This window comes from Azospirillum sp. TSH64 (assembly GCF_003116035.1).
GTDB lineage: Bacteria > Pseudomonadota > Alphaproteobacteria > Azospirillales > Azospirillaceae > Azospirillum.
Genome location: NZ_LGQW01000015.1, coordinates 118,525 through 176,195 on the forward strand (window position 1 = coordinate 118,525; position 57,671 = coordinate 176,195).

46 protein-coding genes and 1 pseudogene (2 of these 47 only partly in view) are annotated in these 57,671 nt (G+C 68.1%); 31 read left to right on the top strand and 16 right to left on the bottom strand.

Annotated elements, in window-relative coordinates; all coding sequences use genetic code 11:
* On the bottom strand, positions 1-236 hold the start of the coding sequence (locus tag TSH64_RS02010) for a putative DNA modification/repair radical SAM protein (RefSeq protein ID WP_109095237.1). Its footprint begins 976 nt before the window's first position; 236 of the gene's 1,212 nt are visible here — the first part of the coding sequence; its start codon is at positions 234-236; its stop codon lies beyond the left edge, outside the window.
* Positions 237-684: 448 nt separating this feature from the next.
* On the opposite strand from TSH64_RS02010, the gene TSH64_RS02015 reads away from it, so the two are divergent.
* Positions 685-1,365 (top strand): DUF2076 domain-containing protein, encoded by a 681-nt coding sequence (locus TSH64_RS02015; RefSeq protein ID WP_109095282.1) that lies wholly within the window; start codon positions 685-687, stop codon positions 1,363-1,365.
* A 366-nt stretch (positions 1,366-1,731) separates the two neighbouring features.
* On the opposite strand, the gene TSH64_RS02020 is transcribed toward TSH64_RS02015, so the two are convergent.
* Entirely contained in the window at positions 1,732-3,096 is a 1,365-nt protein-coding gene (locus TSH64_RS02020) for a nucleotide sugar dehydrogenase (RefSeq protein ID WP_109095238.1), read from the bottom strand.
* Between the two features lie 245 nt (positions 3,097-3,341).
* On the opposite strand from TSH64_RS02020, the gene TSH64_RS02025 reads away from it, so the two are divergent.
* Entirely contained in the window at positions 3,342-4,163 is an 822-nt protein-coding gene (locus tag TSH64_RS02025; RefSeq protein WP_247872683.1) for a hypothetical protein, read from the top strand.
* Here the strand turns inward: TSH64_RS02025 and TSH64_RS02030 are convergent.
* Genes TSH64_RS02030 through TSH64_RS02040 form a run of 3 tightly spaced genes read right to left on the bottom strand, consistent with a single transcriptional unit; the run spans position 4,160 to position 5,785 of the window.
* Positions 4,160-4,477, bottom strand: coding sequence for a HigA family addiction module antitoxin (locus tag TSH64_RS02030; RefSeq protein WP_109095240.1), 318 nt, complete (start codon positions 4,475-4,477; stop codon positions 4,160-4,162). The two genes, TSH64_RS02025 and TSH64_RS02030, sit on opposite strands and share 4 nt — an antisense overlap.
* Before the next feature lie 7 nt (positions 4,478-4,484).
* Complete coding sequence (locus tag TSH64_RS02035; RefSeq protein ID WP_282188091.1) at positions 4,485-4,829, bottom strand: type II toxin-antitoxin system RelE/ParE family toxin; 345 nt, start codon at positions 4,827-4,829, stop codon at positions 4,485-4,487.
* A gap of 38 nt (positions 4,830-4,867) precedes the next feature.
* The gene (locus tag TSH64_RS02040; RefSeq protein ID WP_109095242.1) at positions 4,868-5,785 is read right to left on the bottom strand and encodes a neutral zinc metallopeptidase; all 918 of its coding nucleotides are present in this window, start codon (positions 5,783-5,785) and stop codon (positions 4,868-4,870) included.
* 402 nt (positions 5,786-6,187) lie between these two features.
* Between TSH64_RS02040 and TSH64_RS02045 the strand changes: the two genes are divergently transcribed.
* The 5 genes from TSH64_RS02045 (at position 6,188) to TSH64_RS02065 (ending at position 11,685) form a co-directional block, all read left to right on the top strand.
* Positions 6,188-6,400, top strand: coding sequence for a hypothetical protein (locus TSH64_RS02045; RefSeq protein ID WP_109095243.1), 213 nt, complete (start codon positions 6,188-6,190; stop codon positions 6,398-6,400).
* A 55-nt stretch (positions 6,401-6,455) separates the two neighbouring features.
* Entirely contained in the window at positions 6,456-6,989 is a 534-nt protein-coding gene (gene infC, locus TSH64_RS02050; RefSeq protein WP_081506050.1) for a translation initiation factor IF-3, read from the top strand.
* Between the two features lie 291 nt (positions 6,990-7,280).
* Positions 7,281-8,936 (top strand): PAS domain S-box protein, encoded by a 1,656-nt coding sequence (locus TSH64_RS02055; protein WP_109095244.1) that lies wholly within the window; start codon positions 7,281-7,283, stop codon positions 8,934-8,936.
* 14 nt (positions 8,937-8,950) lie between these two features.
* The gene (locus TSH64_RS02060; RefSeq protein WP_109095245.1) at positions 8,951-10,183 is read left to right on the top strand and encodes a D-alanyl-D-alanine carboxypeptidase family protein; all 1,233 of its coding nucleotides are present in this window, start codon (positions 8,951-8,953) and stop codon (positions 10,181-10,183) included.
* 68 nt (positions 10,184-10,251) lie between these two features.
* Positions 10,252-11,685: a tetratricopeptide repeat protein gene (locus TSH64_RS02065; protein ID WP_109095246.1), complete on the top strand. Its 1,434-nt coding sequence runs from the start codon at positions 10,252-10,254 to the stop codon at positions 11,683-11,685.
* Between the two features lie 27 nt (positions 11,686-11,712).
* Here TSH64_RS02065 and TSH64_RS02070 read toward each other — a convergent pair whose 3' ends face one another.
* Both TSH64_RS02070 and TSH64_RS02075 read right to left on the bottom strand, forming a co-directional pair.
* The gene (locus TSH64_RS02070) at positions 11,713-13,962 is read right to left on the bottom strand and encodes a hybrid sensor histidine kinase/response regulator (RefSeq protein WP_109095247.1); all 2,250 of its coding nucleotides are present in this window, start codon (positions 13,960-13,962) and stop codon (positions 11,713-11,715) included.
* A gap of 270 nt (positions 13,963-14,232) precedes the next feature.
* A complete protein-coding gene (locus tag TSH64_RS02075) occupies positions 14,233-14,679 on the bottom strand; it encodes a helix-turn-helix domain-containing protein (RefSeq protein ID WP_109095283.1) in 447 nt (148 codons plus the stop codon).
* Between the two features lie 91 nt (positions 14,680-14,770).
* On the opposite strand from TSH64_RS02075, the gene TSH64_RS02080 reads away from it, so the two are divergent.
* The 5 genes and pseudogenes from TSH64_RS02080 to TSH64_RS02100 all read left to right on the top strand — a co-directional run.
* Positions 14,771-17,053, top strand: a complete 2,283-nt coding sequence (locus TSH64_RS02080; RefSeq protein ID WP_109095248.1) for a heavy metal translocating P-type ATPase — start codon at positions 14,771-14,773, stop codon at positions 17,051-17,053.
* A gap of 40 nt (positions 17,054-17,093) precedes the next feature.
* Positions 17,094-17,573: a DUF411 domain-containing protein gene (locus TSH64_RS02085; protein WP_109095249.1), complete on the top strand. Its 480-nt coding sequence runs from the start codon at positions 17,094-17,096 to the stop codon at positions 17,571-17,573.
* A gap of 95 nt (positions 17,574-17,668) precedes the next feature.
* Positions 17,669-17,938: a metal-sensing transcriptional repressor gene (locus TSH64_RS02090; protein ID WP_109095250.1), complete on the top strand. Its 270-nt coding sequence runs from the start codon at positions 17,669-17,671 to the stop codon at positions 17,936-17,938.
* 10 nt (positions 17,939-17,948) lie between these two features.
* Positions 17,949-18,803, top strand: a complete 855-nt coding sequence (locus TSH64_RS02095; protein ID WP_109095251.1) for a nickel/cobalt efflux transporter — start codon at positions 17,949-17,951, stop codon at positions 18,801-18,803.
* Between the two features lie 12 nt (positions 18,804-18,815).
* Positions 18,816-19,142: pseudogene (locus TSH64_RS02100) on the top strand (YkvA family protein); the annotation flags it as partial.
* 74 nt (positions 19,143-19,216) lie between these two features.
* On the opposite strand, the gene TSH64_RS02105 reads toward TSH64_RS02100, so the two are convergent.
* Together TSH64_RS02105 and TSH64_RS02110 are read right to left on the bottom strand one after the other, a co-directional pair.
* Entirely contained in the window at positions 19,217-19,759 is a 543-nt protein-coding gene (locus TSH64_RS02105; RefSeq protein ID WP_109095253.1) for an HAD family hydrolase, read from the bottom strand.
* Between the two features lie 153 nt (positions 19,760-19,912).
* On the bottom strand, positions 19,913-20,401 hold the full coding sequence (locus TSH64_RS02110; protein WP_109095254.1) for a response regulator: 489 nt from the start codon (positions 20,399-20,401) through the stop codon (positions 19,913-19,915).
* 192 nt (positions 20,402-20,593) lie between these two features.
* Here TSH64_RS02110 and TSH64_RS02115 point away from each other — a divergent pair, with 192 nt between their 5' ends.
* Positions 20,594-21,799, top strand: coding sequence for a helix-turn-helix transcriptional regulator (locus TSH64_RS02115; protein ID WP_146207963.1), 1,206 nt, complete (start codon positions 20,594-20,596; stop codon positions 21,797-21,799).
* 306 nt (positions 21,800-22,105) lie between these two features.
* Here the strand turns inward: TSH64_RS02115 and aqpZ are convergent, their stop codons facing one another.
* Positions 22,106-22,846 carry an aquaporin Z gene (gene aqpZ, locus TSH64_RS02120; protein WP_109095256.1) on the bottom strand — a complete coding sequence of 247 codons (741 nt, stop codon included), beginning with the start codon at positions 22,844-22,846 and terminating at the stop codon, positions 22,106-22,108.
* A 366-nt stretch (positions 22,847-23,212) separates the two neighbouring features.
* On the opposite strand from aqpZ, the gene TSH64_RS02125 reads away from it, so the two are divergent.
* The 14 genes from TSH64_RS02125 (at position 23,213) to TSH64_RS02190 (ending at position 42,593) form a co-directional block, all read left to right on the top strand.
* Complete coding sequence (locus TSH64_RS02125; RefSeq protein ID WP_247872684.1) at positions 23,213-24,910, top strand: diguanylate cyclase; 1,698 nt, start codon at positions 23,213-23,215, stop codon at positions 24,908-24,910.
* Between the two features lie 255 nt (positions 24,911-25,165).
* Positions 25,166-25,540, top strand: a complete 375-nt coding sequence (locus TSH64_RS02130) for a minor capsid protein (protein ID WP_109095257.1) — start codon at positions 25,166-25,168, stop codon at positions 25,538-25,540.
* A 16-nt stretch (positions 25,541-25,556) separates the two neighbouring features.
* A complete protein-coding gene (locus TSH64_RS02135; RefSeq protein ID WP_109095258.1) occupies positions 25,557-26,078 on the top strand; it encodes a hypothetical protein in 522 nt (173 codons plus the stop codon).
* Between the two features lie 84 nt (positions 26,079-26,162).
* Entirely contained in the window at positions 26,163-26,519 is a 357-nt protein-coding gene (locus tag TSH64_RS02140) for a hypothetical protein (RefSeq protein ID WP_109095259.1), read from the top strand.
* Positions 26,516-26,839: a hypothetical protein gene (locus TSH64_RS02145; RefSeq protein WP_247872685.1), complete on the top strand. Its 324-nt coding sequence runs from the start codon at positions 26,516-26,518 to the stop codon at positions 26,837-26,839. The genes TSH64_RS02140 and TSH64_RS02145 overlap by 4 nt, the downstream gene beginning before the upstream one ends.
* 15 nt (positions 26,840-26,854) lie before the next feature.
* Positions 26,855-28,171, top strand: a complete 1,317-nt coding sequence (locus tag TSH64_RS02150) for a hypothetical protein (RefSeq protein WP_109095260.1) — start codon at positions 26,855-26,857, stop codon at positions 28,169-28,171.
* Between the two features lie 3 nt (positions 28,172-28,174).
* Positions 28,175-28,564, top strand: a complete 390-nt coding sequence (locus TSH64_RS02155) for a phage tail protein (protein ID WP_109095261.1) — start codon at positions 28,175-28,177, stop codon at positions 28,562-28,564.
* Between the two features lie 60 nt (positions 28,565-28,624).
* Positions 28,625-29,368 carry a phage minor tail protein L gene (locus tag TSH64_RS02160; RefSeq protein WP_109095262.1) on the top strand — a complete coding sequence of 248 codons (744 nt, stop codon included), beginning with the start codon at positions 28,625-28,627 and terminating at the stop codon, positions 29,366-29,368.
* A 42-nt stretch (positions 29,369-29,410) separates the two neighbouring features.
* Entirely contained in the window at positions 29,411-30,118 is a 708-nt protein-coding gene (locus tag TSH64_RS02165) for a C40 family peptidase (RefSeq protein ID WP_109095263.1), read from the top strand.
* Positions 30,111-34,688, top strand: coding sequence for a phage tail protein (locus tag TSH64_RS02170; protein WP_247872686.1), 4,578 nt, complete (start codon positions 30,111-30,113; stop codon positions 34,686-34,688). The genes TSH64_RS02165 and TSH64_RS02170 overlap by 8 nt, the downstream gene beginning before the upstream one ends.
* Positions 34,685-35,146: a carboxypeptidase-like regulatory domain-containing protein gene (locus tag TSH64_RS35220; protein ID WP_146207964.1), complete on the top strand. Its 462-nt coding sequence runs from the start codon at positions 34,685-34,687 to the stop codon at positions 35,144-35,146. The genes TSH64_RS02170 and TSH64_RS35220 overlap by 4 nt, the downstream gene beginning before the upstream one ends.
* Positions 35,143-35,352 (top strand): hypothetical protein, encoded by a 210-nt coding sequence (locus tag TSH64_RS02180; protein ID WP_109095265.1) that lies wholly within the window; start codon positions 35,143-35,145, stop codon positions 35,350-35,352. Before TSH64_RS35220 ends, TSH64_RS02180 begins: the two co-directional genes overlap by 4 nt.
* 1 nt (position 35,353) lies before the next feature.
* Entirely contained in the window at positions 35,354-41,938 is a 6,585-nt protein-coding gene (locus TSH64_RS02185) for a LamG domain-containing protein (protein ID WP_247872687.1), read from the top strand.
* A 148-nt stretch (positions 41,939-42,086) separates the two neighbouring features.
* Positions 42,087-42,593 (top strand): lysozyme, encoded by a 507-nt coding sequence (locus TSH64_RS02190; RefSeq protein ID WP_109095267.1) that lies wholly within the window; start codon positions 42,087-42,089, stop codon positions 42,591-42,593.
* A gap of 65 nt (positions 42,594-42,658) precedes the next feature.
* Here TSH64_RS02190 and TSH64_RS02195 read toward each other — a convergent pair whose 3' ends face one another.
* Positions 42,659-43,570, bottom strand: a complete 912-nt coding sequence (locus TSH64_RS02195) for a recombinase family protein (protein ID WP_109095268.1) — start codon at positions 43,568-43,570, stop codon at positions 42,659-42,661.
* A gap of 235 nt (positions 43,571-43,805) precedes the next feature.
* Between TSH64_RS02195 and TSH64_RS02200 the strand changes: the two genes are divergently transcribed.
* Positions 43,806-44,975 carry a hypothetical protein gene (locus tag TSH64_RS02200; protein WP_146207965.1) on the top strand — a complete coding sequence of 390 codons (1,170 nt, stop codon included), beginning with the start codon at positions 43,806-43,808 and terminating at the stop codon, positions 44,973-44,975.
* 243 nt (positions 44,976-45,218) lie between these two features.
* Complete coding sequence (locus TSH64_RS02205; RefSeq protein ID WP_109095270.1) at positions 45,219-46,895, top strand: tetratricopeptide repeat-containing glycosyltransferase family protein; 1,677 nt, start codon at positions 45,219-45,221, stop codon at positions 46,893-46,895.
* 98 nt (positions 46,896-46,993) lie between these two features.
* On the opposite strand, the gene TSH64_RS02210 is transcribed toward TSH64_RS02205, so the two are convergent.
* The 3 genes from TSH64_RS02210 to TSH64_RS02220 all read right to left on the bottom strand — a co-directional run bounded on the left by TSH64_RS02210 (position 46,994) and on the right by TSH64_RS02220 (position 50,761).
* Entirely contained in the window at positions 46,994-48,460 is a 1,467-nt protein-coding gene (locus TSH64_RS02210) for a tetratricopeptide repeat protein (RefSeq protein WP_109095271.1), read from the bottom strand.
* Positions 48,461-48,606: 146 nt separating this feature from the next.
* Positions 48,607-49,050, bottom strand: coding sequence for a hypothetical protein (locus TSH64_RS02215; protein WP_109095286.1), 444 nt, complete (start codon positions 49,048-49,050; stop codon positions 48,607-48,609).
* A 1,033-nt stretch (positions 49,051-50,083) separates the two neighbouring features.
* Positions 50,084-50,761: a ParA family protein gene (locus TSH64_RS02220; protein WP_109046996.1), complete on the bottom strand. Its 678-nt coding sequence runs from the start codon at positions 50,759-50,761 to the stop codon at positions 50,084-50,086.
* A gap of 362 nt (positions 50,762-51,123) precedes the next feature.
* On the opposite strand from TSH64_RS02220, the gene TSH64_RS02225 reads away from it, so the two are divergent.
* Entirely contained in the window at positions 51,124-53,067 is a 1,944-nt protein-coding gene (locus TSH64_RS02225; RefSeq protein ID WP_109095272.1) for a hypothetical protein, read from the top strand.
* Positions 53,068-53,089: 22 nt separating this feature from the next.
* Here the strand turns inward: TSH64_RS02225 and TSH64_RS02230 are convergent, their stop codons facing one another.
* Positions 53,090-54,499, bottom strand: a complete 1,410-nt coding sequence (locus TSH64_RS02230) for a tetratricopeptide repeat protein (protein ID WP_109095273.1) — start codon at positions 54,497-54,499, stop codon at positions 53,090-53,092.
* Between the two features lie 471 nt (positions 54,500-54,970).
* On the bottom strand, positions 54,971-56,566 hold the full coding sequence (locus tag TSH64_RS02235; RefSeq protein WP_109095396.1) for a tetratricopeptide repeat protein: 1,596 nt from the start codon (positions 56,564-56,566) through the stop codon (positions 54,971-54,973).
* A 227-nt stretch (positions 56,567-56,793) separates the two neighbouring features.
* Between TSH64_RS02235 and TSH64_RS02240 the strand changes: the two genes are divergently transcribed.
* On the top strand, positions 56,794-57,671 hold the 5' portion of the coding sequence (locus TSH64_RS02240) for a glycosyltransferase family 4 protein (RefSeq protein ID WP_109095376.1). It continues 352 nt past the right edge of the window; the window shows 878 of its 1,230 coding nt (coding positions 1-878); its start codon is at positions 56,794-56,796; the stop codon falls past the right edge of the window.

A 57,671-nucleotide genomic window follows, 5' to 3' on the forward strand; every position in this document is an offset into this window, starting at 1 on the left:
GACCGGCGGTTGATGCAGTAGGCGCAGTCGAACAGGCAGTAGTTGGTCAGCAGGATCTTGAGCAGCGAGACGCAGCGCCCGTCCGGCGTATAGGCGTGGCAGATGCCGGCCCCGGTGGTCGAACCGATGCCGTCCGGCCCGCCCGTCCGCCGCTTCGCCCCCGACGACGCGCAGGAGGCGTCGTATTTCGCCGCATCCGCCAGGATCTCGAGTTTGTCGAGCAGCGCGTCATCCACTGTGATGGCTTCCCTCTTCCTTCCAGATGTTCGCAATATGTTCTTATCTAAGGAAAAGGCAAGCGGGGTGTCTTGAAAGCGGGCCGGAACGGGGCCACGTGCTCTACAACCGGATCCGGGCCCCTCTGGCGACTTAGACGTGGTCGCGATGTCGGATCTCTTCACCTGCTCTTGCGCCGACGGGCGTGACCGCACTTGGAGGGACTGATGCCCTTGCCCCTGAGACAACGCCTCCGGCCTCCGGCATTCCCCGCTCCCGACCTTCCCCGTCGCGCGCCGCCCCTCCGGCGCGCCGCACGGCTTTGCCACCGCTCCGGGTGGGCGGCTTTGCCGCCCTCTGGGCGGCCGGCTCCGTGCGCCTGCGGGGCGCCGGGGCCAGGGCCAGGGCCGAGACCCTGAAATCTTCCCCCGCCTCATTCCCACCCTTTTGATGAAGACGAGCATCGCCATGGACCACACCGAACGCCAGATCATCGACGACCTGTTCGCCAAGCTGCATCAGGCCGAGGCGCAATCCGGCCCGCGCGATCCCGAGGCCGAGGCGCTGATCCGCGAGCGGATCGCCCGCCAGCCGGCCGCCCCCTACCTGATGGCGCAGGCCATCGTGATGATGGAGCAGGCGCTCGCCGCCTCGCAGGGCCGCAACGAGGAGCTGGAGCGCCAGCTGCGCGAGCGTCCCGCCGCCGCTCCCGCCGCCCCGGCCCAGTCCGGCGGCGGCCTGTTCGGCAGCCTGTTCGGCGGCAGCAGCCGTCCCGCTCCGCAGCCCTCATATCCGGCGTCTGCCCCGGCCGCTGCCGCCCCTGCGGCCGCCATGCCGGCCGGCTCGCCCTGGGGCCGTCCGCCCGCCGCTGCCGGTACGCCCGCCTATGGCGACCCGCGCGTCGCCGGCTATGCCCAGCAGCCGCGGGCCGGCGGCGGCTTCATGGCCGGCGCCATGCAGACGGCGGCCGGCGTCGCCGGCGGCATGCTGATCGGCAGCGCGCTCTCCAGCATGTTCTCTGGCGGCGAGGCGGTGGCGGCCGAGGCTGCCGGTGCTGCCACCGATGCGGCCACCGCCGCCACCGACCATGTCGAACAGACGGTCGAGGACAGCGGCTGGGGCGATTTCGGCGGCGAAGAGGAGATGTGAGTCCATCCCTGATGGCGGCGCTCCGTTGAACTGAGCGCCGCCATCGCGGAGAAAATTCCTATATGATGGCGTCGGACTCACCCTTGCGGAGCCGACGCCATGCCTTCCCCTCCCACCTTCTCAGGATCGCCTGCGCCAGGGCATGGGAGGGGGATTTTCCCAACCGATGGAACGCTGCCGTCCGGCCTGTTTCACAGCGTTCCATCCGGCCCCGGCGTTGAACCCTTGCCCATCCGGCGGATGGAACGCCGCCGCTTGGCGTGTTTCACGCTGTTCCAGCGGTCTCTCCCGTCGGCCCTGCCGATGGAACGCCGCCGCCCGGCACGTTCCACGCTGTTGCAGCCGCCTGCGGCTCTGCCCCGCGCTTCAGGCCTTCACGATGCGGTCGGCGAAGCCCTCGACCGCCCGCATGGCGTTGCGGGTGTCGACCACCAGCGGGCAGTGGGCGGCGAGGCTCTGCCAGTCGATGCCGTCATGGTCGGTGACGATCACCGCCGCGTCGAAGCCGGCGAGCCGCTCCGCCGTCCACTCGACGGAGCGCCGGCCGGCGAGGGCGGCATGCTCGCGGGTGACCGGCAGCACGGGGATGAAGGGGTCGTGGTAGTCGACCGCGGCCCCGCGCTCCAGCAGCATCTCCATCAGCCGCAGCCCCGGCGACTCCCGGCTGTCGTCGACGTTCTTCTTGTAGGCCATGCCGACCAGCAGGATGCGCGACCGGCTGAGCCCGATCCCGGCCTGCCGGTCGAGCGCCAGGGCCAGCCGGTCCACCACATGGCGCGGCATCATCGTGTTGACCTCTCCCGCCAGCTCGATGAAGCGGGTGGAGATCTGGTATTCGCGGGCCTTCCAAGTCAGGTAGAAGGGGTCGATCGGGATGCAGTGGCCGCCCAGCCCGGGGCCGGGATAGAAGGGCATGAAGCCGAAGGGCTTGGTCTTCGCCGCTTCGATCACCTCCCAGATGTCGATGCCCATCGGTTCGAAGACGATCTTCAGCTCGTTCACCAGGGCGATGTTGACCGAGCGGAAGATGTTCTCGGTCAGCTTGGTCGCCTCCGCCGCCCGCGTGCCCGACACCGGCACCACCTGCGGCACCACCTGCTCGTAGAGCGCCACCGCCAGCCGGCGCGCGCCCTCGTCGTCGCCGCCGACCACCTTGGGGATGGTGCTGGTGGTGAAGCTGATATTGCCAGGATCCTCGCGCTCGGGCGAATAGGCCAGGAAGAAGTCGCGACCGCTGGCCAGCCCGGTCTCCTCCAGGATCGGCCGCATCACCTCGTCGGTGGTGCCGGGCCAGGTGGTCGATTCCAGGACCACCAGCTGGCCGCGGCGCAGCCGGTCGCGGATCAGCCGGGTGGAGGCCTCGACGAAGCTCAGGTCCGGCTCGCGCTGGGGCGACAGCGGGGTGGGGACGCAGACGATCACGGCGTCGCAGGCGGCGAATGCGTCGGCATCGGTCGTCGCCCGGAACCGCCCGGTCGCCGCCGCCTGGGCGACACGGCCGTCGGCGATCTGCCGGATGTAGGAGCGCCCGCCGTTCAGCGCCGCCGCCTTGGCCGGGTCGATGTCGAAGCCGGTGACGCTGAAGCCGGCCCCGGTCAGCGCCAGGGCCAGCGGCAGCCCGACATAGCCGAGCCCGACCACCGCCACCCGCGCGCTGCGGCCGCGATAGGCGCCTTCCAGGGACTGGATGTCGGGTGCCTGCATGTCGGGCTGGGTGTCCGCTGTGCTCATCGTGCCGTTCCGTTCGAAAGGACTGGACCGCCCGGACGGCTGTCCCGCCTGCGGCCGCCGGAATGTGTGACGGGCGGCATGCTTTGCGCAACCCCCCGCTCCGTATTGGTGCCGGGGATCGGAAACTCTGGCGCCGGGACCGTGAAGGGTGCCACCCTCCCCGGACTCCTTGGACTTCCCTCGCCCAGACCCAACCCGCCATGACAGCCCGGCACCCACCCCTCCTTCCGCAAGAGATCGCCCCGGTGGATGACCGCCAGTCGGCGCTGACCGCCCTCCATCTGGGCGGCGACCCGGCGGCCCTCTTCGGCTATTTCATGGCGCTGCGCGAGGAGAGCGACCGGGCGCTTGCCGGCCTGCCACCGGCCGGCGGCAAGCCCTATCCCTATGGCCGCTGCGAGGAGATCACCCGCGACCTCTTCGCCCGCCTGTCGCAGCGTCTGGCCCAGCCGGCCGGCCCGGTGGAGCGCGCGCTGCGCGCCTTCGTCGAGGGGGGCGGCGTGCTGCACAGCGTCTGGGGAGTCCTGCGCGGGCAGTATTTCCAGAACGCGCTCCAGATCGGGGCGCTCTATGTCGATGTGTCGAACGACACGGTGGTGGTCACCAAGCCGAAGGTGGAGATCCTGCCGGTCGCGGAGTCCGGCCTGGTGCCGGTGCGCGACCTCGACCATTTCCGGCAGACGGCGGAGCGCTACTGGGGGGCGACGCTCTATGCCAACCATCTGGCGCCGACGCTTGCCCCGCTGCTGCCGGTGCTGTCGGTCAGTCCCGGCCGGCTGGCGCCCGGCCTGCAATCGGCCTGCGACTACATGATCGCGCTGATGTGCCGCGACCGGTTCGAGCAGGCCGAACGCTGGCTGGAGACCGGCCCCGCCTCGCCCGCCGACCTTGCCGCCAGCTGCCTCGCCGCCATCCCCGCCGACCTGCGCCCGCTGACCGGCCAGCCCCGGCTGGAGGCGGTCGCCGCCTGCCGCCGCGCCCGGGAAGCCGCCTGCTGGGCCGACCCCGACTGGCGCACCGCCCGCGTTCTCGACTATCTGCGGCTCATGCGCGGGCCGGGAGGTTAAGCCGCCTTATCCAGATGCGGCAGCGGCTTGATGGCGTCCAGCGCATCGCCGATTTCCGCCCGCGCGACCTTGGTTTCGAAGATGCTCTGCAGATTGCTCCAATAGCGCGCGTCGGTTCCGAAAGCCTTGCCCAGCCTCAGCGCCATCGGTGCGGTGATCCGCCGCTCGCCGTTCATGATCCCGGTCACCGCGTTGGGCGGCACGCCAATATGCTCGGCAAAGCGGCGGGCGCTCAGGCCGAGCGCCTCCAGCTCGTCGCGCAGGAACTCGCCGGGGTGGATGGGAGGCAGGTTGTCGACAGCGGGATGGCTCATGGAAACCTCAGTGATAATCGGCGATTGCGACGTCGTAAGGCTCTCCTGGCACGGTCAGAAGGTCGGCATCGGCCTGCGCGTCTCCAACCACGGCCCAGCGGAAACAGACACGCCACTGGTCGTTGATCCGGATGCTGTACTGGCCCTTCCGTTCCCCGCCCAGCGCTTCGAAACGGTTGGACGGAGGATGCCGGAGATCCATCAGCCGGGTGGCCGCCTGAAGCTTGGTCAATGCCTTGGCGGCTTGGCGCTCAAAAGACTGGAACTCCCTCACCCGCTTGCCGGCCATGAAATCGGCCGTCCGCTTGTCCACACAGTTTCTGATCGGCATCCGCGTCCTCTCGCGGATCATTATGTGTTACGTTACGGATAACGGTCAAGCCCGCCCCCTCACAGCCGGTCCGTGCCGAAGGTGTCGCAGGCTTCCAGGCGGCCGCTTTCCAGGCCGGTGCGGAACCAGCGGACGCGCTGGGCGGAGCTGCCGTGGGTGAAGCTGTCGGGGCTGACGGTGCCGCGCGCCTGACGTTGCAGGCGGTCGTCGCCGATGGCACTGGCGGCGGTCAGCGCCTCCTCGACGTCGCCGGGCTCCAGCATCTTGCGGTCGCGGTTGGCGTGGTTGCCCCAGATGCCGGCGAAGCAGTCGGCCTGCAGTTCCAGCCGCACCGACAGGGCGTTGGCCTCGGCTTGGCCGCCCGCCCGCTGCTGGGCCGCCTGCACCTTGTCGGAGATGCCCAGCAGGTTCTGCACATGGTGGCCGACCTCGTGGGCGATGACGTAGGCCTGGGCGAAGTCGCCCGGGGCCTGGAAGCGGTCGCGCAGCTCGCGGTAGAAGCCGAGGTCGATGTAGAGCTTACGGTCCATCGGGCAGTAGAAGGGCCCCATCGCCGCCTGGGCCCGGCCGCAGCCCGACGCCACCGTGCCGGTGAACAGCACCAGCGTCGGGTCCTGGTACTGGCGCCCCATCTGCTGGAACAGGCCCTGCCAGGTGTCCTCGGTATCGGCCAGCACGACGGAGACGAAGCGCTTCAGCTCGTCGTCGCCCTGGCTGCGCGGAGCGGCCTCGCCGATCTGGGTGCGGTCTGCGGTGGTCCGGTCTCCCTGCTCGCCGCCGCCCAGCAGCACCGTGGGATCGACCCCCAGCACCATCGAGACCAGCAGCACCACGATGACGCCGCCGACGCCCAGCCCGCCCGCGCCGATGCGGATGCCCCCTCCCCCGAGCCCGCCGCCGCCTAGCCTGCCGCCCAGGCCTCCCTGTCCGCGGCGGTCCTCGACATTTTCGCTTTCCCGTCCGCCCTGCCACCGCATCGCCGCCCTCCTTCGCCCGCCCGTCCCGATCGTCAGGTCCGGTGGAGACGAAACCATCAAGGGCTTCCCACGTTCCCTGCGGGTCCGGCGGTAAGACGGGGAGTCGGTGCGGAACGGCTTGAAAATCCCACCCCGCTCCCCATCTGGAGACTGGCCGAAGACCGTCTGGGCAGAACCGCTCGGGCTGTGCCGCCCCCCCACCTTTCCCGCCCCGGCGGGAGAGAGCCTTCGTGGGGGCGCCGGCCGTTTGGAACATGCCCATGCCGGGGCCTGTTTTACTTTATCGGAGTCTCCTGCGGCGGTGTTGCGCCGCCGCGGCTCCCGTTTCACGACGCCACACACGAACAAGAGCCGGCCGGCACCGAAATCCATCGGTCCGCCCATCCGGCCTGGAGGATTTTCATGACGACCCCGATCGTTTCCGCCCTTTCGCAGACCGCTCGCCATTTTGCCGCCCAGCCCGCGCTTGCGCCGGTCCATCTGGCCTCTACCCGCCTCTCCGCTGGCCAATTCGCCGCAGCTGAAAGCAAAAAGCCCGATTTTCGCTCCAAGCCTGAGCCGTCCGGCTTGACCCGGGGCGAACTGCGGCAGATTGTGCTCGACATCCTGGGCTGATCCTATCGGCCCGGGCTCGTCCTTTTCTACCCATCCACGACTATAGGAGATCACCATAGCCAAGCTCTACGACGCGGACCCCGTCCGCGAAGGCCCGCGCCTCAACCGTGAAATCACCGCCCGTATGGTCCGCCTCGTCGGCGCCGACGGCGAGATGGTCGGCGTGGTGCCGCTCCGCCAAGCGCTGGAAGCCGCCGCGGATGCCGACCTCGACCTCGTCGAAGTGGCGCCCCAGGCGGATCCGCCTGTCTGCAAGATCCTCGATTACGGCAAGTTCCGTTTCGAGGAGCAGAAGAAGGCCAACGAGGCGCGGAAGAAGCAGAAGATCATCGAGCTGAAGGAAATCAAACTTCGGCCGAACATCGACGATCACGATTATGACGTGAAGATGCGTTCCGCCATCCGCTTTATCGAGGAAGGCGACAAGGTCAAGATGACCATGCGCTTCCGCGGTCGCGAGATGGCGCACCAGGATCTCGGTCTGAACGTGCTCGTCCGCGTGCGTGACCAGCTCCAGGACATCGCCAAGGTCGAGCAGATGCCCCGGGTCGAAGGCCGCATGATGGTCATGGTGCTGGCCCCGCGCTGAGCCTGGACCAAAGGGATCTCGCGGGGCGGTTCGCCGCCCCGCCCCTTTCTCGTGCCTGCTCCTTTCTCGTGACGGCCGTTTTCCGTCCCGACCGTAAATTCCCCCGCGAATTTCTCTATTATCAAATTTTCCCGCCCTCAAATCGCGCCGGATTAATCCCGGAACATCCCGCGTGATGCGGCGGAATAATACCCGACTATTCGCATTGGGTTATTGACCCCGTCGGCGTCGAACGGGAATCATCGCACTTCCCGTGTCTCACTCCCCCCTGTGTTCCGGAAAGTCGTTGTTATGAAGGACGAACGTGTCGCGCCCGCCTGGGAGCCCATCTCCGGCGAACGGCAGTTCCGCCTGCTGGTCCAGAGCGTGGTCGACTATGCGATCTTCATGCTCGATCCCGCCGGCATCGTCCGCAGCTGGAATGCCGGGGCGGCCCGGATGAAGGGCTATGCCGCCGACGAGATCATCGGCCGGCATTTCTCCAGTTTCTACACGCCGGAGGACCGTGCCGCCGACATGCCGCAGCGCGCGCTCGCCACCGCCCTGTCGGAGGGCAGGTTCGAGGCGGAGGGCTGGCGCCTGCGCAAGGACGGCACCCGCTTCTGGGCCAGCGTCGTCATCGACCCGATCCGTGACGAGACCGGGACCTTGCGCGGCTTCGCCAAGGTCACCCGCGACATCACCGAGCGCCGCAAGGCCCAGCAGGCGCTGGATGAGGCGCGCGAGGCCCTGGCCCAGGCTCAGAAGATGGAGGCGGTCGGCCAGCTGACCGGCGGCGTCGCCCATGACTTCAACAACCTGCTGCAGGCGATCAGCAGCAGCCTGGAGCTGATCGACCAGCGGCTGTCGGTCGGGCGCAGCGACATCGCCCCCTTCACCGCCACCGCCCGCGCCGCGGTGGACCGGGCCGCCACCCTGACCCGGCGCCTGCTGGCCTTCGCCCGGCGCCAGCCGCTGAAGCCGGAGCGCGTCGAGCTGAACGGGCTTGTGGCCGGGCTGTGGGATCTGCTGGGCCGCTCGGTGGGCGAGCAGATCCGGCTGGAGCGGCGGCTGGCGGAGCCGCTGTGGCCGGTCCATGCCGACGTGAACCAGATCGAGAGCGCCCTGCTGAATCTGGTGATCAACGCCCGCGACGCCATGCCGGAGGGCGGATGCGTGACGGTGGAGACCGCCAATGCCGCTTTTTCACCGGCCGACCTCGTCAACGATCCCGGGGTGCAGGCCGGCGATTATGCGGTGCTGACCGTGCGCGACAGCGGGACCGGCATGCCGCCCGACGTGCTGGCCCGCGTCTTCGAGCCCTTCTTCACCACCAAGCCGATCGGCCAGGGCACCGGCCTGGGGCTGAGCCAGCTCTACGGTTTCGCCCGCCAGTCCGGGGGCTTCGTCCGCATCGACAGCGCGGTCGGCCGCGGCACCGCGGTGCATCTCCACCTGCCGCGCGATCATGCCGCCGCCGCTTCCACCGGACAGGCGCAGCCCGCCGCCGTGCCGGCGCTGCCGCCCGGCCGGACCGGGCGGGGCACCGTGCTGGTGGTGGAGGACGAGGAGCTGGTCCGCATGCTGCTGGTGGAGGTGCTGGAGAGCGACGGCTACACCACGCTGGAAGCCGCCGACGGCACCTCGGCGCTTGCCCGACTGACAAATGCCCAAGCGGGAACCAAAGACAAAGCCGGGGCAAATCCGCCGGTCGACCTGCTGGTGACCGATGTCGGGCTGCCCGGCCTGAACGGCCGTCAACTGGCGGAGGCGGCGCAGGCGCACTATCCCGATCTGAAGGTCCTGTTCCTGACCGGCTATGCCTTTCAAGCCCTGGACGACAGGCACGGCGACGGCGAGGATGGGCTTGGCCACAACATGCGCATGCTGGTCAAGCCCGTGGCAGTCGACGCCTTCCGCGCCATGGTGCGGAAGCTTCTGTCCGACGGCCCTTCCGACGGCATCTAGGGAGACCTGAGACGATGCACCCGCTCGCCCGCGTCTCGACGCTGCTGCTCTCCCTGACCGTCCTCACGGCTCTGGTCGCGGTCCTGCTGACGCCCCTGCCGGCCTTGGCCAAGCGCTCGGCGAAAAAGACTCCCCTGCCGGTCGCGGCGGAAATCCTGATGGACGCCGGCAGCGGCACGGTCCTGCAGGGGCGCAATGCCGACACCCTGACCTATCCGGCATCGCTGACGAAGATGATGACGCTGATGCTGACCTTCGAGGCGCTGGAACGCGGCACGCTGCGGCTGGACCAGAGCCTCGTGGTGTCGCAGCATGCCGCGTCGATGCCGCCGTCGCGGCTGTGGCTGGCCCCCGGCAGCACCATCACGGTGGAGCAGGCGATCCTGGCGCTGGTCACCCGCTCGGCCAACGACGTCGCGGTGGTGCTGGGGGAGGCGCTGGGCGGCAGCGAGACCGCCTTCGCCGCGAAGATGACCGCCCGTGCCCGGGCGATCGGCATGCGCCGCACGGTCTTCCGCAACGCGTCGGGCTTGCCCGACCGGCTACAGCGGACAACGGCGCGCGACATGGCGATCCTCTCCCGCGCGCTGATCCGCGGCCACGCCCGCCATTACGCCTATTTCCAGCGCCGCAGCTTCGACTGGCAGGGTGACACGGTCTATGGCCACAACCGCCTGATGGCGCGCTACCCCGGCATGGACGGCATCAAGACCGGCTACATCGCCGCTTCCGGCTTCAACCTCGCCGCCTCGGCGGTGCGGGACGGCCGCCGCCTGATCGCGGTGGTGATGGGCGGCCACAGCGCCAACTCCCGCGACGACCGGGTTGCCGACCTGCTGGATGCCGGCTTCAAACGCCCGACCAGCCCGGCCAAACCGGCGCCCGTGCAGCCGGATCTGCTGATTACCAAGAACAGCGCTTCGATCGCCCAGCGCAGCACGGCGGTGAGCGTGGGCGCCCCGGTGGTGAAGCCGCCCCCCGCTGCGAAATCCACTGGTGGTCCCCCCATTGGCGGTCCCTGGTCCATCCAGGTCGGCGCCTTCGCCAGCCATGCCGCCGCACAGAGCAGCGCCCGCGCCACGGCCAAGCGCCTGGGCGCCCTTGCCGCCGGCACCAGCGCTGCGGTCGTGCGGTCCGGCGGTCTCTACAAGGCCCGGCTGACCGGCTTTGCCGCGACGAAGGCCGATGCGGCCTGCGCCGCCCTGAAGACGGCCGGGAAGGGCTGCTTCGCGCTTCAGGACCGGTGACGCGCCGCGGACGGCGTCTTTGGATTTCGCTTTGGATCGGGGGCCTGTTCTCGGCTATGTAGGGGGCGATGGCCACCCTCTCCGAAGCGACTCTTCTGGCGTTTGATCTGCACGCCGCAGGACGGTTTGCCGAGGCGGAAACCCTCTATGCCCGTGTGCTGGAGGCCGAGCCGGACTATCCGGACGCGCTTCATCTGTCCGGTATCCTGATGGGCCAGACCGGGCGCCTGGAGGAGGGACTGGCCCGGGTCGCCGGAGCCGTGGCCCGGCGACCGGACTCCGCGGAGTATCTCCTCAATTACGGCAATCTGCTGCGTGCCGCCGGCCGCACCGGGGACGCGATGCACGCCTACCGGCGGGCGCATGTCCTGGGCGCGCCGCAGGCTGCCGAGCTGCTGTCCGGCCTGCTGCTGGATCATGGCGCACGTTGCCTGGACGGCCGCGATCCGACCGCCACCGAGGCGGCCTTCGCCGAGGCGTCGCGTTTGCGTCCCGGCGATCTCCGCATCCGCACCGGGCTGGCGGATGCCCGCTTCGACCGGCAGGACTGGGAGGCCGCCTTGGCGGCTTACCGCGCCGTCCTGGCGCTGTCCCCGTCCTCGCACCTCGTCTGGTACAATTCCGGGGTCGCCGCCTGCAATGCCGGGCGGATGGCGGAGGCGGCGACCGCCTTCCGGTGTGCCGGGACCCTCGTCCCCGATCATCTGGATACGCAGGAATACCTCGTCGCGACGCTTTTCCACTGCGGGCGGATGGCGGAGGCGGCAAGCGAAGCCTGTGCGGTCCTGACGCGGAAGGCGAAAGCGGCGCGGAAGGGGCGGCAGGGCGTCGGAGTGGCGCCGGTTCCCGCAGCTTCGCAGGACGGCCGGACGCGGCGGATCATCAGTTTCAGCCTGTGGGGCTCCGCATCCCTGTACATGCAGGGCGCGCTGGAGAATGTCCGGCTTGCGGCCGAGTTCTATCCGGGCTGGACCTGCCGCATCCACCATGACGAGTCCGTGCCGGCATCCGTTCTCGGCGAGCTGGCCGCGGCGGGGGCGGAACTGGTCGCCATGGACGCGGGCAGCGGACCGGTGCGCGGCCTGTTCTGGCGCTTCCTCGTCTCCGACGATCCGACGGTCAGCCATTTCCTGTGCCGCGACGCCGATTCCCGTTTGAACAGCCGGGAGCGGGCCGCAGTGGATGCCTGGCTGGCCTCCGGCCTCCCCTTCCATGTCATGCGCGACCACATCATGCACACCGATCTGATGCTGGCCGGCATGTGGGGCGGGCGGGCCGGCATTCTGCCGCCGATGGCTCCTCTGGCGGAGGTTGCCGCCCGCGCCGAAGACGGACGCTTGCGGGACCAGCGCTTCCTTGGCCGGGTCGTCTGGCCGCTGATTGAGGGCTGCTGCCTCGTGCATGACAGCGCCCATGACGGCCATGGGCTGCCCTTTCCCGATGTGCCGATCGATGCGCGCTTCCGCTTCACCCATGTGGGGGCTTGCCTGAAGGACACCTGACGCCGGTGTGCGATCTCGGCACCCGGCTCAGCACCCGATACCGGCGCGGGAGTCCTGCAATGCCGTCATGATGTGCCCGATCAGGGCCGATGGCGGAATGGGCTTGGACAAGATGCGGATGCCGGGCTCGCGCCCCAGATCCTGCAGCACCGCCTTTTCGGCATAGCCGGTGACGATCAGGACCGGCAGGCCGGGGCGGTGACGACGGACGAGGCGGGTCAGGTCGGCGCCGGTCATGCCGGGCATGGCGAAGTCGGTGACCAGCACGCCGATGCCCTCGTCCGCTTCCAGCAAAGCCAGGGCCTCCTCGCCGCCGGCGGCCTCCGACACCATGAGGCCGGCCTCGTCCAGCGCCGCGGCATTCGCCATGCGGACCAGGGCGTCGTCCTCGACCAGCAGGATGCGAAGGGCGGCGGACGGCACGGGCAGGGGGGCGGTTCCGGTGGAGGCCGCCGGGCCGCCGGTCGCATCCACCCTGCTTCCCGGCCTGATTTCTGGCCTGGCTTCTGCTGGGCTTTCCACCGGAGCGTGGGGCAGGTACAGCGTCACCGCGGTGCCCAGGCCGGGATGGCTTTCCAGCCGGATGCCGCCGCCTGACTGGGCGGTCAGGCCATGCACCATGCTCAGCCCCAGCCCGCTGCCCTGCCCGACCGGCTTGGTGGTGAAGAAGGGTTCGCAGGCCCGCGCCAGAATGTCGGGCGGCATGCCCGACCCGCTGTCGCGCACGGTCACGGCGACATAGCCGCCGGGCGTGAGGGCGGGGGAAGCCTCCTCGCACGCCATCCCAACCGGCAGGCTGGTGACGGTAATGGTCAGGGTGCCGCCGTCCGGCATGGCGTCGCGGGCGTTGATGGCGAGGTTCAGCAGGGCGATGTCGAACTGGTGGGGATCGACCAGCGCCGGCGGCACATCGGCGTCGCGGTCGATGCGGATGCGGATGGCGCCGCCCAGCGTGCGTTCCAGCAGCGTCGCCATCCCCGCCACCTGGGTGCCGAGATCGACCGGCGCCGGGGCCAGCCGCTGACGGCGGGCGAAGGCCAGCAGATGCTGGGTCAGGGTGGCGCCGCGGTCGACCGCCTGGCTTGCGATCTCCAGCGCCCGGCGGCTCTCCGCCCCGCGCAGTTCGCCGCCGGCCTCCAACATGTGCAGGCTGGAGCGCACCGCCTGGAGCAGATTGTTGAAGTCGTGGGCGACGCCGCCGGTCAGCTGGCCCAACGCCTCCATCTTCTGCAATTGGCGGACATGCTCCTCCGCCTCGTCGCGGGCCTCCACCGCCTGCCGCCGCTCGCCGAGCGCGCGGTTGGCGGTCTCGTAGGCCAGGAACTGGCGGGCCATCGCCCACAGCATCAGGGCGAGCGCCACCGCGCTGACCAGCCCGGCGGCGGCGATGACGACCGCCTGACTCTCCCAGCGCGCCAGAATTTCCCCGCGCGTCCGGCTGACCGCGACGACCAGCGGGTAGTTGCGCAACTGCTGGACTGACAGGATGCGCTCCTCGCCGTCGATCGAACTTTTCAGGGTGGTCGCGGCGATGCCGGACTGGGAGAGCTGACTGTCGATGATCGGTTCGGTGGCGACGGTTCCGATCCTGTCCGGTGTTGGCGGGAAGCGCGCCAGCAGCATGCCGTCGCGCCACCACAGGCTGAAGCCGCTGCCCGGCGTCACATGAAGGCTGCGGTAGAACTGCTCGAAATAGGACAGGCGGATGACCCCGACGACCAGCCCGGCCAGCCCGCCGTCCGGGGCGTTCACGCGCCGCGCGATGTAGAGCGTCCAGTCCCGGGTGACCAGGCTCTGCGTCGGCCGGCTGAGGTAGGCGCGTCCCGGATCGGCATCCTTGAGCGCCAGATAATAGTCGCGCCGGGACAGGTCGAGCGCCGGGGCCGGGAACCGGCGGGTGAAATTGACCAGGGTGCCGTCGGCGGCGATCAGGCTCAGCGCCTCCATCTGCGGCAGGCCGGACGCCTTGGCCTTCAGGATTTCATGAACCTGCCGGTCCGTCCGCAGCCGGCTGAAGGCTTCGGCGCTGCGCCGGTTCTCAAGCGGGATTTGGTCGGCGATCCCGCTGACGGTCAGGTCGATCCCTTCGATGGTGCGCGCCGTCTGCTCGGCCAGCGAGGCGTTGAGCGTGCGCAGGCCCAGCATCGCCTCGGTCACCGTCTCGCCATGCAGCCGGTCCAGGACCATCGCCGTGCCGCCGCACAGAACCGCCAGCAGGCCGATGCCGAGCGCCCCGATGCGCTGGAGCGGGCGGCTTTCCTTCAGGAGCCGCAGCATGACGCCCGCTTCCGGTCCGCCTTTGCCGCCGCTCCCCCACTCATGCTTGAGCCTGCTCCCTTTATCGTCGCCATGCGATCCGATCCCCCTTGCAGGCCACCTTGTGGCGCCTGCCGGAGTTACGGAAGGTTTCGACACTGCATGAGCTTGACTATAAACCCCGTGGCCCCCTGGGCAACCGGTTCCAGGTCATAGGGTGCCTCCGCCCGCTACGGTGCTTCGCCCAGGCCAAGGTTTTCAGCGCAGTCAGGGTTTCAGTGCCGGCAAACTTCAATGCCGGTCATGCAGGCAGTGGGTGTGGTCGGCCAGCACCTCGATCACGTGGCAGCTGCGCACCTGATCCTGGGCGCAGCCCTCCACCATCCGCCGCACCTCGTCGCGCAGGGCTTCCAGCCGGGCGATCCGGGACTCGATCTCGGCCAGATGGGTGCGGGCCAGCAGGTCGGCGTCCCGGCAGGGCTGGCCCGGATCATCGGCCATGGCCAGCAGTTGGCGGATCGCCTCCACCTCGAACCCCAGCTCACGGGCATGGCGGATGAAGCGCAGGCGGCGGACCGACCCGCCGTCGTAAGTGCGCCGGTTGCTGTCGGTGCGCGGCGCTTCCGGCAGCAGGCCGATGCTCTCGTAATAGCGGATGGTCGGGATCTTCACGCCGGTCTGCTTGGCGAGCGCCCCGATGGTCAGGGGGGATGGCGGGGTGGCGGGCAGGCTGGACATGGTCGGCATTTCCCTCTTGATCCTCCAGTCACTGGAGGATCTAGGCTTTGGAAGAGCTGCCGGCAACGGCCATGATCGAGGAGCGTCTTCCATGCACGGACCGATTTCCGATTCCTTTCCCGATCCTCCGGCCGGGACGCAGGCCGCTACCGCCCTGCGCACCAGCCGCTACCGGGTGTCCGGCATGGACTGCGGCTCCTGCGCCGCCAAGATCGAGACGGCGCTGCGCCGGGTGCCGGGGATCCATGAGGTGCGGGTGTCGGTGCCCGCCGGGACGGTGACCGTCTCGCATGAGAACATGCTGGGCGCCGATGCGGTGGTCCGTCCACTGACGGCGCTTGGTTACGGCGCCACCCCTGCCGATCCGGTGGTGGAGGCCGGACCGTCAAGCCGCGGCGGGGGCTGCTGCGGGGCCGAGGCCCAGCCGCATTCTCACGCTCACTCCCATGATCATTCCCATGGGCCCTCCCACAGCCATTCCCACAACCATTCCCATGGCCACGACGATGCGTCCGAAGCGCCCTGGTGGCGGGGACGCAAGGCTCGGCTGACCCTGGCGGCCGGCGCGGCCCTGGCCGCCGCGACGGCGCTGGGACTGCTGGTGCCGGCGGCGGAGCCCTGGGCCTTCCCGCTGGCGCTGCTGGTCGGGCTGGTTCCGGTCGCCCGCCGCGCCCTGGCGGCGGCACGGGCCGGAACGCCCTTCTCCATCGAGATGCTGATGACGGTCGCCGCCATCGGCGCGCTGCTGATCGGTGCGGTGGAGGAGGCGGCGACGGTCCTGGTCCTCTTCCTGGTCGGCGAATTGCTGGAGGGGGTGGCGGCCGGCCGGGCGCGGGCCGGCATCCGCGGCCTGACCGCGCTGGTTCCCGACACGGCCTTGCTGGAGCAGGACGGCGCCGCCCCGCACTCCGTTCCCGCCGCCGGGCTGGCGGTGGGCTCGGTCATCCTGGTGCGGCCGGGCGACCGGGTGGCGGCCGACGGTGTCGTGCTGTCCGGCCGCAGCGCGGTCGACGAATCCCCCGTCACCGGCGAAAGCGTGCCGAAGCCGAAGGCCGAAGGCGACGAGGTCTTTGCCGGCACCATCAACGCCGACGGCGTGTTGCGCGTCCGCGTCACCGCGGCGGCGCGCGACAACACCATCGCCCGCATCGTCCGGCTGGTGGAGGAGGCGCAGGCGAGCAAGGCCCCGACCGAGCGGCTGATCGACCGCTTCGCCCGCGTCTACACGCCGGGCATCGTCGGGGTGGCGGCGCTGGTCGCCGTGGTACCGCCGCTGCTTTTCGACGGCGACTGGACGGAGTGGATCTACCGCGCCCTGGCGGTGCTGCTGATCGGCTGCCCCTGCGCGTTGGTGATCTCCACACCGGCGGCCATCGCCGCCGGCCTGTCGAGTGGCGCCCGGCGCGGGCTGCTGCTGAAGGGCGGCGCCGTGCTGGAGGCGTTGAGCCGCATCACCACCGTCGCCTTCGACAAGACCGGCACCCTGACGGAGGGCAAGCCGCGCGTCACCGACCTGATCCCCTTGCAGGGCAGCGAGACGGAACTGCTGGCCGATGCCGCGGCGCTGGAGGCCGGGTCGAGCCATCCGCTGGCCCGTGCCATCCTGGCCGCGGCGGCCGAACGCGGCATCGCCCCGCCAGCGGCAGGCGAGGTCACCGCCCTTCCTGGTGCCGGCCTGACCGGCAAAGTGGATGGCCGCCTGCTGGCCCTGCTGTCGCCCCAGGCTGCGGCATCGTCGCTGGGTGCGGCACCGGCGGACCAGGCCGCCGCCTTCGCCGAGGCGGGCAAGACGGTCTCGGTCCTGCTGGTCGACGGTATCCCCGCCGGACTGATCGCCATGCGCGACGAGCCGCGCCCCGATGCCCGCAGCGGGATCGAGGCGCTGGAGCGCGCCGGCATCCGCTCGCTGATGGTGACCGGCGACAATGCCCGCACCGCCGGGGCGGTCGCCGGGATGCTGGGGATGCCGGCGCATGCCGAACTGCTGCCGGACGACAAGCTGCGCATCGTCCGCGATCTCCAGGCCCGAGGGCAGCGGGTGGCGAAGGTCGGCGACGGCATCAACGACGCCCCGGCGCTCGCCGCCGCCGATGTCGGCATCGCGATGGGCGGCGGCACCGACGTGGCGCTGGAGACGGCCGACGCCGCCATCCTGCACGGCCGGGTCGGCGACGTGGCCGCCATGGTGGCGCTGTCCCGCCGCACCATGGCCAATATACGTCAAAACATCGCACTGGCCCTGGGCTTGAAGGCGGTCTTCCTGCTCACCACCGTGCTTGGTGTCACCGGGCTGTGGCCCGCGATCCTGGCGGACACCGGTGCCACCGTGCTGGTCACCGCCAACGCCCTGCGCCTTCTGTCCGTCCGCCCGTGAGCGTGATGGACAATACATTGATTCTATTAGGAGAAATTCTATGAACATGACACGGCGGACGATGATGCAGGGGGCGGCGCTCGCCGTCCTGGCGCTCGGCCTCGGGTCCGTGGGGCTGCCGGGCATGGTCCGCGCCGCCGTGCCCGCCGGCAACGCGGCGGTGGAGGTCTGGAAGGCGGCGAGCTGCGAATGCTGCGAAGGCTGGGTGCGGCACATGCGCGCGGCCGGCTTCGACGTCACCGTCCATGTCGTCGACGACGTGACGCCGATGAAGCGGATGGCCGGCGTGCCGGACGATCTCGCCTCCTGCCACACGGCGCGGGTCGGTGGCTATGTGCTGGAAGGCCATGTGCCGGCCGAGGACGTAACGCGGCTGCTGGCCGAACGGCCGCAGGCCCGCGGGCTGGCGGTCCCCGGCATGCCGCAGGACGCCCCCGGCATGGATATGGCCAGCGGCCAGCCCTATCAGGTCATGCTGTTCGGCGCCGCCGGCGGCCCGCAGGTCTTCGCCCGCCACTGACCTCCTTGCCGGACCGGGATGGCGGCCCAAGCGCCATCCCGGTCCGGCAAGCCTTGTCTTTGACTCTATCCCCTCCGGGGGGATAGGATCGGGGCATGAGCAAGCACCATTCCCATCCCGACATCGTCAAGCGCCTGAAGCGCGCCGACGGTCACCTGCGCGGCATCATCGAGATGATCGAGGCCGAACGCCCCTGTCTGGACATCGCGCAGCAGCTCCACGCGGTGGAAAGCGCCGTGCGCGAGGCCAAGAAGCTGCTGATCCACGACCATCTCGACCATTGCCTGGACGCCGCGGTCGATGCCGGACCGGAGGAGTCCCGCCGCTCCATCGCCGAGTTCAAGGCGATCACCAAATACCTCTGAGGGGGCTGGAATGCCGGATTTCGCCGCCCTGTTGCAGCAGGGAGCCGGGCAGGCCTGGCTGTTCGTTCCCAGCGCCATCCTGCTGGGCGCTCTGCATGGGCTGGAGCCCGGCCATTCCAAGACCATGATGGCCGCCTTCATCGTCGCCATCCGCGGCACGGTGTTGCAGGCGGTCCTGCTGGGGCTGGCGGCGACGGTTTCGCACACGCTGGTGGTCTGGGTGGTGGCGCTTGCCGGCTTGCGCCTTGGCCAGGGCTGGGACGCCGCGACGACCGAGCCCTATTTCCAGGTCGCCTCGGCGGTGCTGATCGTCGGGGTGGCGCTGTGGATGATGGTGCGGACGTGGCGGGAGCAACATTCGCATCGCCATCATGACCATCACCACGATCATGGTCACGGCCATCACCATGGTCACCACCATCATGACGACGGGCCGGAGGATGCGCACGCGCGGGCGCATGCCGAGGAGATTCGCCGCCGCTTCGACGAGCGGCCGGTCACCACCGGCCAGATCGTCCTGTTCGGCCTGACCGGCGGCCTGATCCCCTGCCCCGCCGCCATCACCGTCCTGCTGCTGTGCCTGCAATTGAAGGAGGTCGCCCTGGGCGGCGTTCTGGTGCTGTGCTTCAGCATCGGGCTGGCGCTGACCCTGATGTCGGCCGGGGTGGTCGCGGCGCTGGGGATGCGCCATGCCGAGCGCCGCTGGTCCGGCGCCTTTGGCCGCATCGCCCGCCAAGCCCCCTATGTCTCCGGCGCTTTGATCCTGGCGGTCGGTCTTTACGTCGGCCTGCATGGGCTTTCGGGGCTGGGCTACCATCTCGCCGGCTTGCCCTCCCTGTCCTCCGCCGTTCAGCGGGCGGGATAGGCCGGACAGATCATGCTTTCGGCGGCAAAGAGATGGGCGCGCGCGATCAAGCGCGACGTGCTGGCGGTCTATCTGGCGGCGCGCGACCCGCGCACCCCCTGGGGCGTTCGGGTCCTGGCGATGGCGGTCGCCGCCTATGCGCTGAGCCCGATCGACCTGATCCCCGATTTCATCCCGGTGCTGGGCTATCTGGACGACCTGCTGATCGTGCCGCTTGGCATCCTGCTGGTCGTCCGCCTGATCCCGCATGAGCTTCTGGCCGAACACCGGGCCGCCGCGGCGCGCCGGTCCGCCCGGCCGGTCAGCGTCGCCGCTGCTGCGGTCATGGTTGCCCTCTGGCTGGCGGCGGGCGTTCTCCTGTGGCTGTGGTTGGCACCGCCCTTTGAAGGCTGGCTGTCCTAGCCGTTAAGCTCTCACGTCATCCTTGCCAGGATCCCGGCCACGACGGCGTCGAGGTCGCCGCCGCGGTAGAGCGTTCCCTCGATGCCCGCCCGCTGCGCCGCCTGCACGTCGGTGTCGCGGTCGCCGATCAGGAAACTGCCCTTCGGTTCCACCGGCCATTCGGCCATCGCCTGCAACAGCATCCCCGGCTCCGGCTTGCGGCAGGCGCAGTCGGTGCGGTAAGGCGGCTCGCCATGATCGGGATGGTGCGGGCAGTGATAGAAGGCGTCGACATGGGCGCCGACGGCGCGCAACTCCTGCTGCATCCAACGATGCAGGGTGCGCACATGCTCCTCGCTGTACAGGCCGCGGGCGACCCCGGCCTGGTTGGTGACGACGAAGACCAGAAAGCCGGCGTCGTTCAACCGCTTCACCGCCTCCCTGGCTCCCGGCATCCAGGTGATCTGGTCGGGACGGTGGGCGAAGCCGATGTCTTCGTTCAGCACGCCGTCGCGGTCGAAGAAGGCAGCTTTGCGGCGTCCGGCATTCCGGGCTTGGGGTGATGTGTCGGGCATGATGGCGGTGGCGGGGCTCTTAAGGGGCGGTCGGGTTGAGAAGCCGCTTGGGCAGCATCGTTGTCAACCCGGATGCCGCTTTCCCAAACAAGATGCTTTGAAAATAAAATGACATGTCTTCATGAAAACATATGGTGAAATCACGCCATTACCTTATTCCCGTTCGATGCGACGGACGCAGCCGAGCAGCAATTCCTCCAGATTGAGCGGCGGCATATCGATGTGGATGGCTTCAAAGCCGCGGTTCCGCGCCCGGACCATCAGGTCGTGATTGGTCTCGGCGATGGACAGCAGGACTGGGCGGACGGCACCGCGCATCGCGGTCAGCCGGTCGAAGACGGATGGCCACGGACCTTCGGCTTCCCGCCGCTCCGGTCCGGTCTCCCCCAGCACGATCAGGTCGGGACCGATGGCACCGGACAAGGCGGCAGGGGACCGCGCCAGCAGAGCCAGTCCTTCCTCCATTGTTCGGCCCGCCACCACCCCCCAACCCAGCGTCTCCAGGTAAAGCCGCAGCCCCTCGCGCAGCAATGGATTGCGGTCGGCAACCAGAGCCCAGCGTACCCGGCTTCCGGTCGTCCAGTGCTGCGGCGATGGGCCGGCATGATCCATTCGGCCGTCATCGATCATGGACGCGGTCATGGGGGCGTGCTCCGGTTCGAAGGCTCCTGTCTGCGGCAGGGACTCTTCCTGTGACTTTTGAGGAAAATTCCCGGGATCGCATCCTCCACATGACGGACGAGGCGCTTGGACTATGGTCATATGCAACCGATGGCGCTTGAATGAGAAATGTTGCCTACGGGAAATTGATTGCTAACGGAGGATTTCCCTATAGTGGACAGCGCTGACCAGTTGATCGAGGCTATCTACGACGCCGTGACCTTTCCGGAGCGCTGGGGAGGGGTTTTGGAGCGGCTCTGCGCCTTGACCGATGCGACGCACGGCTTCCTGTTCACCACCGCCCCCCGCCATGACAGCCTGACCGCGGCATTGTGGGCCCGCCACAACATCACCGACAGGCAGCTGGCCGACTACACCACGCATTTCCGCCACCGTGACGTCTGGGCGAACGCCGCAGCGGCGCGCGGTCTGCTGAACCGCTGCGTCGTCCGCCGCGGCGAGGAGCTGGTACCGGATGCGGTTCTGCGGCGCTCGGCCTTCTTCAACGAGCTGCTGCGGGATCACGGCATGGGCCGGCTGTGCGCACTCACCCTGTCCGACGGCGGCGAGCTTTCGTCGGTGCAGCCGGTGCTGAGCCTCCATCGGCCCGCCGATGCCCTCCCCTTTTCCGACGAGACGGTCCGCCTTCTTCAGGACTGTGCCCCGCATCTCCAGCGGGCGATGCGGTTGCGCGTCCGGTTGCTGGCAGGCCGGGACGGCCGGGAGGAGGCTCGCTGGAGCGGCCGTGCCATCGACCGGCTGCCGATGGGGGTTGTCCTGCTCGACGCCACCGGGCGGATTGCCGGCCTGAACCGGGCCGGGCAGGCGATGATCGATGCGCGGGACGGGCTGCGGCTTGTGCAGGGGCGGTTGCAGGCTGAACAGGGGGGCGAGGCTCGCCGGCTTGCCCATCTGCTGGAGGCTGCGGCGTCGGCCGGCGGAAAGGGGGCATCGGCGCACCGGGGGGAAGCGGCCGACCTGCGGGTGTCGCGCCCCTCCGGCCGGGCGTCCTATCTGCTGAGCGTTCTGCCTCTGTCGCCCGAGGCTGCGGGACCGTTCGACGATGCGGATGGCGGGGGCAGTGGTGGGGGCGGCGGTGCGCACATCCGGGCCGTGGTCTACATCGTCGATCCGGCCGCGGTGGCGCCTGGGTTGGGAAGGCGGCTGTGCGCCCTGTTCGGTCTGACGGCGGTGGAGGCCGGCCTCGTCGTCGATTTGCTGGGCGACCTGACCCCGGCCGAGATCGGCGAGCGTCGCGGCGTGGCGATCAGCACGGTGCGCAGCCAACTGCGCAGCGTCTTCGCCAAGACCGGAACCACCCGCCAAAGCGAGCTGATGAATCTGGTGAACCGCTGCCTGATGCTGCCTGAAGGGCCGTGATTGCCGCAGCCGTGACGGTCAAGGCAGCGCCGATACCATCAGGAGGCCGAGATAGATGCCGATGAACAGGCCCAGCACGATGCCGTAATCGGCTTCCGTCATCGGGTTGGAGTCAGGGTCGAACTGCCGCATGAATACGCCTTCTGCGCCGTTGGTCCTGCCTGAATAACAGTGGACGGCGGCGGATCGTTGCGACATCGGCGTGGTATGGGGGCGGGCCATTCCGGGACCGGATCTCTGCGAACCGGTCCCGTCGGCGATAGGGGGTGGCGATAAGGGCGGTGGCAAGGGTGTTTCGCGCCCGCTTCAGGTGGAGCTTTCCGCCTGCCCGGTGATGGCGGGCTTCGCCGGCATCTCCTCGGCAAGGGCGCGGTAGGCCAGCCCGCCCGCGAGGCCGCCGGCCAGCGGGGCGAGCCAGAACAGCCAGAGCTGCTGCAACGCCCATCCGCCGACCACCAGGGCCGGCCCGGTGCTGCGCGCCGGGTTCACCGAGGTGTTGGTGACCGGGATGCTGATCAGGTGGATCAGCACGAGCGCCATGCCGATGGCCAGCGGCGCGAAGCCGGCCGGCGCCCGCCGGTCGGTGGATCCCAGGATCACCAGCACGAAGAAGAAGGTCAGCACCAGCTCGATCGCCAGGGCCGAGGTGACGCTGTACTGGCCGGGCGAATGCGCCTCGTACCCGTTGGCGGCGAGGCCGTTGACGGCCAGGCTGTAGTCGGCCTTCCCGGTGGCGATGACATAGAGGACCAGGGCTGCCGCGAAGGCGCCGACCAGCTGGGCCAGCACATAGGGCAGGATGTCCTTGGCCGGGAACCGCCCGCCGGCCCACAGCCCGACCGTGACCGCCGGGTTCAGATGACAGCCGGAGATGTGGCCGATGGAATAGGCCATGGTCAGGACGGTGAGGCCGAAGGCAAGCGACACGCCGAGCAATCCGATCCCGACCTGCGGAAAGGCGGCGGCGAGGACGGCACTGCCGCATCCGCCGAAGACCAGCCAGAATGTTCCGAGAAACTCAGCGGAGCTGCGCCTAATCATACTCATGCCAACCTCCCACTGCTGTCAGGGTTGCCGAAGGCCGGCGGATGCCGGTGCGCAGACGAGGATAAATCCACTTCCGCGGGAGGGAGTTCGCGCGTTCGGGCAGGGGGATGTGGCAGAAGAACAGGGGGGTGGAACAACCGGATCGGGATGTCGCCCACAGGGCCCGGCGCCCTGCCGAACCTTTGTCCCGTGAAGCCCTTGAATGGACGGGGCACGCCTCCTTGCCGGAATGCAAGCCGGTCCTTTCCCCCACTTTGCGACAACGCTTTGTTTAAGCTTGATTCCCTATAGAGTTGATTGCCAGGATATGCAGCATGTTCTCTGGCCGTTCGACCGATCCTGGGCGATCGATGGGGGGAGTTCGCAATGGCGGAGCAGGGTGAGCGCGACATGGACGGCGGGGCGTCCGCCGATCCCAGGCCGGGCGCTTTCCCCTTATGGCCGGCCGACGGCAGCATGTGCGGCATTGATGGAGCCGGCGTGCTGGACGCGCTGTTCTCCACCAACGCCGCCCCCATCCTGCTGATCGATCCCGGACGCGACGGCGCCATCGTCGATGCCAACCCGCGGGCCGCCGTCTTTTACGGCCACAGCCGCGACCGGCTGCGCAGCCTTCATGTCTGGGACATCAACCAGCTCGGGCGGGCGATCCTGCCGGCGATGCGCGAGATCGCGTCCTGGGAGGGCGGCCATTATCCGCAGCGTTTCCACCATCGCCTGGCCGACGGGTCGGTGCGCGATGTGCAGGTCTATGCCGGCCCCATCCACCTCGGCGGGCGCAAGCTTCTGCTGTGCATCATCCACGACATCACCGCCGTGATCGAGGCCGAGCAGTTCAACCGCCTGCTGCTGGAGAACGTGCAGGTCGGGGTGTGCGGCATCGACCGCTCGGGTGCCGTCACCTTCGTCAATCCCACCGCCACCAGCGCCTTCGGCTTCCGCCACGAAAGCGAGCTGATTCGCAGCCACATCGGACGCTTCCTGTTCCCTGCCTTCCCACCCGGCACCGCCACTGGAGGCGTCAGGCCCCATCCGGTGTTCCGGGTTGCGGAGGCCGGAGAGCCGGTGCGCGACATCGAGACGGTGCTGTACCGCGGCGACGGCACGTCCTTTCCCGTACGGCTGACCGCCAGCCCGATCCGCAAGAATGACGGGATCGTCGGGGTGGTCATCAGCTTCTTCGACCTGACGGAGGAGCGCGAGCGGGAAGCCCAGGCGAGCGATCTCGCCAATGCCCTTCCGGGTGCGGTGTTCCAGGCCGAACTCCATCCCGGCGGAGGCTTGCGCGCGACCTACTTCAGCACCGCCGCAGCCTCCCTGTTCGGCGTGCGGCCGGATGCCGACCTGACCGCCGCGCGGACCCTGGCGCCTGTGATGGCGATGAAGGGGTGGGCGCGGGTCCGGCACGGCCTGCGGCAGGCTGGCCGGGCGGGCCGGGTCTGGGAAGGCGAGATGGAGATCGCCGGCGGACGCTGGGTGCTGGGCCGCGCCCAGCCGCGCCGCCGGAGCGACGGCACCGTGCTGTTCAACGGAGTGCTGCTGGACATCACCGACCGCAAGGGGCTTGAGGCGGAGCTGCAGCAGGCGGCCATGCACGATCCGCTGACCGGTGTGTGGAACCGCCGGCGGTTCCAGCAGGCGGTGGGCGAAGCCGCGGCCAGGCTCGAGCGGTACGGGCGCCCCTATATCCTGGCGTTGATGGACATCGACCATTTCAAGCGCTTCAACGACACGCATGGGCATCAGGCAGGCGACGATGCCCTGCGCATGGTCGCCGCCACCCTGTCGGACCGGCTGCGCCGCTCGGACGCGTTGGCGCGCTGGGGGGGCGAGGAATTCGCCCTGCTGCTGACCGAGACCGATCTGCCCTCCGCCCTGGGCGTTCTGGAAGCCCTGCGGCAGAGGGTGAGCGCGCAGCGGATGGCGTGCGGCGGGGCGGTCACCATCAGCATCGGCGTCGGCCAGGCCAGGGCCGGCGAGGACATCGACAGCCTGCTCCAGCGCGTCGATGCCGCGCTGTACAAGGCGAAAGCCGCCGGCAGAAACCGCGTCGAACAAGCCTGAGCGGCGGGATCGGTCTGTCCTGCCGGGGCATGCCGTGGAGCGGACGGACCGGGCTTCGCTGACCGTCCAAGGGGAAAATCCACGTCACCCCCTTGTTCTGGAAAGCTTTTCCAAAAACATATGGCGCCTGCCCACGGGGTAAGATAATCATCCGTTTAAAGGAATTATGTCCTTTAAACGGATGAAGGTCCACTGGGACGAATGCCCTCCCGCCATTCGCCTCCCCCCTGACCGTCTTATCGGAGTCCCGAGGCCATGCTGCTGCACGCATTGCTCAAACACGTCGAAGCCGAAGGGCTGGGAACCGAAGGAGGGTCCCTGTTCCTGGGCCGGGCGCCGCAGGACACCGCTGCGGGATCGGTCTTCCTGCCGCGGGGCGGAACCCGCCGCGACTATGCGCAAGGCCTTCGCCGGCTTTCCTTCCAGGTCCGCACCCACGATCCCGACTATCTCGCCGGAGAGGCCCGCGCCCTGGCGATCGCCGACGCACTGACCCTGCGGGCGGCTCCGGCTGGGGGCTGTTTCGTCATCTCGTGCCTGCCCCAGCACGAGCCGCTGATGCCCCATGACGAGACGGCAAGCACCTTCACCTTCATCGTCAACTACCGCGCCGACTGGCGTGTCGCCTGATTAGGAGACTATACCCATGGCCATCACCACCGAAGACATCGCCCTCGGTATCTGCGACGTCACCTTCGACGGCATCGATCTCGGCTCGACCAAGGGCGGCGTCGAAGTGACCGTCAAGACCACGAACTATCAGGTCAAGGCCGACCAGATGGGCGAGACCCCGCTCAAGGACGTCATCACCGGCACCGAGGTGTCGGTCAAGGTGCCGATGCTGGAAACCAACCTGACCAAGCTGCTGGCGGTGATGCCGCAGGCGGTCGGCGTCGGCGCGGCCGGTGCCGAGGTCGGGGTCGAGATCCGCTCCGGCGTCAACATCGACCTGCTGGCCATCGCCGCCCCGCTGAAGCTGCACCCCACCGCCCTGCCCGCCTCCACCACCAAGGACGATTTCGTCGCCTTCAAGGCAGCACCGCTGCCCAACTTCACCTTCAAGTACGAGAACGGCGGCGAGCGCGTCTACGAGGTCACCTTCAGCTGCTATCCGGACGGCACCGCCGGCAACCGCATCGCCGCCTTCGGCGCCCCCGTCGCCGCCTGACCGCGATGGTTCACGGCCGCGGGGGCTTTCGTCCCCGTGGCCGCCCTCGCGGACCTTGCCCGCCACCAGCGACCGGGAGCCTCCATGCCCCAGCCCACCATTTTGAACCTCGATGAGTTCCGCGTTTCCCGCAGCGTCGTCATCGGCGGGCGCGAGCGCATCCTGAAGAACATGACCGTCGAACAGTTCCTGCAGGCCGGGGACATCGAGCGGAAGCTTGAGGAGGCCGGCAGCGAGCGGGCGCAGATCCCGATCCTGGTCGATGTGATCGCCGGCCATCTCGAAGACACCCCGCGCGAGGAGATCCTCGGCCTCGATCTCGGGCAGCTCCTGGTCCTGCTGGCCTTCATCCGCGGAATCGATCCGGCGGAGCCGCCGCCGGGGAGACGCCAGCCGGGGGAGCCGCGGGCGGGCAAGCGGGGGAGCCGTCGGGCCCGTTGACGCGGCTCGACTTCGCCTACTGCTTCGCCCGCGTCAGCCGCTTCTACGGCATCGACCCGTTGCGCCTGCTGGCGCTGCCGGTGCGGATGTTCTGGACCCTGTTCAACGAGATCGACCGGCTGCGCGCGGAGGAGATGGCCGACTGGCTGCCGGTGCATCTGACGGCGGCCGGCATCGGCGCCCGCGAACTGCACGACCGGCTGCGCCAGCGGGTCGGCACGCCGCTCGCCTTCGCCGAGCTGCCCGATGGCGGCTGGGCGGCCGGGGAGCCGGGCCTGACCGAAAAGGCCAGAACCAGACTGCGCGCCCGCTTCGGCTAACAGAAAGGGAAAACCATGGCTGAAAACGCCGCCGGCCCGACTGTAAAACTGGTTATCGAAAACCAGGATTTCACCATTTCCATCAAACGCCTGGATGGTAGCATCACCAATCTTGCGGTGCAGACCAATTCCCAGCTGGATAGCTTGCATCAGCAAATCAGCGAGATTCATAAGGCCGCTGAGGATCTGATCACACCGCATGAAATGGCCAGCCGCTTCGCGGCACCCTACAGTGCGGCGGGAATGCTTGCCCAGAATCAGACCGGCGGAAAGGCTGAAACGGGCGCTCCGCCGGACGCAGCGGCGCAGAAGACCGACGAGGCCGCCAAGAAGTACAATCAGGTGATGGGCGCTGCCTTGCGTCCGCTCGGCGAACGTGTGCAGGCCAGCTTCGGCGACGGCTTGCAAACCTTGCTCAGCGGTTGGAGCGAAGGCGTGCTGAGCGTCGTGACCGGCAAGCAGCAAATCGGTCCCGCCTTTCAGAAGCTGTTCACCACCATGCGGAACAAGCTGCGGGATTTCCTCGTGAAGTCGGTTGCGGAGCAGACCGGCGCCGGGCTGCTCAACGTGCTGGGCTTCAAGACCAGCATCCCCGAAAACGGCAAATCCGCCGCGAAGGCCGGCAATCCGTCGGCATCCGCCCAAACGGACAAGAAGGACGAAGCCAAAGCATCCTCTGACACGTCCGCGAATGGAAATGGGGCAGCTGGTGGCGGATCGGTCGGCACCGGCAACGGACTTTTCAATTTCATCGACTCTCTCTTCACTTCAGACAGCCTGCTCGGCACCATCTGGTCGAAAATATCCTCCCTCTTCACGTCGGATGGGCTGCTCGGCGGCCTGATGTCCAGCATCTCCGGTCTCTTCTCCTCGCTGCTCAAACCCGAAGGGCCGCTGGGCGGCATCCTGTCGGGCATCGCCGGCTTCTTTTCGGCGCTCTTCCACACCGGCGGCATCGTCGGTGAAACCGGCCGGGCGGGGCGGATGGTGTCCCCCGGCCTGTTCGCCGGCGCTCCCCGCTTCCACACCGGCGGTCTGGTGGCGGGCGAGGTTCCGATCATCGCCCGCAAGGGCGAGGCTGTCTTCACGCCGGAACAAATGACGAACGCAGACCGTCTGATCCAGGCGGCGCAGGATGGCGGTCCTGCGGTCACCCAGTCGGTGACGGTGAATGTCGCCGGCGGCTCCACCGGCGACCGTGAGCAGGACAAGGCGTTCGCCGAGCGGATCGGCGCGTCGGTCAAGGAGCAGCTGCGCGCGATGATGGGCAACGAGCTGCGCCAGCAGATGCGGCCCGGCGGCATGCTGAACAACATGAGCTACGGAGGCTGAGCGATGGCCGGCGAAACCACGAGCCAGACCGCCACGAGCCAGAACGGTGTCCCGGTCTTCCTGCCGCCCTGTCCGCCGGTGACCGGCAGCACCATCGAGCCGGAGGTGAAGGTGCTGACCGCCGGTTTCGGCGACGGCTACACCCAGCGGGCGCCCGACGGCATCCACAACATCCGCGACCAGTATTCGCTGAGCTGGGAGTATCTCGACACCGACCAGGCGCGGGCGATCGAGGAGTTCCTGCGGGCCCGGCGGGGTGCTGAAAGCTTCCTGTGGAAGCCGCCCGGCGAACCCGACCGCCGGCGCTGGATCTGCAGCAAATGGAAGCGCACCCGCACCCATTACCTGTTCTCCAGCATCTCCGCGACCTTCGTCGAGGTCTTCGACCTCTGACCCCGCGCGGCCGCTTCGCTCCCTTCGACGGCGGGGGCGGCGCCCATCCAAGGAATCCCCATGAGCCAGACCAACATCCCCAAATGGGATGAACGGCCGGCGCTTGCCGCCGCCGCCCAGTCGCCCGATCCCGGTGCCTATGTGACGCTGTTCACGCTGGACCTGACCATGTATCCCGGCGGCACGATCCATCACTTCACACCCTCGGGCAGTGGCGGCGAGCCGGTCCTGTTCGGCGGCATCGCCTATGTCCCGGTCGAGATGGAGACCGAAGGGTTCGAATGGACGGCGACCGGGGCGCTGCCGACGCCGCGCCTGCGCATCGCCAACATCAACCGCCAGATCTCGGCGCTGATCTACCAGTTCTCCGACCTGCTCGGCGCCAAGGTCAGGCGGCTGCGCACCTTCGACCGCTATCTCGACGGCCGGGCGGAGGCCGACCCGCTCGCCTTCTTCCCGCCCGACCTCTACCGGATCGAGCGCAAGAGCGCCCACACCGCCACCCATGTCGAGTTCGAGCTGTCGGCGGCCATCGACCAGGAAGGCGCCATGCTCCCTGGCCGGCAGGTGCTGCGCGACGGCTGCACCCGCCGCTACCGCCATTGGACCGGATCGGGATGGTCGGCCGAAGGGGTCGATTGCCCCTATTCCGGCGACATCTGTTTCACCGCGACCGGCGAGCGCACCGATCCGGCCAGGGATGCCTGCGGCAAGCGGCTGACCGACTGCCGCCTGCGCTACCCCAACACGACCGATCTCCTGCCCTTCGGCGGCTTTCCCGGCGTCTCCCGGGTCCGGGTCTGATCCGGGTGCCGCTCCCCTCACAGCCAGAGGAGCAAGCAGCGCATGTTCACCGCTGACGCTATCCTCGCGATGAAGCGCCATGCCCTGGCCGACTATCCGCGCGAGAGCTGCGGTCTGGTGGTGGCCGGCACCTACCGGCCCCTGTCCAACCGCGCCGCCGACCCGGCGGCCCATTTCCGCATCGACGATGCCGACTACCTCGCCCATGCCGGCGCCATCGACGCCATCGTCCACAGCCATCCGGACGGGCCGCTCCACCCGTCGGCCGCCGACATGCGCGGCCAGATCGACAGCGCGGTCCCCTGGGCGATCCTGGCCACCGACGGGGAACGCTGCTCCGATCCGATCCTGTGGGGCGACGGCGTGCCGGCGCCCGATCTGCTCGGCCGCGAGTTCCGCCACGGCGTGACCGACTGCTACGCCCTGGTGCGCGACTGGTTCCAGCTGGAGCGGGGCATCCGGCTGCCGGATTTCCCGCGCGACGACGAATGGTGGCACGCCGGCAAGAACCTCTATCTCGACCATTTCGCCGATGCCGGCTTCTCGGTGGTCCGTTCCGGCGAGGCGGCGGCCGGCGACGTCGCGCTGATGACCGTCCTGTCGCCGGTGCCCAACCATGCCGGCGTCGTCCTCGACGGCGGCCTGCTGCTGCATCACCTGCCGCGCCGCCTGTCGCGCCGCGAACCCTTCGGTCCCTGGCACCGGCAGATCGTCCACATCCTGCGTCATAAGGATCTCGCTCATGGCTAGGATCCATCTGCACGGCGCGCTCGGCCGCCAATTCGGGCGCCTTGCCGACTATCAGGTCCGCGACGCCGCCGAGGCGATCCGGGCGCTCGCCGCCAACCATCCCGATTTCGAGAAGATCTTCCGCGAAGGCTCCTACCGGCTGGTCCGCGGCCCGCGCTCGCGCGGCGGCATCGACCTGACCCTCGACACCCTGACGCTCGGGCTGGGCAACGCCGACCTGCACATCATCCCGGTTCCGGCCGGCGCCAAGAACGGCGGCGCCGGCAAGGCGATCATGGGCGCGCTGGTGATGGTCGTGGCGGTGGCTGCGTCTATCCCCTCGGGTGGGACCTCTTTGGCGTTGGGCGCTGAGGTCACGATTGGAGGGGTCGGCCTCAGCGTTACCTATGGCTCAGTTGCACTGTTCGGCGCGTCGATGATGCTGTCCGGCATCAGCCAGATGCTGTCGCCGACCCCCAAGGCCAACCTGCCGGACAGCAAGCAGAGTTATTTGTTCTCCGGCCCGGTCAACGTGACCGAACAGGGCGGGTCGGTTCCCCTGGTCTATGGCCGCTGCTGGGTCGGTTCGACCGTCATCTCCTCCGGCATGGATACGGAGCAGGTCGGAACCGTCCAGCCCCAGCCGGCGGCATCCGCCGTCACCGCCGTTTCGGCTGGAGGTCCGGCAGGAGGCATCCAGGGGGCCAAGGGCGGCGGCAAGTCCGGCCGCGGCGGTTCCGGCGCCACCGAGGATCCCAACAGCCTGCAATCCGCCGCGACCGCCCGGGTGATCGATCTGCTGAGCGAAGGCGAGATCGCCGGGCTGGTCAATGAGGGGAGGAGCATCTACTTCGACGGCACGCCGCTGATCGCCTCCGACGGGACGGAGAATTTCAAAGGCGTGACCTGGAAAGAGCGCCGGGGCATTCCCTCGCAGGAGCCGATCAGCGGTTTCACCGCCAGCGAGACCACCGTCGCCGTCGGGAGCGAGGTGAAGAAGGCGGCCCCGGTCGTCCGCACCATCCATGGCGACGAGGTCGACGCCGCCCGCATCGTGCTGCGCTGGAACGCGCTGACCGAGCAGGACACCTCCAACGGCAACCTGCACGGATCGGCGGTGCAGTTGACCATCGAGGGGCGGGCGGCCGACGGCCGTTGGAAGGTTCTGGTCAACGATACGGTGACCGGCAAGACGACCAGCGCCTATGAGCGGTCCTACAAGGTCGGGCTGCGCGAGCTGGGCAGGAGCCCATATGACATCCGCGTCACCCGCGTTACCGACGATCCGCCCCGCACCGCGATCCAGAACAGCTTTTCCTGGTCGCACTATGCCGAGATCGTCGAGTCCAAGTTCGGCTACGACAATTCGGCGCTGGTCGCGCTGACGGTCAAGGCCGAGCAGTTCGGCAACTCGATCCCCGAGCGGGCCTATGACGTCAAGGGCCTGAAGATCCGGGTCCCCTCCAACTACGACCCGGAGACGCGGAGCTATACCGGCCAGTGGGACGGCAGCCTCAAGACCGCCTGGAGCGACAACCCGGCCTGGGTGCTCTACGACCTGCTGACCAACAGGCGCTACGGCCTGGGCCAGTCGATCTCCGCCGAGGCGGTCGACCGCTGGTCGCTCTACACCATCGGCGTCTATTGCGACCAGCCGGTCAAGTCGGGCCGGACCGACACCGGCGGCCGCGATATCATGGAGCCGCGCTTCACCTTCAACGGGGTGATCTCCGGCCGGACCGAGGCCTACCGCGTTCTCCAGTCCATCGCCTCGACCTTCCGCGGCCTGATCTTCTGGTCGGCCGGCGGCGTGCTGGCCCGCGCCGACATGCCGGCCGACCCGATCAAGCTGGTCACCCCTGCCAACGTCATCGGCGGCAGCTTCACCTATTCCGGCACGGCGCTGAAGGCCCGCCACACCGCGGCGCTGATCACCTTCAACGACCCCGACGACGGCTACCGCCCGACGGTCGAGGTCGTCGAGAATGCCGGGATGATCCAGCGCTACGGCTGGCGGCCGATCGAGGCGACGGCCTATGGCTGCACCCGGCGCAGCCAGGCCCGCCGCCTCGGCCTGTGGATGCTCGACAGCGAGCAGCACGAGACCGAGACCGTCACCTACCGCTGCTCCTTCGACCATCTCGACGTCATGCCGGGCGACGTGGTCAAGCTGGCCGACCCGAACTGGGCGCTGGTGCGCACCGGCGGGCGGCTGGTCGCCTACGATCCGGAGCGGCAGGTCGTCACCCTCGACGACACGGTGACGCTGGAAGCCAACCAAAGCCACGTGCTGGCACTCACCCTGCCGGACGGCCGGCTGGTCGACTGTCCGGTCCGCCGCCCGGTGCTTGAGGACCACACCACCGGCCAGCTCGTCATCGACGCGGCTCCGCTCGGCGGCGCGGTGCCGCAGCCGCATGCGGTGTGGATCCTGACCGCCACCAACCTCGCCCCGCGCCTGTTCCGGGTGCGCGCCGTCACCGAGAAATCGCCCGGCGTCTACGAGGTCACCGCCCTTCTGCACGAGCCCGGCAAATATGCCCGGGTCGAGGAGGGCGTGCAGATCGAGCCTGTGGCGACCCAGAGCGCCGCCAACGCCATCCCCTCCCCCGCCAACCTCGCGGCGGTGGAAAGCGCCTACTGGGTCAACGGCCTGCCGCAGGCCCGGCTGACCGTCAGCTGGACGCCCAGCGACGATGCCCGCATCGCCGGCTACCGCGCCGACGTGATGACGCCGGGCGGCCAGTGGCAGGAATGGAAGGTCACCCGCGCCGGCAGCTTCGACATCGAGCCGGCGGCGGAGGGCGTCTACACCCTCCGCATCACGGCATTGGCCTACGACAAGCGCCGTTCGGTGCCGGCGGAAATCCGGGCCACGGTGCACGGCAAGGGCACGCCGCCCGGCCAGCCCGCCGGGCTGGTCGCCAAAGGCGGGCTGCGCCAGATCGCCCTGTCCTGGGTCAATCCGCCCGACACCGACCTCTCCCACATCGAGGTGCTGGAGGGGGCGGCGAACGACCTGTCGGCCGCCGCCGTCATCGGCACGGTCAAGGGCAACGCCTTCGTGCGCGCCGGGTTGGGCGGGCTGGTCACGCGCTACTACTGGGTGCGCGCCGTCGATCTCGGCGGCAATGTCGGCGACGTCAATTCCAACATCGGCACCGGCGCCACCACCGAGCAGATCTCCCACGACGACCTCGCCGACAAGCTGGTCTCGGAATCGAAGCTCGCTCCCTTCATGGCCGAGCGCATTGCCGGGATCGAGAAGATCGCCGAGACGGTCACGTCGGGTCTGGTGCGCGTCAACGACAGCTACGGCCGCATCCGCAGCGAGATCGGCAAGCGCGAGGCCGACGTCGCGGAGGTGAAGGCGGATGTCAGGCAGGTCCAGGACGACGCGCAGTCACTGGCGAGCCGGGTCACCACCGTCGCCGCCCAGTTCGACGGGCAGATCGCCACCGTCAAGGAGGAGCTGACCGCCCTGGTGACGGCGGACGAGGCGACGGCGACGCGCATCGACACGGTGGTCGCGGCCTGGGACGGAAATCTGGCCGGCGTGCAGGCGAAGCTGACTGCGACGGCGAACGACAGCCGGACCAATGCCGAGCGGATCGACAGCGTCGTCGCCGGCTATGACAAGAGCCTGGCCGGCTATGACAGCCGCATCACCGCCAACGCGACGGCGACCGGCGCGTTGACCACGCGCCTCGATACGATCGGTGCATCGGTCGATGGCGTGAAGGCGGGGCTGACCAGCGAGCAGACCGCCCGTGCCGACGCCGTCGGTGCCCTTGCCAGCCGGATCGACAACGCGTTCGTGGCGATAAAAGATGCTTCAGGGTCTTTTCAGGAAAGCGTCAACCTGGCGGTTACGGAGGCTAAATCCGCTGTCAGCAAGGTAAACATTCTCAGCGGCACGGTCGGCAATCACACCTCGTCCATCGAGCAGGTCTCGAAAGTAACGAACGGCCTGTCGGGGCAGTGGACGGTCAAGATCGACAACAATGGCGCCATCAGCGGGTTCGGTCTTTCCTCGGACCCGGCCGATGAGAGCGGGGTGCGATCCGAGTTCTATGTGCGGGCCGACCGTTTCCTGATCGGCATTACCGGCCCCGGGGGCAGCATCGACCATCCCTTCGTCATCGGTCGGGTGGATGGGGTGCCCCGCATCTCCATGTCCGCCGCCTTCATCCAGGACGCCTCGATCGACAGCGCGAAGATCAGGGATGCAACGATCTCCAGTGCGCACATTCAGGATCTGACAATCCGGGGCCAGAAGATCGAAGACTTCGCCACATCCAATATGAATGCGGCGCAGGGGGTGTGGGACGCGACCGTCGGTCTTCAGACAATCGGGAAACGTGTGCTGATCACCGCAGTGCGTGGTTGGCAGATCGACATCGTTACTGGCTACGGTGGCGGCGAGAGCAGTTCAGAGATCTGGTCTCCATCTTGGGTTTCCGTTGCCTATGCGTGGATAGAGCATCCAGGACCAGGTTATTACACCTGGAAAACAGCAACATCTGACGCCTATGGGCGAAATCCACGCAATTTCTACTGCGCAATCTCAGCAGTGGAGTTGAGGAAATGACTGTATCATTTAAAAAGACCAAGAGAGAAGCTCCGCCGATCATCCAGAATGGTTCTGGCGCAGCTTCAGAGCAAAATGAAAACGTAAGCTCTTCCTACGTTTTCTATAAGCCGGAAACTGGTGAAATTCGGCAAACCGCCTGCATCGGGCCGCTGGAAGTGCCGCATATGCATCTTCCGGGCTGCGAGCGGTTGCAGGCGAAGGGTTCGGTCTTCGAAGACTACGTCGATCTTTCAGGCTCCGAACCCGCGGTACTCTCGCGTCCCGAAATCGAGAGTCTGGACGCTCTGCCCATTCCGGCGACCGTGACCGTCACCTGCCGCGCCTCCGGTGCGGTCGGCACCTACAGGGTCGAGGATGGCAGCTTCGATTACGACGATCTGCCCGGCACCTACGACGTACGCGTCAGCGCCTGGCCTCATCATGACGCCCATTTCGTTCTGGAGATCACGCCATGAAGGTGATCCCAGTCCGCACCCGCGACGAGATCGCGAAGCTGCGCCAGCAGGCCTACCTCGCCGCATGGCCGGCGGCCCGGCAGCTGGAAGCCCAGCAGGACATGCTGAACGGCGACCCCGCCAAATGGGAGCGCATGCGCGCCGACTTCTCGGCGATCCGCGCGCTCTACCCCTATTCCGACACGACCCCCAGCGAGGAGAACTGACATGGCCGGCTGGTATCGCCAAGGCACCGTCGCCCTGACCCCCGGATCGGCCGCCGTCGCCGGCGCCGGCACCATGTGGATGGGCGTCGTGCGTCCCGGCTCCGCCTTCACCACCGACGGCAGGACGCTCTACGAGATCCGTGAGGTTGCCAACGACCACACGCTGACCCTCGACCGCCCCTGGGAGGGCGAGACGGCGGCCTCCTCCCCCTATGCCGTCATCGCCGCGTCGGCGACCCTGTCCAATGCCGAACTGGCCGGCGAGATCGCGGCGATGGTCGCGAAATGGGCGGTGCGCGAGGACCAGTATGACGACTGGCTCGGCGGCTCCCCGAACGGCGGCCCGAATGCCGACGGCAAATATCCGCTGACCGACAGCAAGGGCATCACCCGTCTGGTCGAAAGCCCGGCCCGCCTGCTCCAGCTCCTCGACGACGGGGTGGTGGAGCATGCGGCACAGATCATCGCCGCCATCGAGGACGATGTGGCGACGGCGCGGCAGGCTGCCGCCGACGCCAAGGCGGCGATAACGGTCGTCGGCGCCGACCGGCAGGCCGTGGCGCAAGCCGCCGCGACCGTCGCCGCGCAGGCCGGCGAAAGCACCGCTGCCGCCGCGACCGCGACCGCCAAGGCGGCCATCGCCGTCCAGCGTGCCGATGAGGCCGCCGGCAGTGCCGCCGCCGCCGCCGGGCTGGAGGCATCCGCCACCGCGGCGCTTGCCGCCGTGGAGACGGCGCGCGACATCGTGCTGGAGGCGCGGGTCGAAGCCGGCACGGCGGCAACTGGCGCCCTGTCCGCCAGAACGGCGGCCGAGGCGGCCCGCGACACCGCGACCGCTGCGCGGGATGCCACCCAGCAGGCGCGTGACGCGGCGGTGGCGGCACGGACGCAGGCACAGGACTGGGCGGTGAAGACCGACGCCCCGGTCTCCGGCAGCCTGAAGTCGGCGCTGTCCTACGCCCTGGACGCGGCTTCCCAGGCAACCGTCGCCACCGGCAAGGCGACGGAGGCCGCCGGCAGCGCCGCCGCCGCCGCCGAGAGTGCCGCCGGTCTCGACAGTGCGGCAACCGCTGCGCAGGCCGCTGCCGCCGCTGCCGCGACCGGCGCCCAGACCGCGAGCGCCAAGGCCGCCGCCGCCGCCATCTCCGCCGACATCGCCCGTTCCGCCGCGCAGCAGGCGGAGGCCGCCGGGACCGCCAGCACCACGGCCAGGACCGCGGCGGAGGCGGCCCGCGACAGCGCAGTCTCCTCCATGACGGCGGCGCAGGTCGCGGCCTCCCAGGCCGGTCAGTCGCAGACCAACGCCGCCAACAGCGCACAGACGTCGGCGACGGCGGCGGCGGACGCGATCTCGGCCAAGTCCGATGCCACCGCCGCCCGCGATCTGGCTGTCGCCGCCCGCACGGAGGCGCAGGGCGCCCGCGATCTGTCCCAGGCCTTCGCCCAGGGCGCCGTCGGCTATCAGCCCAGCCCGGGCGTCTATTCCGCCTTCCATTGGTCGGAGCAGGCCAAGGGCCATGCCCAGACCGCCGCGACCATCGTCGGCGGCTCCAACTTCGGCATCGTCGGCGACGGCGCCTCGCAGCGCTTCGCCGCCGACAACCCCGGCTCCCTGCTGAACCTCGTGCAGGCCCCGGGCGGCAAGCTCACCTTCAGCCCGGGCAACCACGCGGTCTCCTTCGGCTTCGATGCCGCGACCGCGCCGGTGGCGGCATCCGGCAACATCACCGCCGGCACCGTGCAGGGGGCACTGGAGGAGATCGACCACCGGCTGTCCACCCTGTCGCAGGACAGCATCGCCAACGGCGGCGGCTCGGTTCATGTGACGGAGGACGGAGCGGTCGAGATCGTTCCGGCCACTGGCCGGACGGCGAGCTACAAGGGCGGCGAGCTGCACAGCACCGCAACCGCTTACGGCAAGGCGCAGACGGATGCCGCCATCGCCGCCATGATCGCTGCCGGGCAGGCGGCCGGTGCTGCCAGGCTGACGACGCCCCGCACCATCGCCCTGTCGGGCGGGGCGACCGGCACGGCGACCTCGTTCGACGGCACCCAGAACATCGCCATCCCGGTGACGGCGGTGGCGGCGTCTGCGCTGACCGGCACCATCGACATCGCCCGTCTGCCGGCGGGCGCGCTGGAACGCCTGTACCCGGTCGCCAGCGACGCCGAGCGTTTCGCCTTGACCACCGCCCAGGTGCAGAAGGGCGACACGGTGCAGGTCGGCGGCACCGGCGGCCTGATGTATCTGGTCGTCGACGACAGCAATCTTGGCAACGCGGCGGGCTACCGGGCCTACACTGCGGCACGCGCTTCGGCGGTGGACTGGTCCGGGGTGGAGAGCAAGCCGGCTCTGCTGACCTCCCTCGCCTCGCTCGACAGCACCGCCGGCGTGCTGGTGCAGACCGGGGCGGGCACCGGCGCCAAGCGCACCATCGGCGTCGCCAACGGCACGGACATTCCGGATCGCGCCGCGGCGGATGGGCGCTATGCGCAGCTTGCCGCCGATCCCACCTTCAGCTCGACGCTCAGCATCCAGAACTCTGCGCGGGCCGAGGCGCTCCATGTGGGAAATACCAGCGGATCGAAGTACACATTCGTCGGATGGAATGACGCTGGCGGCTTCGGCCGGATCGGCGCTTACGGTTCCGGCGCATGGCAGAATTTCGCCATCTCCGAGGGAGGTTCGCTGACTGCCGTCGGCACGACCGCGATGCCGACCGGCGGGGCCAGGCTGAACGTTGCCGGCGGCATCCAGGTGGACAACAAGGATGTCTGGCATACGGGCAACTTCACGCCCTCCTCGAAGCTCGACGCCGCCAACCCGACGATCACGGGCACGCTGACCCGCACCGGCGGCACAGCCCCGGCCTATTACATGACCCAGGACGGCATGGGTCGCCAGCACTGGTATTGGAACACGACCGGCAGCACCTCGCCCACCCTCTCTGTCGGTGGAGAGGACGCAATGGACATTGGCATGTCCGTCAGCAACGACGGGGTCAATGGCCCGAATTTCTGGTTCCGCGGCGCGCACGGCTACGGCAAGTCGGCCGGGGCGGCGATCTCCTGGTCGAACATCCTTCTCGCCAACATGACGTCGCTCCAATGGATGGGGAACAATGTCTGGCATGCGGGCAACCTGCCCGTGACGGTCTCCGGCAATGCCGTCGATTTCAAGGCTCAGCCGACCGTCAACGGCGCTCCGCTCGTCACCAACAGCGCCACCAACTCCGTTACCAAGTCGGCTGTCACGCTTCTTCCCGCCACCGGCACCCTCGACGTTCCCGCCAAGTCCATCCTGGGGGTCTACAGCCAGTTCGTCGGTCAGACCTTCAACGTCGATTACAACACCGAGGCGCAATACACCCAGGAGAACGCCGCCACCGGCACCGATCAGGTCGGCGGCCAGTTCCAGCTTTACAGCACCGCCGGGGGCGGCGGGGTCGACGCCGCCACCAAGCTGCTGATCCACGCCGATGGCGCCAACGGCTCGACCGAGATCATCGACGAGCGCGGCATCAGGCCGTTCGGCACCCATTGCGGCTGGTTCGATGGTTCATCGTCGTGGCTTGTTCCTGCCAGCTACAAGTTGGCTTGGGGATCGACACAGGATTTCACCTATGAGACCTGGGTGCGGCCTTCGTCGGTATCCCAAGCAGCTATTTTTGACTGCCGCACGGGAAGTTCCCCCGGCACGAACCAACTCGTCTATATCGCGGGCGGTCAGGTGCAGTTCTATGCGGCCGGGGCGGTAAGGATCACCTCCGCCGTCCTCGCGTCGGACAATTGGTACCATATCGCTCTGGTGCGCCGTGTCGGGGTGACGACGCTGTATGTCGGAGGCGTGTCGGCTGGAACTTGGGCAGACACCACGGCCTACGTCGCGCACACAATCTCCCTTGGGAGTTATTACGACACACCCAACAACCGGTTGCTTGGCTGGCTGGATCAGGTCCGCGTTTCCAAAATCGCCCGCTACAGCGCCAACTTCACCCCGCCGACCGCCGCATTCGTTACCGATGCCGACACTGTCCATCTGTTCAGCTTCGACGACGGCCATGGCGGGCAGGTGCTGAAGGATCGCGCCAACAGCGGACGCTCCGTCCTCTGCCGTTCGGGGCTCTCCACGGCGCAGGCCAAGTTCGGCGCGTCGAGCGCCTACTGCAACCAGAGTGCTGGTGGCGGCATCTTCATCGGCGAGTACGACAACAAGTTCCACGCCGATCTCGCGTTCGGATCGGACGACTTCACCATAGATTTCCAGATTTACCCGATCAGTTGGACGAGCGACACCGGCAGCGTCTTCGGATACTCGGTGATGGGCACCAATCTGTCGTCCTTCGGCATCCGGGCGACGACGACGACCGATCAATACAAGCTGGTCTACAGCACCAACGGCACCACTCAGGTCGACAGCCTCGGTTTCACTATCGCCACCGGCGCATGGTCGCATGTCGCCATTACCCGCAGCGGCCCCAATCTGTACATCTTCGTCAACGGTGTGCTCCAGGGCTCGGCGATCAATGTCGGCACCGCCAGTCTGTTCCACGGCAGCAACCCATTCTGGCGCTTCGGTGAGTTCTACAATGCCGGTTATCTCAACGGCTATATGGACGAAATCCGTCTGAAGCGCGGTGAGGCGGTGTGGACATCCAACTTCACGCCGCCGACCGTTCCGCACGTTGCTGACGCTCGCACCGTCCTGTTGCTGCATCTCGAAGGGGCCAACGGCGACAAAGTAACTTTGGACAGCAGCGGGTCGAGCTACGGCACCAACGCCTTCGGCGACGCCATCACTCCCACCCTGACCTTCCAGGGCAGCGCCACTCTTGCCGCAACGCAGACGCGCGGCGGGCACAGCACGGCATTGGCGATGAACGGTAGTAGTCAGTACGCCTCTATGACGTTCGCCGCTCCGAGTGCCGGTCACCCGGTCTATTTTGGCACCAACACCAAGTTCTGTATCGAGGGCTGGTTCTACGTCGCCTCGCTGTCAGGCATCAGCACCTACGCCGCGCTGCTCGACCTGCGCGCCCCCGCCTACGGCATCGCGTTGAACGTCTACCTGCTTGCCAGTGGCCAGATGCAAGCCAACGTCCGTCAGGACAGCAGCGGCACCAATCTGCCGGTCAATGGCGGAAATGCGACGGTCGGCTGGAACCATTTCGCTCTGGTGCGCGAAGGACGCGGCTACACGCTCTACAGCAACGGTACCGCCGGGGCGTCGCCGACCAGTCCGCAGGTCAACCCCTACTACAGCAACAACACTTACGCTCTTGCCCTCGGTGCCTGGGCCGATGGATCGAGCGGCTTCTTCCCCATATCCTTCGATGCCATCCGCGTCACCAACGGCCAGCCGCGCTATACCGCCAACTTCACCCCGGCAACGTTGGTCGCCGACGACATGACCACGCTGATGTGGGAGTTCAACGGCGCGGTCGGCCAGAAGTGGGTCAAGGAACTGTCTGGCAACAGCGCGCTGATCTCCGCCGCCAACAACGCCCGTACGGTGAAGGATGGGGTCTACATCGCCCCGACCGTCGTTTCGGGAAACAGCTCCCTGTCGGTCTCGACCGCCCAGACCAAGTTCGGGTCCGGCAGTCTGTACGGCAATAGCTCCAACGGCAACAAGCAGGTGCTGTCGAACGCCGCCTGGATGTCCGGGGCGAACGCGTTGACCATCGAAGCTTGGGTGTATCCCACCACCTCGACCACCAACATCATCGCACAGAAGTGGGACGGCACCAACGAAACCTGGCAACTCTGGCTGGAATCCGGCACCAATTACCCGGTGTTCCGCTGGAACAACATGGCGAACAACTGCAAGGAGTTGACCGCCATCGCGCTCAACACCTGGACCCATCTGATGGTCACGGTGGGGGCTGACGGCGTCGTCACCCATTACATCAACGGCGTCAAGAAGACCACGGTGAGCGGGCCGGTCGTGCGGACCGACACGTCCGGCGCCCTCTATCTTGGCGGCGCCTACGACGGCACCGGCAATTTCGTCGGCTACATCGACGAGATGCGGCTGTCCTCCACGCTGCGGCAGACCGCCACCTTCAGCCCGGCGACCATCCCCTACGGCGCGAGCTACATCACCGGCCCCTTCTACGTGGCGACCGCCAATGCCTCGCGCATCGACGTGTCGGACTGGAGCACGATCCATTCGGCGACGATCACGCAGACCACCCCGCCCGGCACCAGCATCAAGTGGTTGGTCAGCTTCGACGGCCGGGCGACGTGGCGGAAGTGGGACGGGGCGGCCTGGGTTGTCGTGCCCCTCAACAGCGGGGCCAGCATCGACACCAACGGCAACGATTATCTGACCCTGCAGAATGCCCTCAAAAACCTGAATGTGGAGAGCTACGGCACCATCGACTTCGCCTTCTCGCTGAAGACGGCCAATCCGAACTTTTCGCCCAGCGTCGATGCGGTGACTCTGGCTCGCGACGAGTACGAACTCGGGGCCGCCAAGATCGACTACACGATCAAGCGCAACGGTGCGGCCGGGGCCGAAATCCACCGCATCACCAACCTGAAGCCCTACCCGGTCAACGTCGTCTACGACTACGTCGCCTGACGCGGGGCCTGACGCGGGCGGTCCCGGGGCCATCCCCGGGACCCTGCCCCCGCTCCGGCGGAGCGCGGCTGCCTTGACGATCCCGGCAGCGCTCCGCCGGATCCGCTCCCACCCTGTCTCCTCACCTATCGCCCGGGAGTCCCGATCCATGCCCGATCCGATCTGCAAGGCCGCCATCGACCTTGTGAAGCATTTCGAAGGCCTGTCCCTCGATGCCTATCTCTGCCCGGCCGGCATTCCGACCATCGGTTACGGCCACACCGCCGGCGTGACGCTCGGGCAGAGCATCACCGCCGAAAGGGCCGAAACGCTGCTGTCCCGCGACCTCGCCGCCGCGGCGGCCGTGGTCGACGGGCTGGTGACAGTGCCGTTGACCGGCGGGCAGCGCGGTGCGCTCGCCAGCTTCGTCTTCAATCTGGGACGGGGCAATTTCCAGTCCTCGACCCTGCTGAAACGGCTCAACATGGGGGACCATGAGGGGGCTGCCGGCGAGTTCGGGCGCTGGGTCTACGCCACCGTCAATGGCAGGAAAACGCAGCTTCCAGGGCTGGTGAAGCGCCGGGAGGCCGAGGCCCTGCTGTTTCGCCGCACTCTCTTCCTGACCAGGATCGCCGCGGCCGATCCGATGCCGCAGGCCCTCGACGATCCCGCATGATCCCGTGCTTTCCCCCTCGTCGCCGGTCCCGCCGCCAGGCCGGGGCGCAGAAGGCTTGCCGACCGCTACGCCCCTTCCGATCCTCGCACCAACCCCTGATCCCTGGCGCGATCCAACAGGTGTTTCACCGACGACCGGCTCCAGCGCAGGCCGCCGCGCGGCGTGCGCTGTCCCATGCTTTGCAGCCGCCGCGCGATGCCATCGAGCGTGATGCCGGGCTCGGCCCGCGCCAGTCCCGCCACCATCAGCACGAGGTCGTTGCTGTCGACCCGCTTGGGTGCCGCATCGAGAAGGTTCTGACGAACCAGCCCCCCTGTGGCCAGCCGGCGGATGGCGCGGATCAGGCTGTTTGGTGTCCATGGCTTGCGGTCCCACGGCCGGGTCCGCCCCTGCGCCTTCAATGCCCGCACGACCTGATCCCATGGTGCCGCCGGGCGCAGAGCCTCGACGGTCGGCAGAAACTCCTGGGCGTGCGCGACGACCAGCTCGTCGCGAGCGGCCTCGCGGCCCTGCCGTGCCTTTTCCAGCGCCGCCGGGTCCCGTCGGCGCAGGCCGGGATTGCCGGGCTCCTTCCCCCTGGCCACCGCGGCCCTGAGCCCGGCGATCGAGCGCTCGCGGATCAATGCCCGTTCCAACTCGGCCGCAGCACCGAGAACCTGCAGGGCAAAGCGTCCCTGCGGGCTGGTGGTGTCGATCGGGTCGCCCAGCGATTTGAAGGCCACGCCGCGCTGCCCCAGCCCGTCGATCACCTCCAGCAGATGGAACAGCGACCGTGCCAGCCGGTCGATGCGCGCCACCACCAGCGTGTCGCCTTTCTTCAGGCTGGCGAGCGCCTTGGCCAGCACCGGCCGGTCACGGTCGCCACCCGAGGCATGCTCCTCGAAGATGTGCGTGCAGCCGGCCTGCCGCAGGGCGAGCAGTTGGGAGTCGGTGGACTGGTCTTCGGTGGAGACGCGGGCGTAGGCGACGAGGGCCATCGGGATGTCCTGGGCATTCTGGGCGGAAACGCGCCTCTCGGGCTCTTTGTACAGAATATCAGTCGATTTCATCCATCCGGATGAACATGGAGGCAGGATGCGAGGTGGGAACTGCCCCGGATTGCGGCGCCGGCTTTCCGGTCCCTGGTTCCGGCATCCGCTGCGCGACAAAAGGCCAGGATCACCGGCGGGGTGGGGGCAGTGTGATCGTGAGCACCAACACCCCGGACGTTGAGTGCGCCAAGCGGAAGCCTCTGAAATCGTTTTTTTCAGCATATTGTGTATTGGACAGGTTCCAGATTTTTCAATGCCAAAAATTCATAACTATCTGTTATATAAAGATATGCAGGATTTGCGTCTTTCCGATCCCCTCCTCCTTCTCGGTCCCTTGGAGCGAGCCGCCAAGGCTGTCGGGCGGCTGGCCCAGGCAACCACCGGCAGTCCGGTCCTGGCGGCTTGGCTGCATCGGTCGCGGGTCGAGGCCGTTGCCGACATCGCCGACTGTCAGGGCCGCCGCGTCGATCCCAACCGACTGCGCACTCTGCTGGCTCAGGTGCCGACGCGTGCTCTACGCGACTGGGGGGCCAACATGCTGGCCCTGGACCTGATGCGGCAGATGCTCTCTGACCACAGCCCGCCGGCGTTCGTTCCGACCGGCATGGACGGGGCGCTCGCCCGGATGGAGGAGGCCCATGCCAGGGCTGGAGCAGCGGTGCTGGTCGCGTGCGGAATTGGCTTCTTCGCCCATCTGGAAGCCGGCGGCGACCGCAGCGGAGCCTGTCTGGCTGTTTCCCGTTATCTCACCGCCCAAGGGATGACGCCGCTGCCGCTGCCCTGCCTGAACGGAGTCGAGGCGATCCGCCGCGCTGAACCGGACGGGATGTGGCTGGTCGCTTTCCTCGACGGCATCGCCCGGCAAGCGGAACAGGGGGAGGATGGCCTCACCGCTTTGCTGCATCGCTGGCGCGGTTGGCGCCGGCGCGTTGGCGACCGGCGCAGCGACGCTCGTATCCGCCGGGCCGTCGATGCGGTGGCGGCGGAAGGGGTGATAGGCCCGGCCCGGCTGGCTGCCCGGCTGCGTTGCGCCACCAGTGCCGCCACCGACCTGCTGGAGGAATTGCAGCGGCTGGAGATCGCCGTGGAGATCACACGCCGGCGCACTCACCGCGTCTTCGTGGCGGAGGATCTGGCGGCGATGCTGGGAGAGGTGGCGCCGCGGGCCGCGGCCGTCGCCGCCGGGCCCGTTCCTGGGATCGCACCCATGGTTTCCGTCGAACTGGACCGCTGGGTGGAACCGGCCGAAGGCGTCGACGATGCGCTTGCGAACCTGGAGCGCATTCTGAAGCGGCAGGACTCATTGCTGGCGCGTTATGGCCGGATCGCGGGGGTGTCAGGCGAGGAGTAGGGGGGGACGGCACGGTATTCAAACCGGCAAAATCCTCACCTCCCCTCTCCCGTTCCCTGTTGCGGGGGAGCCAGATTGCGCCTGACGGCTTGCATGAACCGTTGGCAATCGACCGATGCAGTCAACAGCTGTGGTTAAGGGAGATGGCTGTGTGGATGGTGAATTGTTCTGGTCAGCCTCTCTCCAGCGCATTAAGGAACGCAAAGAGCTGTGCAGCGGCATTGAAGCAGGAACACCGAAGTCATGGCGACGACTGGCGACGTTCTGCGTCTGGCGGCGGATCACCACACCGCCGGGCGTCTGGAAGAGGCGATGGCTCTGTATCGCCTTGTCCTGCGCGCCGATCCTGTGAATGCCGATGGCTGGCGCCTGCTGGGCAAAGCCGCCAGGGCGACCGGCGATTATGGAGCAGGGCTGGGCTGCCTGCAGCGCCTTATCGCCCTATCCCCTGCCGACGCCACGATGTTTGCCGAACTTGCGACTCTGCTGGCGGAGCAGGGTGACGAGGCTGGCGCACTTGCTGCCTATGGGGTTGCTCTGCGCTGCGATCCGCTGATGGAGCAAGCGGCATTCCAGCGCGGGATACTCCTGTTCCGGCGTGGTGCTTTGAAGCAAGCAGAGGCCGCGTTCCGGGGAGTGGGCCTGCTTGTGCCCGCTCTGGCGATGGCGCACGTCAATCGCGGCGCTGTCTTGCATGCCTTGGGATGTCAGGAAATGGCCGAGTTGGCTTTGGCGCGGGGGCGCCGCCTGGCTCCGGAGGCAGTGGAGGCCGTGCTTAACAGTGCTCTGGTGGCGATAGCCCAAGGACGGTTGCCTGATGTGGAACGATACGGCAGGCGGGTTATCGTCCTGGCACCCGACTCTGTGCAGGGCTATGCCCTTCTTGCCAATGCGCGGGTGCATCTGGGCAGGCCACAGGATGGGATTGCCGCCTATGATCGGGCCCTGGATATTGAATCAGACAACTCGGAGCTGAAAGTAAACCGCGGTATCGCCCGGCTTCTGCTGGGAGAGATGGCCGGCGGATGGGATGATCTGGCTGCTCGCTGGGAGACCACGGCGTTGCCAGGAATGGGCGATGATCTGCCACGCTGGTCGGGTTCCGCCATACCGGCTGGACGGTTGCTGGTGGTGGGGCAACCTGGGGTGGGAGATGAGATCCTGTTTGCCAGTCTGATCCCGGACTTGGTCGAAAGCGGCATTGCTTGCCGTTTCGTATGCGATACCCGCCTCGTTTCCTTGCTGAAGCGCTCTCTGAAGGGAACGGAGGTCGTGGGGCGAACTGCCGATCCCTCTGCCGTGACGACATCCGCTCTGGTGGATGACAGTGTGGCACGGGTTCCGGCCAGCGACCTGCCGCGGTATCTGCGGCGCCGACCGGAGGATTTTGCCGGCCAACGCCCCTATCTGGTCGCTGATCCACAGCGGATTGCCGCCTTGCGGGCCCGTCACTGCGATGTCCGGCTGTGTATCGGCCTCTCCTGGCGCTCGGTTGCCAGTGCGGAACGTTCACTCGGTCTGGAGCAACTCGTGGCGGCCCTCGCTCCAGGGGTGGCGGCAGCCGGAGGGCGGCTCATCAGCTTGCAATACGGTGTCGACGACCAGGAGCGGCGCATCGCCGGCCTTTTTCATGAAACAAGCGTTGACCCATCGGGCGATCTCGATGGCTTCGCCTCCCTGGTGGCGGCAATGAATTTGGTCATCACCATCGACAACACCACGGCGCACATGGCCGGTGGGCTTGGTATTCCAGGATGGGTGCTGCTGCCGTTCATGCCGGCGTGGTTCTGGGGGGTGTCTGCGGCCACATCCCCCTGGTACCCGAGTTTGCGGCTCTTCCGCCAGACGACGCCCGGGGATTGGAGGGGCGTGCTGGGCGAGGTGGGCCAGGCGTTACGGTCCGTGGGAGGAGCGCAATGAGGACGGGGCGTCAGGCATGAGCGGGAAATTGCCTGACGCCGTGAGCACAGGGGAACCACCCCGCTCCGTCCCGACGCCCGATGGCCGCGTCCGACCCCTCAGGTCCTGAGCGCCGCCAGTTGACGCAGGGCCTGTTCGGCAGCGGCGAACACGCTGTCCCAGTCGCCCGGGGTGGTCTGGCGGAACAGGCGCATCGACGGGTACCAGGGGGTGGTGTCGGCCCACTCGCCCTTGCCGTCGCCATAGACCCAGTAGGGCATGAACTGCAGCAGGTTCCACACCGGGCGGCCCAGCGAGCCGGCCAGATGCGCCACCGAACTGTCGGTCATGATCACCAGATCGAGCCGTTCCAGCACCGCCGCGGTATCGGCGAAATCGTTGAAATGCTGCCCCAGCGGCGTGATCAGGGTAGAGGTGCCAAGCGTCTCCAGCTCCGCCTCCGGCGGGCCCTTCTGGATGCTGTAGAGCCGCACATTCGGCACGTTGAGGAAGCGCAGGAAACGGCTGAGCGTGGTGGCGCGGCGCGCGTTGTCCTTGAAGGTGACGCGGCCGGACCAGATGATGCCGACCTTGATCGTGCCGTCCGGGCCGGGAACCAGCCGGGTGGCCTTCTCTCGCGCTTCGGCCGGAACGGTCAGGCGGGTGGGCGGCGGCACCGTGTCGATGGTCGTGCCCAGCCGGTGCGGCAGGCTCATCAGCGGGCAATGGACGTCATAGGGCGGATAGGGAGTGCCGGCGCGCACGAAGCCGTCGATGCCCTCCAGCCCGGACAGCAGGCGGTGCAGCTCCGGATGGCATTCCAGCAGGACCCGGCCGCCGCGCGCCTTGACCATCGGCGCATAGCGCGCGGTCAGCAGCACGTCGCCGAACCCCTGTTCGGTGGTCAGCAGGATGGTCTTGCCGTCGAGCGGCCCGCCGTCCCACATCGTGCCGTCGGCGATGCGGTTCTGGTAGCTGGGCAGCGACAGGCGGGAATCGTAATCGCGGAAGCCTTCGGCATAGCGGCCGACCTGCAGCAGCGTCAGGGCGCGGTCCCACAGCAGCCCCGGGTCGTTGGGCCGGGCGCGCAGGGCGACGTCCAGGATCTCCAGCGCGCGGTTGAACCGGCAGCCGTGCCGCAGCGCCACCACCAGGTTGGACAGCAGGTTGGCGTTGCCGCCGGACAGCACCACCGCATGCTCCTGCGCGGCGATGGCATCGGCATATTGCTCCACGTCGCCCAGCACGTTGCCGAGATTGGTCCAGGCGCCGACATGGCGCTGGTCGATCTCCAGCGCGCGCCGCTGGCAGGCGATCGCCGCCTCCGGCTTGCCGGCCTGCCGCAGCAGGGCGCCCAGCGCGCTCCATACGTTGGGATCACGCGGCTTCTGCTCCAGCATCCCTTCCAGCATCTCGATGCTGAGCCCGTGGGAGCCCTGGCCGGCTGCCGGAGTTGGGGCCGGAGCCGGTGCCGGTGCGGGAGCCGATGATACCGGAACCGAGGATATCGGATGCGGCGAGGCCTGAAGGGGCAAGGCTGCCTGGGGGGACGGCGCCGGGGCGGCCTGGGTGATGTTTGCCTTCATCTCTCGTCGTCGCTGGTGGTCTGCAGTCGGTTTGGAGCAGGAGCAGAGCGCGGGTAGGGCATAGACGGCTAGTCATGGAGAGTCAAACCGTCCCTTCGGCTGCACTTGTGTGCTTCTTGTGGCCGCCCGGCGCTCATGCGGGAGGCTTAGCGCCGCCGCAGATCCTGAAGGTCGATGTCGTCGATCCGGAAGCCGGCCTGCCGAAGCGCCTTCAGCACGATCACCTTCTGGGCGGTGCCTTCGCGCGCGGCGGCTTGGCGCAGCTCCTCAACCAGATAATCGGGCAGCATCGCCTGCCACGGCCGGGTCGGCGCCGGACGGACGATGGTGGGTGCCGGAGCCGGCTGGGGTTGCGGCGCGGGCTGAACGGCGGGCTGGACAGCGGCCTGGGAGATGGCCTGGGAAACAGTGGCCGGCGATGCCGCGGGCGGCTCCGTCTCGGTCGGCAGGAAGCCCTTGCTCAATCCGTACTGGCGGATCGGATCGATGTCGTTCGTGCCCAGCCCGCCGATCCCGATCCCGCCCAATGGAGGACGGGCCGGCTTGGCGGCAGGCTTAACGGTCGGCTTGGCGGGGCTGTCGGTCGACATGGGCACTCCGGTCAGGGCGATGCCGGCTTGAAGAGGGCCGGGCAAATAAGCCATGAAGCATTATCATGACTTGGTGTCCTGTCTTCGCGACATGTGGCGGGTGGGCCGTGTGCCATGGCGGAAAGCCGACCGGCGTGGCGCGGGAAGCACAGGGGGGATAGCAGGGCATCATGCCATCACAAAAAATCATGACATAAAAACATGATGACAAGTGCGGGCTGGGAGGCTCCAGGAGGGGGGCGGGCCGGCCATCGGTCGAGGAGGGATGGTATCGCCGTCCAGAGCGGAGGCATCGTCGGCGAACCATCGGGGCAGCAAAGTGTCTATATGAACAGTAATGATGAAAATTAATCATGAAATAATATAATGTGATCTTTGCAATGTGGGGGCGGGCTTGCCGGTTGTCCGGCATATCCGTGGCAGCGGGACCGCGGGAAAGGAAGATGCCGTTGTCCCGCATTGGCAGGGGGATCCAGTAAGACGCGATTGCCCTGCCCCGCCCGGCCGTTCCTCGGTCGGAATTGAACCTTCACAGGGCTGGGCGGTCATGATTTGGCGGATGCCGCCTTTCCGGATACCAGCGTTATCGGGAATCCATGAAATGATGAAAAGGCATGTTTTGGGCGGCTGAGTTGCTGTGCTTCTCCGGTCGTGTCGACGCAGCCTCGCTCCAGCCTCATGCCTTCATCACTTTTCACCGTAACAGGAAGTCATGCCTAAAAATCATGACATGATAAATGGTGATGAAATGCCGATCCTGGCCGTCCCGCTGCCGGGGTGATGGTGCCCCTTCATCTGCCGGAGGAGAACGCAAGCCACTCTCTCAGCTAATCCGCACCGGACCGCCCACCGGTTTGGGGGCCCGGTCCCGATGCGCCCAATCCGCGGAAACGCAGCCCCGCCTCACCCTCAGGTCGCCGGCTATGCGATAAAAATCATTTCATGAAATATACAAGTAAGGACATGACCTTATCTCATGCCCTGAAGCCGCGACGGCGTTTCTCCACAGCTTCCGGAGGCCGCCCGGTCCGCCTCACCCCCGCGGGATCAGCGGATTGGCCGGTGAGCTTTCCAGGAAGGCAACGAACTCGTCGGTCAGGGCGCGGACGTTCAGGTCGGCATTGCTGTCGGGATTGACCTCGCCCGGACCGTGCCCGGTATAGGTCATCTCCTTCAGGAGAGAACGCTCGATCAGTTCGGTGCGGAAGGCCGGGACGCCATGTTCGTCCAGCAGGCCGCGAGCATGGCGGTCGACGCGGGATTCGATGGCCGCCTGGGTGCGGACGATCACCACGCTGGAGGCTGGGGTGTGCTTCAGCACACCGACGGAATCCGCCACCACCTTGAAGGTGCGCACCGTCTCCTTCACGTCCATGAAGGACTGCTGGGTCGGGATCAGCACCCCGTCGCTGACCGAGAAGGCGTAGAGCATGGTCAGGTTGCCGAAGCCGGCAAGGTCGATCAGCGTGTAGTCGAAGCTCGGCGCGTTCTCCTGCACCGTCTGGCGGACGTTCGATTCCGTGATCTCGTCCAGCACCCGCACCCCGGCATCGTTCCGCCGCCGCGCCCATTCGGCCAGATGCCGGTTGGGGTCGCAGTCGAGCAGAAGCACGCTTGCCTCGCGCCGGCGCAGTTCGGAGGTGAGCGCCATGACCAGACTGGTCTTGCCGACGCCGCCCTTGGTGGAGGCGAAACTGATGATCCGAGCCATGCGGTGGTTCCCGGTTGCAGAGGGGGAAAGCGGGGGGACCCGAGCGGGAGCTTTGCGGATTTACACGCAAGAACAGGAAAGATGGAAGTGGTTTCACGTCATGAAGAAGAAGCATGAAATCATGATATTTAAATATAAAATGGCTTTGTGGGGAGGGGAAGAGACGCCGGGACGGCGGTGCGTCCCTGCCCCGGCGCTTGTCAGCCCCGGCATCGCCATGGCATAGCCACCCGGCCCAGCCGTTGCGGCTCCCAGCCGGCGGTACGCTGTGCCGTGCCCGGATCGACCGCCGCCTGCCTGCGGATCCGTGTTCAGCCGCTCAATCCATCCGCCTCAGCCATCCCGCCGCCAGGATCCGCCGCATGACAGACGCCAGCTTCCTCCAGGTCCGGACCGATACCGAAGCGGGGCGTCCTTGGCACGCCATGGAAGGGCTGCGGCGCATCCTGCAGCGGGAGCCCGGGAATGCGGACGCCGTCGAGCTGTCGAAAACGGTCCTGACCGACATCTTTGCAAAGGGGAGCGACGCCTACCGGCATGGCCGGCTCGAGGCGGCGGTCTGGTGTTTCGTCCTTCTCGCGGAGTATGGCGCGCCGCGCGATACCTTTCGCACCAACTGCGAAGCCGTGGTTTCCATGATCCTCCAGCGCGCCATGGAGGATGCGAATGCCGGGCGAACCGGCGACGCCAGGCGTGCCTGCCGGCTGCTGCTGGTCCTCGATCCGGCGATCGCCCAGGCGCATCTGCTCATCGGGCAATTCGAGCGCGGCGCCGACGGCGACGGGGCGGTGGCGGCCATGTCGATCGCCCGGGGCCTGCTGCTTGCCCCGGAGACGGCCCATGGCGACCAGTTGCGCGATATCGCCATGCCGGCCGGCATCCGCGCCCTTGCCGAGTGGCTTGGCCGTGACCGGCCGGCGGCTCCGCTCCTGGGGGCGCTCGGCCGGCTGTGCCCGCCCGGCCACGCGGAGGCCCTGACCCGTTGCCGCGGGATGACGGTTCAGGCGGAGGCGTGGCAGGGCGCCGGCCGGACGGAGGCGCGCTGGCAGGCGGCCGCGGCCGCGATGCATTGGCTGGGAGATCTGCAGCAGGAGCGGCAGGGCTATCGTGACGCCCTGGAGGCCCACAAGCAGGGTTTCGACCTGTGGAACAGTCCGGCCGGACTGGAGCGCAAGGCGCAGGCCCAGCAGTATCTCGTCATCGAGGAGTTGCTGGAGAGCCTGAAGGGCTTCGCCTATGCCTATGTCTACGACATGGACCGGCAGGCCGCGGCCCGTGCCTCCTTCGACAGCCTGTCGGCAACGATGGAACGCCTGCTGGAGGCGCCCGGCATCGACAGCTGGACCCGCACGCAGCGCTGGACGACCCTGCTCGGCATGCGGTCGCTCGTCGGCTATGCGGTGGCGCTCGGACGCAATCCCATTCTTCCGCTGTCCGGCAATCCCTTCGCCGAAGACGCGGCCACCGCAGACATGGCGGAGGGACCGGCCGTCCCGGCGGAACCGGCATCCCGGCGGGTCTTCGACTGCTGCACCTTCTTCAACGAGGCCGAGATCCTGGAGGTCCGGCTGGCCGAACTCTACGACGTGGTCGAGCGCTTCGTCGTGGTGGAGGCGTCCCACACCCATTCCGGCGAGCCCAAGGCGCTGACCTTCGGCGACCATCGCGAGCGGTTCCAACCCTACATGGACAAGATCCGCTACGTGGTGGTGGACGAGCTTGTCGGCACCTTCTCCTGGCAGCGGGAAGCCTACCAGCGCGACGCCATCCTGCGTGGGCTGGACGGCTGCCGCGACGACGACATGGTCATCGTCTCTGACGTCGACGAGATCCTGCGGCGCGAGGTGGTGGAGCGGCTGCGCGGCGGCGGGCCGGCCTTCGACACCGTCTTCACCACCGAACTCGACCTGTTCTTCTACCGGCTGAACTACCGCTTCTCCCGTGACTGGCGTGCCGCCGGGGCCGCGCCCTTCCGCTTCATCCGGCAGACCGGCCCCAATGCCGTGCGCTACCTCGCCAAGCAGAACATCGGCCACTTCATCCGCGACGCCGGCTGGCATTTCAGCTGGATGGGCGATGTGTCGCGCTTCGCCGCCAAGCTGAACGCCTACGCCCACCAGGAGCATGCCCAGTCCTTCGGCGAAGGCAACATGGCGGACGTCGCCAGCTTCCTCGACGGCGGCGGCATCCTGCCCGAAGGTGCCCCCGGTGCCCGTGGAGGGTACGAGGTCGTGCCGCTCGACCGTCATCCCCGGCTGGTGCGCGACAACCTCGACCGCTTCCGGGAGATGGGCTGGATCCGCTGAGGCGGGCCGGCGCCGCCCGGCCTTATCCGGGCTTGACGTCGGCGGTGGTCCCGGCCCGGCGCTTCAGCCGGTGCATCGCGTGCTGGCCGCCGCCGGTGGCGCGGACCGAATAGAAATAGGCGCTGTCGTCGGTCCAATAGCGGCCCTCGCCATCGACCATCACCGTGCTGCTGTGGATGTCGGCCGGATAGACGGTCAGGCGCGGGGCCGCCTCCGCCGTGAAGCCGGCCAGATGCACGGCGGCGAGCGCCGCCTGGTCGAGGAACCAGACCGGCAGGCCGCGATCCAGGAAATGGCGGATATAGCGCCGGGTCAGGTCGAGGAAACGCAGCGCCCCCGCGGTCGGCCGGATGTGCAGCACGTCGGCGTAGAGCAGGCTCCAGATGTCCAGCCGCTTCAGCGCATGGCTCATCATCCCCAGGTCCGAGTGGGCGGAGGCCGCCAGCAGCGGGTTCAGGTCACGGATCGCCATCAGGTCGACGTCCAGCATCAGCACCGGCCGCCTCCAGCGGGACAGCAGGTCGGGCAGCACCAGGAAACGGCTGCAGGCGTAATAGGTCTTGGCATTGTCGCCCAGCGGCGTCAGGTCGATGGTCTCGCGCAGGACGATGAAGCGCCCGGCGCCATGGGCGGCGGCCAGGGACGCCACCGTCGCCTCCGCCTCCGCGTCGGGATTGATCAGGTGCAGGGCGATGGCGCAGTCCAGGCCGCTGTCCTCGACGATGGACCGCACCATGGTCGGCAGGAACTTGCGCGCATAGACCGCGTCGCAGGATGCGTAGACCACCAGCGGCCGGTCGTCGCTTCCCGCCCCTTCGGCAAGCGTGGCGCGGATGCCGGCCGGCGGCGGTCCGTCGCGCAGGGATGCCAGGAAGGCCGGGGCGGTGCGGGTGACGGCATCGCGTCCGCCATGGCGCTCCGCCGCCTGGAGGAACAGGGCGTCGGCCTCCTCCAGCCGGTGCTGTTCGGCGCACAGGCAGGCCAGCCGGCTCAGCGTGAAGGAGACCTCCGGATACAGCTCCAGCGCCCGGCGGTAGGCACGCTCGGCGCGCAGCCCCTGCCCGTCGCGGCGCAGTGCGTTGCCCAGCGCCACCAGCCCGACGCAGTCGTCGCGGCCCTGGAAGCGGGCGACGTCTTCGGCTTTGCCCAAATGGGTCAGAAGCTGCCACAGGTTGGAGCGCCGGGTCCGATCGGCGGGCGTCAACTGCCAGGAGGCGAGCGCATGGCCGGCCGCCTCCGCCATGTCCTGTCCGACCAGCAGCCGGGCGAGCGCGTCATGGGCCACCGCCACTCCGGCTCCACCCTCTTCCACGTCACGTTCCAGCACCCGGCGATAGAGTGCCATGGCGGTTTCGGGTCCGCCCGTCCGCTCGGCGTCGCGTGCGGCGTCCAAATCGCTCTGGAGATCGGCAGGCGGCGGGACGGGGGGCATGGCGGTCGGTCTTTCAGGCTGGGGCGGCTTTCATCCCATGACACCCGTCCGGCTGACAAGCGGCCAGCATGACCGCCATCATGCCTTCCGTCCGACCGGATCGCTTCCCCCGAGTCGCGGTTCACCGGCCCTGAACGGTCGATGCCGGGAGGGTGGCCGGTACCACAAATGCGGGTCCACCACCGCCCTGCGGAAATATAGAGGCGATACCAAGCCAAAACGATGCCGTTCAGGAGAAGGCGCTTGAACAGTTCGCCAAATATCATCAAATGTCTGTATGGACCCGGGAAAGGGTTCCAGCCGAAACTGTGCCACGCCGGTTACTCCGGCGTGGCACTTTTATATCCGCGTTCCCGGATGCGCCGCCCGCCCGCACAGGCCGCCCGCACAGGCAGGCCGGGGGGATGACGGACGCAGCGGGCGGGGCATGGCCCCCGATCCCGTTGGGGAACCCGATTTTGCCGGTGCCCCTTATCCGGCGGCGCGTTCGCGGAGTGCGCGCTCCAGCCTGTCGATGGTGTCGTCCCAGTGCTGCGGCCTTGCCTGCCGGAACAGGCGCATGGTCGGATACCAGGGGCTGTCCTCGCGGTCGAGCATCCAGCGCCAATCCGGGGCGAAGGGCACCAGGACCCAGACCGGGACGCCAAGCGCTCCGGCGAGATGGGCGACGGAGGTGTCGACGCAGACCACGAGATCGAGGTTCGCCATGATTGCGGCGGTGTCGGCGAAGTCCTTGATGTCGGGCGACAGGTTCAAAAGCGGGAAGCCGCCCGGCGGGTTTGCCGCCTGCCCTTCGGTGGGCCCCTTCTGGATGGAGACCAGGCTGACGCCGGGGATCGCGGCCAGCCGGGCGAAGGGGGCCAGCCCGATGGAGCGGTTCCTGTCGTTGCCGTGGGTGGGCGATCCGGCCCAGACGATGCCCACCTTCAGGCCGCCCCCGTCCCTTGCCAACCCCTTCAGCCGCTCGCCCCAGCGCGCAACCAGATCGGGCTCCGCCGACAGGTAGGGAACGCGGGACGGCACGGTCTCCAGCCGGGTGCCGAACAGGGCCGGCAGGCTCATCACCGGGAGCTGGACATCGAAATCGGGCAGCGGCGCCCCGGTCAGCACCACGGTGACGCCGGGCAGGCTGCGCAGCACCGGCAGCAGCGCATGCTGGCATTCCAGGAGGATGGGCCGTTCGCCGTCCTCCCCCCCCTTCTCCGCCCCGACCATTTGCGCCAGCAGCGGCAGGTAGCGCACGCATTGCAGCACGTCGCCGAAGCCCTGTTCCCAATAGACCAGCAGCCGTCGGCCCCGCAGCGGCGATCCGTCCCAGCGCGGCTTGGAGAAGCTGCGCTGCGGCGAGGGCAGCTGGCCATGCTTCCAGCGCCATTCATAACCCCGCCAGCCCCGGACGAAATCGCCCAGCAGAAGCCGGACCAGGGATTCGTTCCAATGGGCGCCGGCGAAATCCGGCTCCAGCGTCGTGGCCCGGCGGAAAGCCAGCAGCGCCGCCCAGAAGCTGCCCCGGTCCTTCACCGTGGACCCCAGGTTGCTGTAGGCGCCGCTGTGCTGCGGGTTCAGCGCGATCGTCCGGCGGAAGCAGCCTGTGGCCTCCTCCAGCCGATGGTCGGTGCGCAGCATGGCGCCGAGGTTGTTGGCATATTCCGCCTCCATCGGGTCCAGCGCCGCCGCGCGGGCGAAGGCCTCGCGTGCCTCGTCCGGGCGTTTCGACCGCTCCAGCAGAAGGCCCAGTTCGTTCAGCACCGCCGGCTGGGCGGGATCGAGCCTTGCGGAGATCCGGTAGGTCCGGACCGCCTCCTCCCGCCGGTCGAGCTGGGTCAGCAGCGATGCCAGATTGTTCCAGCTGTTCAACGATCCCGGAACCAGCGCCAAGGCCCGTCGCAGCAGGGCGACCGCCGTTTCCTTCCGGCCGGCCAAGGCATGCAGCAGCCCCATGTTGTTGACGGCAGGGGCGAAATGCGGATCGCTGGCCGCGATCTGGGCATAGAGCCTCCCGGCCTCGTCGGCACGGCCCGCTTTCTGGAGGCCGACCGCCATCGTGAAGGCTTGCTCGATGTTCATGGGGGCCGCGGCGCTTCGGTTGGGGAACGGCGGGATCAGTAGCATGAAGATGCCGGGGCATGAAGATGCCGGCTTCTGCGAAGGGCGACCCCCGCCATCCTGTCGGCCCCGGTGGTCCCCAGGCTTCCATCCGTCGCGAACCGCTGCTCTCCGCGTGATGGCTGTTGCATCGCACTCCCCGCCCCCGCATCAATGGCGCTCGTCGAACGGGGAGTGTGGCGGACGGCATGGCGCGGCTTCTGCTGATCAATTACGAGTTTCCGCCGCTCGGCGGCGGGGCGGCCAACGCCACCGACAACACCGCCCGCGAACTGGCGGCATTGGGCGAAGAGGTGCTGGTGCTGACCTCCGCCTTCGGCGACCTGCCGCGGGTGGAACGGCGGGCCGACGGGGTCGAGATTCGCCGCATCCCGACCCTGCGCCGCCGCCGCGACCGCAGTTCGGTGGTGGAGATGCTGGCCTTCCTCGCCAGCTCGCTGGTGATGGCGCCGTTGATCGCCGCCCGCTGGCGTGCGGACGCCACCATCGCCTATTTCGGCCTGCCCTGCGGCCCTGCCGCCTGGATGGTGAAGGCGCTGTCCGGCGTGCCCTATGTCGTCAGCCTGCGCGGCGGTGACGTGCCGGGCTTCCAGTATGACGGCATTTCGCTCTACCACCGGCTGGCCGGGCCGGTGATCGGCTGGCTGTGGCGCCGGTCCTCCGCCGTCGTGGCCAACAGCGATGGGCTGGCCGGGCTTGCCCGCCGCTTCGCCCCGGACCAGCCCATCGCCATCATCCCCAACGGTGTCGACGCCACCCGCTTCTCGCCGGCCGATGCCGGGCCGGCCGATCCAAAGACAGTCGATCCGAAGACGGCCGATGGCGGAAATGCCGGTGACCGCCTGTCGCTGCTGTTCGTCGGCCGGGTGGTGCGGCAGAAGGGGCTGGACGTGCTGTTCGAGGCGCTCGCATCCCTGCCCGCCGGGACGCGCAGCCGCATCGGCCTGACCATTGTCGGCGATGGCCCGGCGCGGCCGGAGCTGGAGGCGCAGGCCGCCCGGCTCGCCTTGTCGGAGCGTATCGCCTTCCGCGGCTGGCTCGGGCGCGACGAGCTTCCCGCCGCCTA

Bases quoted from the DNA above. Each gene is read 5' to 3' on its own strand.
- TSH64_RS02015 (WP_109095282.1), top strand. From the start codon at position 685: ATGGACCACACCGAACGCCAGATCATCGACGACCTGTTCGCCAAGCTG.
- TSH64_RS02020 (WP_109095238.1), bottom strand. From the start codon at position 3,096: ATGAGCACAGCGGACACCCAGCCCGACATGCAGGCACCCGACATCCAG.
- TSH64_RS02030 (WP_109095240.1), bottom strand. From the start codon at position 4,477: ATGAGCCATCCCGCTGTCGACAACCTGCCTCCCATCCACCCCGGCGAG.
- TSH64_RS02035 (WP_282188091.1), bottom strand. From the start codon at position 4,829: ATGATCCGCGAGAGGACGCGGATGCCGATCAGAAACTGTGTGGACAAG.
- TSH64_RS02040 (WP_109095242.1), bottom strand. From the start codon at position 5,785: ATGCGGTGGCAGGGCGGACGGGAAAGCGAAAATGTCGAGGACCGCCGC.
- TSH64_RS02045 (WP_109095243.1), top strand. From the start codon at position 6,188: ATGACGACCCCGATCGTTTCCGCCCTTTCGCAGACCGCTCGCCATTTT.
- TSH64_RS02055 (WP_109095244.1), top strand. From the start codon at position 7,281: ATGAAGGACGAACGTGTCGCGCCCGCCTGGGAGCCCATCTCCGGCGAA.
- TSH64_RS02060 (WP_109095245.1), top strand. From the start codon at position 8,951: ATGCACCCGCTCGCCCGCGTCTCGACGCTGCTGCTCTCCCTGACCGTC.
- TSH64_RS02065 (WP_109095246.1), top strand. From the start codon at position 10,252: ATGGCCACCCTCTCCGAAGCGACTCTTCTGGCGTTTGATCTGCACGCC.
- TSH64_RS02070 (WP_109095247.1), bottom strand. From the start codon at position 13,962: ATGCTGCGGCTCCTGAAGGAAAGCCGCCCGCTCCAGCGCATCGGGGCG.
- TSH64_RS02075 (WP_109095283.1), bottom strand. From the start codon at position 14,679: ATGTCCAGCCTGCCCGCCACCCCGCCATCCCCCCTGACCATCGGGGCG.
- TSH64_RS02080 (WP_109095248.1), top strand. From the start codon at position 14,771: ATGCACGGACCGATTTCCGATTCCTTTCCCGATCCTCCGGCCGGGACG.
- TSH64_RS02085 (WP_109095249.1), top strand. From the start codon at position 17,094: ATGAACATGACACGGCGGACGATGATGCAGGGGGCGGCGCTCGCCGTC.
- TSH64_RS02090 (WP_109095250.1), top strand. From the start codon at position 17,669: ATGAGCAAGCACCATTCCCATCCCGACATCGTCAAGCGCCTGAAGCGC.
- TSH64_RS02095 (WP_109095251.1), top strand. From the start codon at position 17,949: ATGCCGGATTTCGCCGCCCTGTTGCAGCAGGGAGCCGGGCAGGCCTGG.
- TSH64_RS02105 (WP_109095253.1), bottom strand. From the start codon at position 19,759: ATGCCCGACACATCACCCCAAGCCCGGAATGCCGGACGCCGCAAAGCT.
- TSH64_RS02110 (WP_109095254.1), bottom strand. From the start codon at position 20,401: ATGACCGCGTCCATGATCGATGACGGCCGAATGGATCATGCCGGCCCA.
- aqpZ (WP_109095256.1), bottom strand. From the start codon at position 22,846: ATGAGTATGATTAGGCGCAGCTCCGCTGAGTTTCTCGGAACATTCTGG.
- TSH64_RS02125 (WP_247872684.1), top strand. From the start codon at position 23,213: ATGGCGGAGCAGGGTGAGCGCGACATGGACGGCGGGGCGTCCGCCGAT.
- TSH64_RS02130 (WP_109095257.1), top strand. From the start codon at position 25,166: ATGCTGCTGCACGCATTGCTCAAACACGTCGAAGCCGAAGGGCTGGGA.
- TSH64_RS02135 (WP_109095258.1), top strand. From the start codon at position 25,557: ATGGCCATCACCACCGAAGACATCGCCCTCGGTATCTGCGACGTCACC.
- TSH64_RS02140 (WP_109095259.1), top strand. From the start codon at position 26,163: ATGCCCCAGCCCACCATTTTGAACCTCGATGAGTTCCGCGTTTCCCGC.
- TSH64_RS02150 (WP_109095260.1), top strand. From the start codon at position 26,855: ATGGCTGAAAACGCCGCCGGCCCGACTGTAAAACTGGTTATCGAAAAC.
- TSH64_RS02155 (WP_109095261.1), top strand. From the start codon at position 28,175: ATGGCCGGCGAAACCACGAGCCAGACCGCCACGAGCCAGAACGGTGTC.
- TSH64_RS02160 (WP_109095262.1), top strand. From the start codon at position 28,625: ATGAGCCAGACCAACATCCCCAAATGGGATGAACGGCCGGCGCTTGCC.
- TSH64_RS02165 (WP_109095263.1), top strand. From the start codon at position 29,411: ATGTTCACCGCTGACGCTATCCTCGCGATGAAGCGCCATGCCCTGGCC.
- TSH64_RS02170 (WP_247872686.1), top strand. From the start codon at position 30,111: ATGGCTAGGATCCATCTGCACGGCGCGCTCGGCCGCCAATTCGGGCGC.
- TSH64_RS35220 (WP_146207964.1), top strand. From the start codon at position 34,685: ATGACTGTATCATTTAAAAAGACCAAGAGAGAAGCTCCGCCGATCATC.
- TSH64_RS02180 (WP_109095265.1), top strand. From the start codon at position 35,143: ATGAAGGTGATCCCAGTCCGCACCCGCGACGAGATCGCGAAGCTGCGC.
- TSH64_RS02185 (WP_247872687.1), top strand. From the start codon at position 35,354: ATGGCCGGCTGGTATCGCCAAGGCACCGTCGCCCTGACCCCCGGATCG.
- TSH64_RS02190 (WP_109095267.1), top strand. From the start codon at position 42,087: ATGCCCGATCCGATCTGCAAGGCCGCCATCGACCTTGTGAAGCATTTC.
- TSH64_RS02195 (WP_109095268.1), bottom strand. From the start codon at position 43,570: ATGGCCCTCGTCGCCTACGCCCGCGTCTCCACCGAAGACCAGTCCACC.
- TSH64_RS02205 (WP_109095270.1), top strand. From the start codon at position 45,219: ATGGCGACGACTGGCGACGTTCTGCGTCTGGCGGCGGATCACCACACC.
- TSH64_RS02210 (WP_109095271.1), bottom strand. From the start codon at position 48,460: ATGAAGGCAAACATCACCCAGGCCGCCCCGGCGCCGTCCCCCCAGGCA.
- TSH64_RS02215 (WP_109095286.1), bottom strand. From the start codon at position 49,050: ATGTCGACCGACAGCCCCGCCAAGCCGACCGTTAAGCCTGCCGCCAAG.
- TSH64_RS02220 (WP_109046996.1), bottom strand. From the start codon at position 50,761: ATGGCTCGGATCATCAGTTTCGCCTCCACCAAGGGCGGCGTCGGCAAG.
- TSH64_RS02225 (WP_109095272.1), top strand. From the start codon at position 51,124: ATGACAGACGCCAGCTTCCTCCAGGTCCGGACCGATACCGAAGCGGGG.
- TSH64_RS02230 (WP_109095273.1), bottom strand. From the start codon at position 54,499: ATGCCCCCCGTCCCGCCGCCTGCCGATCTCCAGAGCGATTTGGACGCC.
- TSH64_RS02235 (WP_109095396.1), bottom strand. From the start codon at position 56,566: ATGAACATCGAGCAAGCCTTCACGATGGCGGTCGGCCTCCAGAAAGCG.